The sequence below is a fragment of the Streptomyces sp. NPDC033270 genome (genome assembly GCF_055576575.1).
In genome coordinates this window covers 148,160-194,431 of record NZ_JBVIRA010000015.1, presented here as the reverse complement: position 1 = coordinate 194,431, position 46,272 = coordinate 148,160, and the positions used below count along the sequence as shown (strand labels likewise).

The window sequence follows — 46,272 nt, the reverse complement described above, 5'->3', positions numbered from 1 at the left end:
GTGGGGGGGGTCTGAGGGCTGGTGTTCCGCCTCCTCTTGATTTCTGTCGCCATGCCGCGGAAAGCGGAAAGGGGGCGGGGGCGGTGTCGGCCAATCCGGGCCGACACCGCCCTCACCCCCGGCGCCGTGTGCGCAGCAGGCTCAGTCGCGGCAGTCGCCGACTTACTTGCCGAGCTCCTGGTCGAGGTTCTCGAAGGAGTCCGCCGCCTTCTCCAGGTACTGGGCCAGGCCGTCGAGACCCTCGTTGGTCTTCGACATGCCCTGCTTGAACTCGTCGAAGTCGTGGCCGAACTTCTTCGAGGCCGACCGGGTGACGAAGCCGCTCTCGAGCAGGCCGTCGATGTAGGACTTCAGGTCGTGAAGCTTCTCCTCGATGCGCTCCTTCTCGCGGTTCATCTTCTTCGCGGCGGCCCGCATGTCCTCATATGTGACATCAAGGTCCTTGGCCATGACGCTCCCCTTCCCTCCGTTTGACGACCGCGAGGTTCCCCCTCCCGGCATATACGCGTGGCGCACACCCGAGTTGGGCGCACGCCGTTGGGCACCTTAGTCGCTAACCCGCACAGGCGCATAAGTGCAGGCGTCGTGTCCCTTTTAACTCTCCTAAATCGGGACGTTGTTGGGACATATCGAGGGTGCGCGGCAGAGTTGGCGGGAGGATATTCTCGATCTCGTAGAGCGGTATTTCGAGGAGGAGTTAAGTGTGCGTTTGAAGCTGACTGTCGTTGACCCCTATACGAACGCCAGCAAAGACCTCGTCCTCGACGTCGACCCCGAGGCCCGAATCGATGCCGTCGCACGGGAGTTGGCGGTCCGGGTGCGGGGCGGGGTCGCGCCCGGGCAGTCCGGGCCTGTGCTCTACGTCGACAACTACCCAGTGGACCCCCAGCACACCGTCACCAGCTCTCCGCTGCGCGACGGCGCGGTGGTGAGCCTGGACGACCCCTCCGGCTCGCTGCCCGGCGAGCAGTCCGGTGTCATCGAGATCCGGGTGGCCGGCGGGCCCGACGCCGGTGCCGTGTACCGGTTCGGCATCGGCCGGTACGACATAGGCTCCGGCCAGGGCTGCCAACTGATCGTCGATGACCCGGAGTTGCCCCAGCGCGCGCTGACGCTCTACGTGGTCGCCCCGGACGACCTCCGCCTGACCGTGCACGCCGGTCTGCAGCCGGCTGGGCAGCAAGGCGGCCCGCCCGGCGCGGCGCCCGAGAGCAAGGGGCCCGAGTTCGAGGTACGGGTCGACGGCGAGCCGCTCGAAGGGCAGCAGCTGCGCGTCGGCGCCCAGCTCACCATCGGCAACACCCTGCTCGACGTGGCCCCTTACACGCCCCCGGACGCGGCCCTGAAGTGGTCCGACGACGGCTCCGGGCTCGACTACAACCGCCCGCCGCGGCTGCGCCCGCCGGAGCGCGTCACCAAGTTCCGTCTGCCGGCGCCCCCGAAGGAGTTCGAGGCCCGCCCGCTGCCCTGGCTGATGGCGCTGTCCCCGCTCGTCATGGCCGTCACCATGGCGTTCGCGATGGGGCGTACGACGTACCTGGCGATCGCGCTCTTCAGCCCGCTGATCATGCTCGGCAACTACTTCTGGGACAAGAAGCACGGCCGCAAGTCCCACGCCAAGCAGGTCCAGGAGTACGAGGAGCACAAGGCCCGGATCGAGCGCGACGCGCAGGAGGCGCTGGTCCTGGAGCGCGGCGACCGCAACCTCGACCACCCGGACCCCGGCACCATCTGGGCCAACGCCACCGGCCCCCGTACCCGTCTGTGGGAACGCCGCCGCAGCGACGCCGACCATCTGCTGCTGCGGGTGGGCACCGGCCGGCTGCCCTCCGCCGTCGTCCTCGACGACCCCGAGCAGGACGACCACCGCCGCCAGGTCACCTGGGACATCGCCGACACCCCCGTCGCCCTGCACCTGGGCCGGCTCGGAGTGATCGGATTCGCGGGTCCCGACGACACCGCGCGCAGCCTGGCGCGATGGACGGTGACGCAGGCGGCCGCCCTGCACAGCCCGCTGGACGTGCAGTTCTACGTGCTCACCGAGGCGCACGCGCAAGGCAGTTGGGACTGGGTCCGCTGGCTGCCGCATGCCCGTCCCAGGGCGCAGGACGCCAACGTCCTCATCGGGAACGACGCCGAGACCGTCGGCGCCCGTATCGGTGAACTCACCCAGATCCTCGAGGCCCGGCAGAAGGCGGCCCAGGAGAACCGCGGTCAGGCGGGCTTCGCCGACCCCGACATCGTCGTCGTCTGGGACGGCACCCGCCGACTGCGCTCGATGCCCGGCGTCGTACGGCTGCTCCAGGAAGGCCCGGCCGTATCGATGTACGCGATCTGCCTGGACGGGGAGGAGCGCTTCCTGCCGGGCGAGTGCAAGGGCATCGTGATCGCGGAGCCGCGCAATTCCCGGCACGCCGCGCACGAGAAGCAGGCCGGTGGCGGCGCGACCGACGCCATGGAGGTGCTGCGGCGGGCCGCCGAGGAGGAGCGGCGCATGAAGGCGGCCGAGGCCGGCACGTCGCGCCGCAAGAAGAAGCGGAACAAGTCGTCCGCGGCCGCCTCGCCGGAGATGACCAACACCGCCGCGGTGATGCTCGCCTTCAACAACCAGGGCGGCGCCCCCGGGCCCGCGACGCCGACCGCCGGGGAGCAGTTCGACCCCTCCGTGCTGCGGCTGCGCGTGCAGCAGGAGGGCAGCGCCAAGGTCCTGGGCGTACGGCCGGACTTCGTCTCGCCGGACTGGTGCGCCCGGGTGGCCCGGTCCCTCGCCCCGCTGCGCGACATCAGCGGCGAGGCGACGGACAGCGCGCTGCCGGACGCCAGCCGGCTCCTCGACGTCATCGGGATGGAGCCGCCGACGGCCGGCGCGGTGGTCGGCCGCTGGCAGACCGGCGGGCAGTCCACGCTGGCGATGGTCGGCGAGTCGTACGACGGTCCCTTCGGCATCGACATCCGCAAGGACGGGCCGCACGGCCTCATCGCGGGTACGACGGGTTCCGGCAAGTCGGAGCTGCTGCAGACGATCGTCGCCGCGCTCGCGGTGGCGAACACGCCGGAGAACATGACCTTCGTGCTCGTCGACTACAAGGGCGGCAGCGCGTTCAAGGACTGCGTCCACCTGCCGCACACCGTCGGCATGGTCACCGACCTCGACGCCCACCTCGTCGAGCGCGCCCTTGAGTCGCTCGGCGCCGAGCTGCACCGCCGTGAGCACATCCTGGCCCAGGTCGGCGCGAAGGACATCGAGGACTACCAGGACCTGGTGCGTCGTCATCCGGGTATGGCGCCGCTGCCCCGACTGCTCCTCGTCATCGACGAGTTCGCGTCCATGGTCCGCGACATGCCGGACTTCGTCACCGGCCTGGTCAACATCGCCCAGCGAGGCCGCTCCCTCGGCATCCACCTGATGCTGGCCACCCAGCGGCCGTCCGGCGTGGTCTCGCCGGAGATCCGGGCCAACACCAACCTCCGGATCGCCCTGCGGGTCACCGACGGCGGCGAGTCGACGGACGTCATCGACTCGCCCGAGGCCGGCAACATCTCCAAGAACAACCCGGGCCGCGCCTACGTGCGCACCGGCGCGGCCTCCCTCATCCCCTTCCAGTCCGGCCGCGTCGGCGGCCGCCGCCCCGGCACCGTGGACCCGATGGCCCTCGCCCCGTGGTCCGGGGAGCTGGACTGGGCCGGCCTGGGCCGCCAGGCGCTGGCGAAGCCCGCGGCCGCCAAGAGCGAGGAAGAGGAGATCACGGACCTGAAGGTCCTGGTCGACGCCATCCGGGAGGCCAACGCCCATCTGCGGATCCCGCAGCAGCACAGCCCGTGGCTGCCGGCCCTCGCGGAGACCGTGCTGCCGGAGGACCTGCCGTCCGTGCAGGGCCAGGGCGCGCTGCCCCCGGCGCCGTACGGCATCGAGGACCTGCCGGCGAGCCAGTCCCGCCGCGCGGCCGCGATCGACCTCGCCACCTTCGGCCACCTGCTCATCGCGGGTGCGCCGCGCAGCGGCCGCTCCCAGGTGCTGCGGACGATCGCGGGCTCCCTGGCCCGCACCCTCTCCTGCGCCGACGTCCACCTGTACGGCATCGACTGCGGCAACGGCGCACTGAACGCGCTGACCAAGCTGCCGCACTGCGGCGCGGTGGTGGGCCGCAACCAGAGCGAGCGGGCCACCCGCCTGGTCCGCCGCCTTTCGGCGGAGGCGAGCAGGCGGCAGGAGCTGCTGGCGCAGTACGGCTTCGCGGACATCGGCGAGCAGCGCGCCGGGGCGCCGCAGGGCCAGCAGCTGCCGCACATCGTGCTGCTGCTCGACCGCTGGGAGGGCTGGGTCTCGTCCCTGGGCGAGCTGGAACACGGCGAGCTGACCGACGAGTTGCTCACCCTGATGCGCGAGGGCGCGAGCGTCGGCATCCACCTGGTGATCACGGGCGACCGGCAGCTCCTCACCGGCCGGATCTCCTCGTTGACGGAGGACAAGCTCGCCCTGCGCCTTTCGGACCGTACCGACTTCTCGATGCTCGGCCTCAACAGCCGCAAGGTGCCCGAGGAGATCGCGCCCGGCCGCGCGTTCCGTAACGAGACGGGTACGGAGATCCAGTTCGCGCTGCTGAGCGAGGACGCCACCGGGCAGGGCCAGAACGCGGCGATCGTGGCCATCGGAGAGGGGGCGGCCCACCGGGACGCGGCAGTGCCGCGGGCACTGCGGCCGTTCCGGGTGGACTCGCTGCCCAGCCGCATCACCTTCAACCAGGCCTGGCAGTACGCCGACCCGGCGGCGTCCGCCTCGCGACTGTGGGGCCTGGTGGGCGTCGGCGGTGACGACCTGACGGCCTTCGGCCCCGACCTGGCACAGGGCCTGCCGGGCTTCGTGATCGCGGGCCCGGCGAAGTCGGGTCGCTCGACCGTGCTGATGAACCTGGCGGCCACATATGTGGGCCGCCGCGGCGCCCGCCTGGTCGTCGCGGCCCCGCGGACCTCTCCGTTGCGCCAACTCAAGGGCCAGAAGGACGTGTTGGCGGTCTTCACGGGCAGCGACATCGAGGAGGACGAGCTGAAGGAGGCCGTGGCCACGGCGTCCTTGGAGCGTCCGATCGTGGTCCTGATCGACGACGGCGAGCTCCTTGAGGACTGCGATGCGGAGGACGAGTTCAAGAGGCTGATCGCGACCGGCGCCGACCGCGGCATCGGCATCGTCATCGCCGGCGACGAGGACGACGTCTGCTCGGGCTTCAGCGGCTGGCAGGTCGACCTGAAGAAGTCCAAGCGGGGCCTGTTGCTGTCCCCGCAGGACTCGTCGAGCGGCGAACTGATCGGCGTACGCCTGAGCCGGAGCGCGGTGGGCGGCCCGGTGACCCCGGGCAAGGGCCTGCTGCACCTGGGGAACGGGGAGGCGTTCACGGTGGCCGTGCCGGCGGGCTGAGGACGCTCGATCGAGTTTTACGCCTGTCGGCCCGCAGGTGCACGGGCCGACAGGCGGTCTCATACAGGATCAACCAAGGGGGAGGTCGGGCGCATTGAGCGACCTGCGAGTTTCTTACGACGAGCTGTTGGAGATCAAGAAGAACTTCGCCAGGCTCAACCGCGAGTTCAATTCGTGCGGGGCCAACCAGGACGCCATGGCGGACGCCTACGGAAATGGCAACATCATCGGGGCCATGCAGGAGTTCGTCGACAACTGGGATGACCACCGGAAAGAACTTGTGCAGCAGATGGAGGACGCCGAAAAGCGGGTCAAGGAAGTCATCAAGAAGTTCAAAGAAGCCGACAGCGAGAAGGGGGAGTAAGGAATCGTGGGTAAGCGTCCGGCCGATTGGTCCCCTATCGCCGAGAGTGACCCGACTCCCGGTGACCCCTACGAGATTCGGGAAGAAGCCCGGCGGTTCGACAACATCGCAGAGACCATCAGGGAACAGTCACGGGCCCTTCGTGCGGTCGGTAAGTCCGAGAACCTCAAGGGCAAGTACAAGGAGAAGCTCACCGAGGGCTCGGAGGATCTCGCGGGAAAGCTCAGCAAGGTCGAGGGCCGGTACGAGAAGGTCGCCGGCCTGCTCCGGGAATGGGCGAAGGAGCTGGAATACGCCCAGGGGGAGACCCTGAAGGCTCGCAGTCAGGCGCAGCAGGACGAGAAGGACGAGGACGCGGTGGAGGCGGCCAAGTCCCGTATGGACAAGGCCATCGATCACTATCTGACGTTCGGCGCGAAAATCGGCGGCCAGATCGAGGACGCGCTCGATGACGATATCGAGGACGACCTCTGGGATGACACGGTCGGTTGGGTGAAGGAGCATTCCGAGGGATTCAAGCTGTTCCTCGACATCCTCGGCTGGATCGGGACGGCACTCGCCATCGTGTCGATGTTCATCCCCGGACTGAACATCCTGGTCGGGATCGGCCTCGCGATCGGCCTCGCGGTGGTCGCCGGTCGAATGACGCTGGTGGCCGCTGGAAAGGCAAGCTGGATGGACGTGGCGTTCGACTGCATCGGTCTGGTCACGTTCGCCGGCGGGGCGCTCGCGGCGAAGGGGCTGAAGGCAGCGGGTTCGACCGCGCGTACCGCGGCCACCGCGAGCCGCACCACGCGTCTCAAGGATGGACTTTCCGCCACCAAGGGCATGCGCAACCAACTCCAGAACGCACTCGCCAACGCCGGGGACGACGCCTCGAGGACGGCCATCAGGTCGGAGATGAACACTCTGCGGAAGCTGCTGTCCCGCGACGCCGGAAAGGTCGCGGACGACACTGCCCATATCGGGAAGTGGGGCAAGTTCATCAACCAGGGCGACGACAGCGGCATCGGAATTCTCCAGGGAATCCGAGCGAATGCTGCCGCGCACGGGGATGCCGTGTCATCAGCGGCCGTCCACGGTGGGCATGCGGCATACGGCACCGCGCTCGGCATGCAGTGGACCGGTTTGGCCGCGGACGTCGGCGACAAGGCTCTTGGCGACAATGACACGTTGAATGCCGTGGGCGAGCAGACCGGCGGCTGGCAGAAGCCCAGTTGGGACGCCTACAACGATTTCAAGGGCGACACCTGGAAGGTGCCTGCCACGTCGGCCTGGTAATCGGCTCCCTTTGAGATGCGAGGAATGAACACCTTGGAAATCCCTAAGATGGCGGTCGACGGCTATACACTCCTGATGCCGCCGGGATGGGACCGCATCCCACTGAGATCGAAGTCCGAGACGCAGGACGCGATCAAGGGGATAGTGGATCACGCTGTCAAATACCTGGACCCGGCGACCCCCAAGGACAAGGTGACGCAAGCCCGGCTTGAGTTGCACAACCGGCTCAACCGGGCCGTCGCCGACGCCAGGCGCCGGAACGGTGTCGACGTCTACCTCCCCGTGCAGCCGATCCACGGATTTGTCGCGCCCGCGTCGTTCCTGGTCTCCAAGGTCTTCCCGGGTTTCGCCGCGCAGACATCGCCGAGCGAGATCATGAGCCATCTGACCAAGGACTTCGGGCCGTCGGAGGACATTGAGCTGGACGACGTGCCCGGCGTTCGTTGTCAGCGTTCCGTCCCCGCCGACCCGAAGGAGGAAGACTCGGTACCCAGCCGGCAGGTCAACTACGTGGTACCGGTGCCGGATTCCGAGGAGGTGAGCGAATGGCTCATCGTTTCGTTCACCACACTCACGCCTGAGGGGACCCCGCAGGACTTTCTAGAAATCCTCACCGAACTGTTCGACGCCGTCATGACCACCTTCCGCTGGAGCACAGCATGAGCATTCCGTACGCACTCGACTTCACCGAGGAACCGGCCCCGGAAGCATGGCTGGCCGTCCCCATCCTTGAGGGGAGGGGCGCTGACCGGCAGCGGCGGAAGTGGGCGAAGAAGTGCGCCGAGCTGCGATGGGAGCTTGAGCCCGAGGGGCCTCGTGACAAGTCCCAGGTGAAGGATCTGGCGCGCATGCTTGAGGGCTTCTCCGAGCAGTTTCCGCAGAAGATCCCTATGCACTACATGTTCGCGTACGCTCCGGATCTGCGCAGGCACCTCGTGCCGTTCTTCTTCTACGCGGCCAGTTCGGAGGGGCCGGTGGAGGAGCTTCTGGACGGGCTGGTGCAGCGCAACGAGCCCGGTGCCGCGCAGGATCCCCAGATCGTCGATTTCACCACCGACAACCTCGGCAAGGGGCGGCGCTCCGTTCGCCACTTCGTGCCGAAGGGCGGCGAAGCTCTCTGCATGTCGGTCAACTACGGATGGCGCGTCGACTCTTACGGCATCGACCTGTCCATGCGCACCGTCAGTGACGACCTCGGCTGGGTGTCCGCGAATGTCGACGCGTTCGACGCATTCGCTCGCAGCCTGAAGGTGGTGCACCCGAACGACATCACAGTCGATTGATGACGAGAGGGTGAGACCCAAGGCGTGGGACGATCGCGGCGTTTCGGCTCGCGTGTTGACAGCTTCGGAGTGTCGAAGATTGTCCACGCAGCTTGTATCTGAACGATAGGCGACGCACAGGAAGTAAGGGTAATAAATGACGCGCGACGAAGGCGGGTTCGCCGTCGGCGAGGGGCTTGCTTCCGAGAAGCAAGCCCGGGCAGGCCGATCAGTATTTCTGCGATGGCTGTTGTTCTACCTCGTGTGCTTGGCCGGAATCATCGGGCTCACGTGGTTGGCACCTGCGGTCCCGCTGGATCCGTGGATCAGGGGTGCGGTTCCCGTGGTGGGATGGTTCCTCTTGCCGATGGCATCGTTCATGGTGCCGATATTCGGGATTCGGCGTGTTCCGCACATGCAGCGGAAGTTGGCGTGGCAGCTTGTGCTGCCACTTGTCACCGGCTCCGTGCTGGCATTTGTGGCACAAGCGTCGGGTGAGGATGCGGCGTTGAAGGATCGCGGCCGTTGGGCCAACGCCAAGGTCGTGGCGGTAGAGAATGACAATTCCAACAAGACCCGTCAGTGTACGTTGCAGAAGCTGAATGGGCAGGAGATAAAGCCGGATCTCAAGGAGAGCCATGGCTGCGAGGACGGCGTTGAGAGGGGTGAGGTGTTGCGGGTTCGGTACGACCCCGTGGGGGTGGCCGGCCCGGAAGACGAGTCCTGGGAGCCGGGGGCCAATGTAGGCGTGATCGCCGGTCTGGCGACGCTCTTTGTGGCGTTCGGTATGTGGGGCTGTATGCGGATGTCCCGGGGCGAGCGCGAGTAGCCGCCGCACCGTGGCAGGTCTATGGGGGTCAGGCCTTGCGGGCGACGCCGGCGTAGAGCGGGGGGCCGGTGTAGCCCCAGGCGGCCGTTGCGGGGCCGGTGTGGTCCGGTCGCCATCGCTGGGCCACCTCGACGCCCGGCTCGACCAGCTCCAGGCCGTCGAAGAACCGCAGGACCTCGTTCCTGCTGCGGGCATGGGGGTGGGGCACCGTGGTCCGGAGGGTTCCCGGGACCCTCTCCAGGGCGGCGGGCGCGAAGCCGTCCGTGACGTAGGTCAGGGCCAGGAAACTGCCGGAGGGGAGCGCACGCAGCAGCCGGCGGACGATGGCGTACGGATCGCGCCGGGCCGGCAGCCAGTGCAGTACGGCGATGAGGGTCAGTGCGACGGGCCGCCCCAGATCGAGGGTCTCCCGTAACCGCCGGTTCTGGAGGAGCTCGTCCGGATAGCACAGGTCCGCCTGGATGTAGGCGGTCCGGCCGTCGGGGTGGCTGGTGTGCAGGGCGCGCGAGTGCGCCAGCACGATGGGGTCGTTGTCGGCGTAGACGATCCGTGACCGTGGGGCGATGGCCTGGACGACCTCATGGAGGGTGGGGGAGGTCGGGATGCCCGTTCCCAGGTCGAGGAACTGCCGGACTCCGGCCTCGGCGGTCAGATACCGGGCCGCCCGCCGCATGAAGGCCCGGTTCTGCCGGGCGATCACGGAGGCGTTCGGCAGGGCGGCGAGCGTCTGCTCGGCCGCGGCGCGGTCGGCGGGGTAGTTGGTGGTGCCGCCGAGGAGCACGTCGTACACGCGGGCCGCGTGCGGCCTGTCCGGATGGAGTTCGACCGGCGGCTCGGGGCGGGCCGTCATCCAGTCCTCCGGCTTCGGCATGCCCGGCACTCCCTCCCCGCCCGATGTGCGGCGGTTCCCGACGTGGCTGTCACCGTAGCGCGTTGACCGGCGGCTGCACGTGGACCGTGTGAGGGGTGTGGTGCGTGTCTGGTGGCGGGGTGCGTCGTTCTTTTCATAAAAGCCCATCTCCCCACCTCCCTAAGGAGTTTTGATGCGACGAGTCCTCACCGCAGCCGCTACCGCCGCAGCCGCCCTGACGCTGGGGTCGGCCGGTGCCGCCCAGGCCGTCGAGGTGCCGAAGGCTCCCGACCTGGGCGGCGCGAGCGCCGTCGACCCCGGTGAGCTCGGTGGTTCGGCGAGCGGGGCCGCGCAGACGGTCGCGCCGCTGGCCGGCGATGTCGCCGGATCGGCCGGTGACGTCCTGGGGGAGACGACGAAGACTGCCACGGCGGGCGGGGCGCTGATGGGTGGGCTGCCGACCAAGGCGCTGCCGACCAAGGGTCTGCCGGCCAAGGGTCTGCCGCTGTCGACCGCCGGGCTGTCCACCGACCAGCTGCCCACCGGTGGACTGCCGACGGACCAGCTGCCCACCGGGGGAGCGTCCACGGACCAGCTGCCGACCAGTGGTCTGTCGACGGACCAGCTGCCCACTGGCGGACTCTCCACGGACAAGCTCCCGACCAAGGGACTGCCGCTGTCGACGGACAAGCTCCCCACCAAGGACCTGCCGCTGTCCACGGACAAGCTTCCGACCAAGGACCTTCCGGTGTCCACGGACCAGGTTCAGGCTCCGGCCAAGGCTCTGCCCCTGGCGTGACGCGTCCTGCCGGGTGCTCTCCGGGCCCGCAGGCCGTCGGCCCCGCCCCGCCCCTCTTCGAGGGGGTGGGGCGGGGCCGTTTTGTCGCCGCTTCCGAGAAGAGGTATCAGTCGCCCCAATGCCACCCCCGCCTGAAATACGGCTCAAAACCCCTCAGTGGTGTGGGTGTGATGCATCCTCCACATGGGTAACACGCCTTCTTCGTAAGGGTGATGGGGGTGGTGTGCTGCACCCCTGGTGCGCCCCTGATGTCCATCCGTGGGGGAGAGCTGGATGTCCGACCTGGCGACCGTGTCCACCGAAATCGCTCCCTATCTCACCCTGGCCGCGAACAGCCTGGGCACCTCGGTGATCACCGCCGCCCAGCAGCGGATCGCCGAACGCACCGTGACGGCCGGCGAGGGCTTCTTCCGCCGGCTGCTGCGCCGTGGCGACGGCACCGACGGCGACCTCGGCGGTGACGCCGACGGCGGCACGACCCCTCAGCTGGACGCCGACCGTGCGGACACCCTCGACGAACTGCTCGCGACGCTCACCGACCAGGAGCGCCGACTGCTGTCCGCCGCGATGACCGCCTGGCTGCGCGCCCCGGCCGCCCGGCGCGACGCCGCCCACCTCCTGGACCACGTCGACCGGCTCGCCCGGTCCACCGGCGGATACACCGTGCACAACACCCCGACCGCGACCGGCCAGGGCTCCATCGCGGCTGTCGAGATCCACGGCGACATCCACATGGGAGGCGGCGAGCGCAGTCGGGACGGCTCATGACCGGCCGCCTCGGCGACAACGGGGACGTCTACAACAATCCGACGGCGCACGGCGATCACTCCATCGCGGCAAATGACATCAGGAACGTGATCATCAAGTGGGTGGTGCACCCCAGCGCCCGCTGGCTGCCCCTGCTGCTGGCCTGCGCCGCCCTGGTGATCGCCGGAACCAACTGGCCGGACGGACCGGCCCGGCAGTACACCCTGTGGGGCACGCTCGCCGCGCTGTCGCTCGGCACGGCCGCCGCCCGCGTGCTCGGCCGAAGGCCCCGCGACGCCCGCGTGGTCGCAGTCCTCTCGCTGGTCTCCGTCCTGGCCACCGTCGGTGGCTGGCTGGCGTTCCGACATGTCCTGACGCACGGTGAGATCGACGTGACCGGGCAGGTGCGTACGGAGGGCGGGCAGCCGCTGGACGGCGCCGGGCATCGCGCCCTGGCCCTTCGGCTCGACGCGTCCGCGCTGGCACAGCCCCGCAACGCCCTGCGGTTGACGCTGGCCATCGCCGACCACGAACCGGCCGGCCCCACCTGCCTTCCGGACACCAGCGCCACGCTTTCGCTGCTCACTTCGGGCGCCGCGGCTCAGTCGAAGGAGATCCGCCCCGGCGGCACGGCCGAATTCTCGCTGGGCGCGGGGGTCCGCAGCGTACGCATCGAGGTCCGGCTGCACACGGCGCGCGGCTGCCGCATGGACGTCCATGCGACGGGCGCGGTGCTGTACGACGCATAGACGGGGCGAAGGGGGAGGACGGGGAGATGATGCGAGCAGGAGCAGGAGCAGGAGCAGGAGTAGCGGCGAGGGGCAGGGCGAGGACCAGGGCCGGCGTGTGGTGGCGGGGGCGCGTGCGGCGTGGGCGGCGGACGCTGCCGGGGGCGCTGCTGCTCGCCGGTGCCGCGCTGACCGCGACCGCCTGCGGTGCCTCCGCCCCGCCCTCGCTCTTCGAGTCCGGCAAGGTCTCGGTCGGTGCGAAGAACGATCAGCCGGGCACCGGCGTGGTCCACACCTACAAGTTCTCCGGCTTCGACATCACCGTCGCCCAGGAGATCCTCAAGGCCGTGGGCGCCGAACCGGACTTCGGGATCGTGCCGTCCGAGGACCGCAGCGCGGTGCTGACGGAGAAGAAGAAGGACCTGGTCGTCGCGACGTTCTCGATCACCGTCGAGCGGATGAAGAAGCTGGACTTCGCGGGCCCGTACGCCTCCACCTACCAGGGCATCATGGTCCGCAAGGACGACCACCGCATCCGCAAGCCCGACGACCTCTTCGGCAAGCGGGTCTGCACCTGGGCCGGGACCACCTCGGTGACCACGCTGGAGGGCCCCCAGTACAGCCGGATCGCGGTCTACGAGCGTCCGGACGCCTCCAGTTGCATCGAGGACCTCAAGGTCAAGAAGGTGGCCGACGCGGTCTCCACCGACCAGATGATCCTCTACGGCTTCACGCAGGAGAACCCGGATCTCAGGGTCGTCCCCGACCTCACCTACGGGTCGGCCAACCACTACGGCATCGCCATGAACAAGGGGCACCGCAAGGACTGCCTGCGGTTGCGCGACGCGCTGCGGGACTACGTCGGCAGCAACAGCTGGAGCCATGACTTCTCGACCTCGCTGTGGTCGATACCGAAGGCCGACGCCACCTGGGAGACCGACTACAAGCCACGCGTCGAGACCATCGACGCCCTCTCCTGTCGGGATCGGCCCCGGACCTGACGCCCGTGGGAGACACCCGGGAGGCCGTACGGCGTCCGGACGGGGTCCGGACGGGGTCCGGACGGCCCCGGGGCACGGGCCGGGGCCGTACGGCTCAGGAGGTCCGGCTCAGCTCGTCTGGGCCTTTTCGTAGAGGTTCTTGGCGTCGTCGCCGAAGTACGGGCCGAACATCGTGTCGGGCAGGAACTGGTAGCCGAAGCTGTTCACCGAGGCCTGCAGGCCGGTGCCGGTCTTCTCGTCGAACGAGGTGAACCAGGGGCCGCCGCTGGAGCCGCCGGTCATGTTGCAGGACAGCCCGTGGTCTTTGGAGAACAGCGGGTCCTTGATGGTGTTGCCGCTGCAGTAGATCAGCTTGCTGCCGTCGTACGGGGCGGCCGCCGGGTAGCCGAAGGCGTACATCGCCTTGTTGTAGCCGGAGTTGAAGGACAGGCCCTGGCCGCCGACGACGTCGGTGAGCTTCTTGCCGTCGAGCGGGGCGACGACCGCCGCGCCGACGTCGTAGTTGATGTCCTCGCTGGCCGTCCACTGCGGGGTGGAGAGGGTCTTGGCGGCCGGCCACTTGCCGTACGGGGCCTGGCCGTCGTGGTAGCCAGGGACGAAGACCCAGTTGGTGTGCCAGTTGCCCTGCAGCTTCACGCAGTGTCCGGCGGTGAGCACCGTGCTCTTGTTGCCGCTGGTCACCGCGTCGCCGGAGCAGGAGGCGTTGCGGCCCTGGTAGGTGAAGAACACCCGGCCCGCCGTCTTGGTGACCGCGCCGCCGCCGGTCCAGGGCCCGCCGGCCTGGGGGAGCACCCCGGGCAGCAGCGAGGGGAGCGAGGGCACCTTCGGGAGCTGAGGGAGCGTGGGGAGGGTGGGCGGCACCTTGAAGGGGGCGCTGCGCGGAACCGCGGTGGTCAGGGCGCCCTTCGCCGGTGCGGCCAGGTCCAGGGGAGCGGCCGAGCGCATCCGGCTCGCGGTCCAGAAGGCGTCGGCGGCGGTCTGCGGGGCGGGGGAGCGGTGGGAGCCGGGCGGGGTGGCGGCGCCGGCCGAGCCGGTGGGGAGCAGCAGGGCGAGCAGCGTACCGGCGGCCGTCAGGGCGCCGAGGGCGGCCCGGGACCTGCGCGCGGGGTGCGCCGCGGGTATGCCGTGAACTGCCGGTATGCCGCGAACGGTTCGTCTCACGCGTAACTCCTTCTGCGGGGCCGCGCGAGGCGGGGCGCGCGCGGCCGCGGGGGATGGGGCCGCGCGGGGGCGGCCCGGCAGACGAGTGGTGCGGATCCGAGGTAAGCGTGCCACCGGAAGCGGCGGGAGGGCAGGGGTCGTACGGGGATCGATGCCGGCGGGCGGGCACCGGAGGGCGGCCGAGCGGGGCCGGTCACGGCAGCGGCGGCCCCGTCCGGCACCTGCGAGAGACCCGTGGGGCGGGCACCTCAACCCCGCCCGATGTACGGCATGTTCGTCGCCAGAACCGTCGCGAACTGCACATTGGCCTCCAACGGCAGCGCCGCCATGTGGACGACCGTACGGGCGACGTCCGCCGCGTCCATCACCGGCTCGACGGCCGTCTGGCCGTTCGCCTGCAGGATGCCGGTCTGCATCCGGCCGGTCATCTCGGTCGCCGCGTTGCCGATGTCGATCTGTCCGCAGGCGATCCGGTACGGACGCCCGTCCAGGGACAGCGACTTGGTCAGGCCGGTCATCGCATGCTTGGTGGCGGTGTAGGCGATGGAGTTCGGCCGGGGCGCATGGGCGGAGATCGAGCCGTTGTTGATGATCCGTCCGCCCTGCGGGTCCTGGGCCTTCATGGCGCGGAACGCGGCCTGGGCGCAGAGGAAGGAGCCGGTGAGGTTCACCTCGACCACCGTGCGCCAGTCGTCGTAGGACAGCTCCTCCAGCGGTACCGCTCGGCCGAAGGTGCCGGCGTTGTTGAAGAGCAGGTCGAGGTGGTTGAAGCGGTCCTGTACGGCCGCGAAGAGCGCGTCGACCTGGTCGGGGCGGGTGACGTCGGTCGGCACCGTCATGACCGTGGGGCTGTTGATATCGGTGAGTCCCACCAGGCGGGCGGTCTCCGCCAGCGCCTCGGCGCGCCGCCCGGCCAGTACCACCGACCAGTCCTCGGCGATCAGCGCATGGGCGACCGCCCGGCCGATGCCGGAACCGGCGCCGGTCACCACCGCCACCTTCCGGGGCGCCGCCCCGCCCCGCCGTGCCTCCTGCGGCACCGCTGCCGTCTGCGGGCTCTGCCCGGCCGGTGAGGAGGGCGCCGGCAGTGTGGGCCGGGGCGCGGTGGCCGTCCCACCCACCTGCCCGGCCCGTGCCGTCGGCGTTGCCTGTGCTGCCCGTGCCCGCTCTGTGTTCTGTGCCATGGCGGCAGCGTAAACGCCGTACGGGGAGCGGACCGGGCGACTCAGCCGCCGGTGTGGAAGCGCTGAAGGACGGCCGCCTTCGCGGCGGTGAACTCCGCCTCGGTCAGGATGCCGTCGCGGTGCAGCTCGCCCAGTTCCCGCAGCCGGCGCAGCAGCGCGTCATGGTCCTCGGCGGGGGCGGCGCCGGCCGTCTCCTGGGCGGGCGGGGCGAGTGCCGGGGCCGCCGCGGCCGGCTTCGGCGCGCCGTCGCCCGACGGGTGCGGCAGCCGTGCCGCCACCGCCGCCGCCAGCAGTGCCGTCGTGCCGCTCTCCTTCTTGAAGCCCCACAGCTCGATCGAGTTGGGGTCGTGCTCCGGCTTGAGGTGCTCGGTCCCCCCGTGCGTACGGAAGCGGAGGTAGCCGGACTCCAGGCCCGCGGCGGCCCGCCACTCCACCGCCGCCAGGTCGGCCAGCGCGAAGTCCCGGGGGCCCCAATGCCGCTTGGTCTCGCTGGTGTTCCAGCGCCATTCGATCTGCACCCGTTCGCCGTCGAAGGTGGCGAGGCCGTCCACCCCGGCGGCCGACAGGGGTACCGAGGGGCCGGGCAGCAGATAGCGGTCGCAGGGCCCGTCCGGTATCTGCTCCAACATCAGGGCCTGGCGCACCGCGTCCACGAAGTACTCGGCGACCTCGACCCGCCCGGGGTCCACGGCGATCTGGTACGGGTTCGCGTCGTCCGGCAGACCGCCGCCGGTGACCTGCAGCAGCGGGTCGGCGCCGGCCCGCAGCCGCAGTCGCAGCCGGCCGCCCTTGCGGGCCGGCTCGTAGGCGAGGCCGGCCAGCGCGGCCAGCGGCACCGTGAACTCGCCGAGGTCCTGACGCAGTTTGTGCACCCCGCGCTCGCGGCCCGGCACGATGCGCACGCGCTCGCTGTCGAAGCTCCAGGTGCCGTCCCGCACCATCAGTTCAGCCATGCAGCGCATCCTACGGAGGCCCGGTCGCGGAGGGCGGATGCCGTGATTGTCCAGCGGCGTCCGGTCCGGGCCCAACCATCATCCAGCTGTCATGCATGCGTCGTACACGGGACAGCGCGGCGCCGTCCCGGGGCACTCCAATCGTGGGCGACAACCGCCATCAGGGGAGGGTCAGATGACGCACCCAGCAGCGTACGAGCAGCAGATCCGGGCCGCCGCGGCGCACGTCGGCCGGCGCCGCTTCCTCACCGCCACCGGGGCCGCCGCCGCCCTCGCCTTCGCGACCAACCTCCCGGGCGCCGGCGCGGCGTACGCCGCCGAGGCCGACACCCGCCAGATCACCGAGAACCCCTTCACCCTCGGCGTCGCCTCCGGCGACCCGCAGCCCGGCTCCGTCGTGCTGTGGACCCGCCTCGCACCGCGCCCGTACGAGCCGAACAACGGCATGCCGAACGCCAGAGTCACCGTCCGCTGGGAAGTCGCCTACGACGAGCGCTTCACCCGGCTGGCCGGCCGCGGCCGGGCCGACGCGCACCCGGAGTTCAACCACTCCGTGCACATCGAGCCCACCGGCCTCGCGCCCGACCGCGTCTACTACTACCGCTTCCGCGTCGGCAGCTGGATCAGCCCCGTCGGCCGCACCCGCACCGCGCCCGCCCGCGGCGCCCGGATCTCCGAGCTGAAGCTCGCCGCGGTCTCCTGCCAGGCCTACCACGACGGCTACTTCACGGCCTACCGGCACCTGGCGCAGGAGGACCTCGACGTGGTCTTCCACCTCGGCGACTACCTCTACGAGTACCCGGTCGGCGCGACCGGCGGGGCCCGCAACTACACCGACCGCAAGCTGCCCGCGCTCTTCAACCGCGAGACGGTCACGCTGGAGGACTACCGGCTGCGCTACGCCCTCTACCGGTCCGACCCGGACCTGCGGGCCGCCCACGCCGCGCACCCCTTCATCGTCACCTGGGACGACCACGAGGTGGAGAACAACTACGCCTCCGACATCAGCGAGGACAACCTCCCGCCCGCCGAGTTCCTCGTCCGCCGGGCCGCCGCCTACCGCGCGTACTGGGAGAACCAGCCGCTGCGCCGCCCGCAGCGGCCCAACGGTCCCGACGCCCGGCTCTACCGGCGCCTGCAGTTCGGTCAGCTCGCCCAGTTCGACATCCTCGACACCCGCCAGTACCGCTCCGACCAGGCCTACGGGGACGGCTGGCACACGCCGGGCTCCGAGTCCGAGGACCCCAGGCGGACCCTCACCGGCGCCGCCCAGGAGCGCTGGCTGATCGACGGCTGGCGGCAGTCCACCGCCCGCTGGAACGTCGTGCCCCAGCAGGTCACCTTCTCCGAGCGGCGCAACGCCACCGGTCCGGGCTACCAGGTCAGCATGGACGCCTGGGATGGCTACGCGGCCTCCCGCGCCCGGGTGCTGGCGGGCGCGGAGTCGGCCGGTGTGGACAACCTCGTCGTGCTCACCGGCGATGTGCACGTCCACTACGCCTTCGACATCAAGAAGGACTTCAAGGACCCCGACTCGCGCACCGCGGGGGTGGAGTTCGTCACCACCTCGATCGCCAGCGGCAAGGACGGCGCCGACAAGCCCGCCAACTGGGCCACCTACATGGCCGCCAACCCGCACCTGAAGTTCTACAACGGCCGGCGCGGCTATGTGACCGTCACCCTGGACCAGGACACCGCGCGCGCCGACTACCGGACGGTGTCCGCCGTCACCACCCCCGGGGCGCCGGTGGCCACCGCCGCGTCCTTCGTCTCCGAGGCGGGCGATCCGGGCCTGAAGACCGCCTGAGCGGGACGTTGGTCCTAGGGCCTGTCCGATGGGTCAGGGCCGAGGCCGCGGCGTCTGGCACGGCACCTCGCGGCGTTGCCGAAACGTCCCGATAGCTCCGCTATCGAGACGCTCCGGCGCCTTGCGATGCACCGCACCAGACGCCGCGGCCTTATCGACCCTGACCCATCGGACAGGCCCTAGGTCGATGGGACCGGCCCGGAACCGGCCGGTATCGGCCGCGTGCATGACACCATGGTTCGGTCAGCAACGACCCATGGAGACGCTCATGACGGAGCCCGGCCCCAGCACGGCCGAGACCCAGGACTCGCCCGCCATAGCCGGGCGGGGCGCGCCGGCAGCATCCGCCGCGTCCCGCCGCACCGGCCTCCTCGTCACCCTCGTCCTCGGTGGCCTCACGGCGCTCGCGCCGCTCTCCATGGACATGTACCTGCCGGCCCTGCCGCAGGTCACCGCGGCCCTGCACAGCCCGGCCGCCACCATCCAGCTCACCCTCACCACCTGCCTGGCGGGCATGGCGCTGGGCCAGATGATCGTCGGCCCGATGAGCGACAAGTGGGGCCGCCGCCGCCCGCTGCTGGCCGGCATGGTGATCTACGTCCTGGCCACCGCCCTGTGCGCGGTGGCCACCGACGTCGCCTTCCTCATCGCCTTCCGCCTGCTGCAGGGCCTGGCCGGCGCCGCCGGCATCGTCATCGCGCGGGCGGTGGTCCGCGACCTCTACGACGGCGACGCGATGGCCCGCTTCTTCTCCACCCTCATGCTGATCTCCGGCGTGGCACCGGTCGTCGCCCCGCTCATCGGCGGCCAGATCCTCCAGATCACCGACTGGCGCGGCGTCTTCGTCGTCCTGACCGGGGTCGGCGCGGCGCTCACCCTCCTGGTCTGGCGCACGCTGCCGGAGACCCTGCCACCCGAACGGCGGCACCCCGGCGGCCTCGGCCAGACCCTGCGCACCATGCGCGATCTGCTCGCCGACCGGGACTTCACCGGCTACCTGCTCGCCGGCGCCTTCGCCTTCGCCGCGCTCTTCGCCTACATCTCGGCCTCGCCGTTCGTCGTCCAGGAGATCTACGGCGCGTCCCCGCAGACCTTCAGCCTGCTCTTCGGCCTGAACTCCGTCGGCCTGGTCCTCGCCGGCCAGATCAACGGAAAGCTGCTGGTCGGCCGGGTCAGCATGCAGAAGGTGCTGGGCTGTGGCCTGGCGCTGATCGCCCTCGCCGCGGGCGGACTGCTGCTGATGTCCGCCGGCGTCCTCGGCACGGTGGGCCTGGCCCCGATGGCCGCCGGTCTCTTCGTCCTGATGGCCGGCATGGGCCTGGTCCTGCCGAACGCCAACACCCTCGCCCTGCTGCGCACCCCGCACGCGGCCGGCTCCGCCTCCGCGCTGCTGGGCACCTCGACCTTCCTGCTGGGCTCGGTGGCCTCCCCGCTGGTGGGCGTCGCGGGCGAGCACACGGCCGTCCCGATGGCCCTCGTGCAGCTGGTATGCGCCGTTTCGGCGCTCGTCAGCTTCCTGGGAATGTGCCGCCCGTGGCAGCGTAGGAAGGAGAGCACCCCGAGCGCGGGCGAGAGGACCTGACCCTGAAGGCACCGAGACTCACCTACGGCACGCCGACCCAGGCGGGGCTGGACCCGGCCTGGGTGGAAAGGCTGGTGCGCGGTGTGCGGGCGCTGCCCGACGGCCGGCCGCCGTGGTGCCCGGGGGCCGTGGTGCTGGCCGGCCGCGGGCCGGTCGTGGTCGCCGAGGCCGCCGCGGGCTGGGCGCACCGCTACCGGGCCTACGACCCCGAGCAGGACCGGGGGCTGGATCTGCCCCGCGAGCAGTGGGAGCCGATGCGGGCCGGCACCGTCTTCGACCTCGCCTCGCTCAGCAAGCTCTTCACCGCCATCGTCGCGATCCAGCAGGTCGAGCGCGGCCGCCTGGTGCTCAACGACCAGGTCAAGGCCCATCTGCCGGCCTTCGCCCCCGGCATCACCGTCCGCCAGCTGCTCACCCACACCTCCGGGCTCGCCCCCGAGCTGCCCTTCTACGAACGCCGCGACCGCGCCGCCCAGCTGGAGCTGCTGTGGCGGGAGGCGGCCGCCCCCACCGGCCGCCCCGACACCAGCTACCTCTACTCCGACGTGAACCTGATCTCCCTCCAGCTGATCCTGGAGCAGCTGACCGGACGGCGCCTGGACGCCCTGGTCCACGAGGGCATCACCGGCCCGCTGGGGATGTCCAGCACCTCCTACGGCCCGCTGGCGCCGCCCGGTGTGGCGGCGACGGAGGACCAGCGGCGCCCCTGGGCCAAGGCGGACCGCGGCATGATCCGCGGCGAGGTGCACGACGAGAACGCCTGGGCGCTGGGCGGTGTAGCCGGTCACGCGGGCCTGTTCTCCACCGCCCAGGACCTCGCCGTGCTGTGCCGCACGCTGCTCAACGGCGGCGCCTACGGCTCCGCCAGGATCCTGGGTGCCGGCGCGGTCGCCGCGCTGCTCGACCCGCCCGGCCTCGGCTTCGGCATCGACCAGCCGTACTTCATGGGCGAGTTGGCGGGCCGCGGCGCGGCCGGGCACACCGGCTTCACCGGCACCAGCCTGGTCGTCGACCGCGCCACCGACACCTTCCTGATCCTGCTGGCGAACACCGTCCACCCCCGCCGCCGGATCAGCGGCAGCGCCCCGCGCGCCGCGGCCGCCACCCGCCTGGCCAGGGCCGTGGTGGGGGCCGTCTGAGGCACGGCGGGCAGGGCGTCCCCGGGGCCGTTCGGGTGCGGGGGAGTGCGCCCGGGCCCCCGTAGAATTCCTTCAATGCACGAGGAACTGCGCGCCGCACTGGCCGGCCTGCTCGACGGCCTGCCGCCCAAGCAGGCCGCGCAGGCGGTGGACCGCCTGATCGCCAACTACCGGGGACGCACCCCCACCGACGCCCCGGTCCTGCGCGACCGCGCGGACGTGGCCGCGTACGCCGCCTACCGCATGCCGGCCACCTTCGAAGCCGTACGGGCCGCGCTGGCCGCCTTCGCAGCCCGGGTCCCCGACTGGTCCCCGGCCACCCACATCGACATCGGCGGCGGCACCGGCGCCGCGACCTGGGCCACCGCCGCCACCTGGGAAGGCCACCACAGCACCGTCTGGGACTGGGCCCAGCCCGCCCTCGACCTGGGTGCCGAACTGGCCGCCGGCGTCCTGCCGGACACCGACTGGCAGCGCCGGACCCTCGGCGAGGGCCTCGCCCTCCCCGCCGGTACGGACCTCGTGACGGTCTCCTACGTCCTCGGCGAACTCCGCCCCGAGGACCGCCGCGCCGTCGTCGCCGCGGCCGCCGCCGCCCAGAGCGTCGTCCTCATCGAGCCCGGCACGCCCGACGGCTACCTGCGCATCCGAGAGGCCCGCACCCAGCTCGTCGAGGCCGGCCTGCGGATCGTCGCCCCCTGCCCGCACAGCGACACCTGCCCCATCGTCCCCGGGGAAGACTGGTGCCACTTCTCCGCCCGGGTCAGCCGCTCCTCCCTGCACCGCCAGGTCAAGGGCGGCTCCCTGCCGTACGAGGACGAGAAGTTCAGCTACGTGGCCGCCACCGCCCTCGACGCCGCCCCGGCCGCCGCCCGCATCGTCCGCAAGCCCCAGCTGCGCAAGGGCCAGGTCCTGCTGGAGCTGTGCACGGTCGACGACGGCCTGGAGCGCGCCACGGTCACCAAGCGGCACGGCGACCGCTACCGCGCGGCCCGCGACGCCTCGTGGGGCGACGACTGGGCCCGCTCGTAGGTCACTCCTTCCGGGACCGCTCCTGGAACCTGCGGAGCAGCTCGCGGCGCCGGTCCTGCGCATCCGGCTGCCCGTGGCCACCACGGGCACCGCCGCCGGCGCCCCGCAGCGCACCGCGCGAGAGCTTGCTCCGAGTGCCTCCGACGCCCAGCATTCCGCCCGCGTTGCCCTTGCTCATGGGGATCCCCTCTCTTCGCCGACCACTTCCTGCGAGACGGTCCGTCTCGCTTGATGTCCACCACTATGAACCGAGACGTAGCGTCTCGTCAAGACGATACGTCTCGCCTCTTTCTCGCTAGACTCCGCGCCATGGCCAACAAAAGCGCACCCGACGCCTCCCGCCGCAGCGAACGCTCCCGCCGCGCGATCTTCGATGCCGCCCTCGCCCTCGTCGGTGAGGTCGGCTACGAGAAACTCACGATCGAGGGCATCGCCTCCCGGGCCGGGGTCGGCAAGCAGACGATCTACCGCTGGTGGCCCTCCAAGGCCGCGGTCCTGCTGGACGCGTTCACCGCCGGCGCCGACGAGGACTACGAAAAGGGCCTCCCGGACACCGGCGACCTGGCCGCCGACCTGAAGTTCGTGCTGCGGGCGACCGCCGACGAGTTCAACGACCCGGCGTTCCAGGCCCCCTACCGCGCCCTCGCGGCGGCCGGCGCCGGCGACGAGGAGCTCTCCCGCACCTTCGTCGGCCGGCTGCTGGAGCCCGGCATCCGGGTCTACGTCGAACGGCTGCGGGCCGCCCAGGAGGCGGGCGAGGTGGCCGCCGACATCGATGTACGGCTGGCCGCCGAGATGGTGTTGAGTCCCTTCTCACAGCGCTGGTTGATGCGCACCGGCGAATTGACCTACGAGTTCGTCGACACCCTTGTCGACCAGGTACTGCGTGGTCTGCGACCCCGCGACTGACCACGCCGGGCGGGCGGCGGGCGAGGCCGGCGACCTGTCGCCGATGGTATGGATTGCCGGTATTCGCCCGTTCTCAGTTCACCCCGGATCCCCACACCGGTCACCCGAAGCGCAGGATGGTGGCAGCATTGATCCCAGACCACCGCTCGAAGTGAGGGGATAGATGGAACGCAAGAGCAGGTTCTCCCAGTGGCTGCGCCGGCCGAAGAGCGGATCGGACGGCGGCGATACGGACACGGGATCGGCGGCCGCGCGCGGCCGCGAGGACCTGCTGCTGGCCGCGGCCGACGCGGGCTTCCCCGTCGCCCCGGCAGCACACCCCTCCGGCTACGGCTGTTCCTGTGAACGCGTCGGCTGTCCCACCCCGGGCCGACATCCCATCTCCTTCGGCTGGCAGACCGTCGCCACCACCGACCGCGACGCGGTCGCCGCCTGGGTCCGCACCCTCCCGCAGGCCAACTTCATCACCGCCACCGGCATCGCCCACGACGTGCTCGACGTCCCCGTCGAGGCGGGCCGCAGCGCCCTGGGGCGACTGGAGGCGGCGGGCATCGAGGTGGGGCCGATCACGCTCAGCGGCGCCGGCTTCGGCGACGGCCGGATGCTGTTCTTCACCGCCACCCGCGGCACCCCGGACGACGAGGACGAGTGGTGGCCCTGCGAGCTGGACTGCCACCCCGAGACCCTGGAGGAGCACCCGGGCCTGCGCTGGCACTGTCGCGGCAGCTACGTACTCCTGCCGCCCTCGGCGCTGCCCGGCGAGCAGCCCGCGGTGACCTGGCTGCGCGGCCCCGAGCTGCCGCTGCCCGACCCGCTGACGCTGCTGGAGTCGCTGACCGACGCCTGCGCCGAGTTCCACGACCGCACCGACCGCGAGCCCTACCACGAGACGGCGGCCTGGCCGATCGGCCGCTGACCCCGCTCCGCACACCGAAGGGGCCGCCGGGATCACCCCGTCGGCCCCTTCGGCGTCGGCCGCCCTACTGAGGCTTGACCGAGGTCTTGCCCTCGCGCCGGTTGAGGAAGACGACCTTCTCGCCGGACCCCTTGGCCGGCACCGTGACCGCCTGGGACGAGACCGTGGTGAAGGCCATCCGGTTGGTCTTCTTCTGCGGGCCCTCGACGAGGCCCTGCAGACCGGCCGGCACCGTGATCACCGACCCCTCGGAGACCGTCTTCTGCTGGTGGTAGAAGGTCGAGAAGAACACCAGCGCACCGCCGTCCGCCGTCCGCAGCGCCACCGGCGGCGCCTCCGAGGCGGTGTCCTCCCACAGGATCCGCGCGCCGAGCTGGTGGGAGTCCTTGGCGCGCTGCTCCCGCCAGCCGTCGGTGTTCGGTCCGGACGCGAAGGTGCTGCCCTTGCCCGTGTTGAGATAGTCCGCGTAGCGGCGGCTCAGCTTGCCCGGGTCCACGGTGAGGCCCGACTTCGCACCGGCGGGCACCGCCTCCGCGTAGCCGTCCTCGTCCGTCTTCAGCTGCGGTGCCTTGTTCCCGGCGAACTGCGCGAAGTACTGCGCGCGCCACTTCTCGTCGAGGTCGTCGCGGCCGAACACCAGGAACCAGCGGGTGTTGTGCCCCCTGGCGTCCTTGCGGTTGCTGAGCGCGTCCGCGAGGAAGTACTTCGGCCAGCCCTTCTGCTTGGGCACGGTGAAGTGCGCGTCCTTGAACGCCAGCGGGGGGAAGCCCGGGTTGCCCTGCGGCCGGAGCGCGTGCGCCGCCTTTATCCCGGCCTGGTCGATGGCGAGCAGCGGGCCCGCCTCGAAGGAGGGGTTCAGCTTCGGATCCAGCAGGCGGTTGGCCTTGTTGAAGCCGGCGGCGAAGCGGTCGAGCGCCTTGGCGCCCTCAGCCTTCGACACCGCCGGCAGCATCTCCCTCTCGCCGTGCACCGTCATGCACCCGCTCAGTATCAGCAGCGCCGTCGCTGCCGACGTCAGAGTTACGGGCACCCGGAACGGCGACCTGCGTGTCATGGGGCTCGGGCTCCTTCGGGGCGACCGGGGCGGACTGGGCGGCCGCCGGGGTGGCACGATTCGGCGACACCCTACCCGGGGCGAGGAAGAACAAAAGCGTGGGGATCAGATACAGAGCCCACACCGTGACCTGGAGGACGGTCGGGTCCGGCTGGAAGTTGAAGACGCCCTTGAGCAGCGTGCCGTACCAGCTGTCGGCCGGGATCTGCTCGCTGACGTCGAACGCCTTGCTGCCAAGCCCCGGCAGGAATTCGGCCTCCTGCAGATCGTGGAAGCCGTACGCCAGCACGCCGGCCGCGACCACCACCAGCATCCCGCCGGTCCAGGTGAAGAACTTCGCGAGGTTGATCCGGACCGCGCCGCGGTAGAACAGCCAGCCCATCAGGACGGCGGTCAGCAGCCCCAGCAGCGCCCCGACCAGCGGCCGTACGCCGTCGTTCGCGGACTGGGCGGCGGTCCAGATGAACAGCGCGGTCTCCAGGCCCTCGCGGCCCACCGACAGGAACGCGGTGACCACCAGCGCCGCGGTGCCCATCTGCAGCGCCGCGTCCAGCTTCCCCTGCAGCTCCTGCTTCAGGTGCCGCGCGGTACGCCGCATCCAGAAGACCATCCACGTCACCAGGCACACCGCGACGACGGACAGCGAGCCGCCGAGCGCCTCCTGCGCCTTGAAGGTCAGGGTCTGCGAGCCGAACTGGAGGGCGGCCCCGAACCCGAACGACAGCACCACGGCGAGCGCGATACCGAGCCAGACCGGGCGCAGCGCCGTCCGCCTCCCGGTCTTGACCAGATAGGCGATCAGGATGCAGACGACGAGGCTGGCTTCCAGGCCCTCGCGCAGACCGATCAGGTAGTTGCCCAACACGTCGGGGCCTTCCCTTCCTTCATACGGCGGCAGTCTTCTTTCCGGCGCGGCTCTTCGGCGCCGGCGGCGTCAGGCGAAGAGCTCCCGGCCCCACCAGTCGTCGGCGTCGCGGACGCCCGGCGGCACCGCGAAGAGCGCGGAACCGACGTGCTGGATGTACTCGTTGAGCGCGTCGTCGGCCGCCAGCCTCCGCTGCAGGGGGACGAAGCCCTCGCGCACGTCCCGCTGGTAGGCGAGGAAGAACAACCCCGCGTCGAGCCGGCCCAGACCGTCCGTGCCGTCGGTGAAGGAGTAGCCGCGGCGCAGGATGCGCACACCGTGGTTGGAGTCCGGGTGTGCCAGGCGCACGTGGGCGGTCGGGAGCATCGACTTCAGATGCGGCTCGTCCCGCTCGTTCTTCTTGCCGACCGCGGCGCCCTCGCCCTTGTTCCGGCCGAAGATGTCCTCCTGCTCCTGGAGCGAGGTGCGGTCCCAGGTCTCGATGTGCATCCGGATCCGGCGCGCGACGAGGTAGGAGCCGCCGGCCATCCAGCCGGCCGCGCCCTTCTCGTCGCCCTCGCCGACCCACACGTGCTTGGCCAGCGCGGCGCTGTCGGTGCCCGCGATGTTCCGGGTGCCGTCCTTGAAGCCCATCATGTTGCGCGGCGTCTGGGCCTCCGGCGTCGTGGAGGAGGTCTTGCCGAAGCCGAGCTGCGACCAGCGGATGGCTATCTTGCCGAAGCCGATCCGGGCCAGGTTGCGGATCGCGTGCACCGCGACCTGCGGGTCGTCCGCGCAGGCCTGGACGCACAGATCGCCGCCGCTGCGCGTCTTGTCGAGGTTGTCGCCGGGGAACTGCGGCAGCTCGGTCAGCGCCGCGGGCCGGCGGGCCTTGAGGCCGAAGCGGTCCTTGCCGTCCTTCTCGAACAGCGTCGGGCCGATGCCGAAGGTCAGGGTGAGCCGGGACGGCGGCAGGCCGAGCGCCTCGCCGGTGTCGTCCGGCGGCGCCTCCGCAAGCCCGCCGACCGCGCCGTCGCCGACCGCGTCCCCGGCCGTCATCCGCGCCGCGGCCTTCGTCCAGTCCTTGAGCAGCGCGATCAGCTCGTCGCGGTCGTCGGTGGTGACATCGAACGCGGCGAAGTGCAGCCGGTCCTGGACGGCGGTGGCGATACCGGCCTGGTGCTTGCCGTGGAAGGGGACCGCGGCACCCGCGGTCGCGTCCGCGGCGGCCGGCTGGACGTCCCCGCCGGCGCGCAGCGCCGCCGCCGTACCACCGGCCGCGACCGCGCCGAGCGCCAGTCCCGCGCCGCCCCAGCCCAGCAGCGAACGCCGGGAGGGCGCCCGCCCGTTGGTGGCCTGCGCGGCCGCGGCGTCGGCGGCCGCGGTGTCCTCGGCGGCCCGCTCGTCCTGGGCGCCGGTGGTGTTGTTGTCGTGCGTCATCGTGACCCCCTGTGGCCTGGCGGCGGACTACTTGGCGACGGCCACGGCGGCGGCCAGCTTCGACAGCGGCTCGGCCAGCGCGTTGACGCCGTCGGAGAGTTCCTTGCGCTCGCTCTTGCCGACCGTGTTGTAGGAGACGAAGCCGTCGGCGGACTTGTCGTCGCGGTGCGCCTCGAGCCGTGCGTGGATCGCCTTGAACTGCTTGTCCAGCTCCTTGGCCAGCGCCGGCTCGTTCTTGGCGGCGACCGGCTTCAGCAGCTGGTAGGCCTTCTCGGCGCCCTCGACGTTGCCCTGGAAGTCGACCAGGTCGGTGTGGCTGTAGCGCTCTTCCTCACCGGTGACCTTGCCGGTGGCCACCTCGTCGAGCAGTTCCTTGGCGCCGTTGGCCATGCTGGTCGGGGTGATCTCGGCCTTGCCGACCCGCTTCTGCCAGTCCTTCAGGTCCTTCATCAGCTGGTCGGCGAGCTTCTTGTCGTCCCCGGAGATCTTCTTCTCCTCCCACAGGGACTTCTCCAGCTTGTGCCAGCCGGTCCACTTCTGGCCCTTCTTCAGGCCGTCCTCGCGCAGATCGACCTTGGGGTCGATGTCACCGAACGACTCGGCGACCGGCTCGGTGCGCTCCCAGCCGACCCGCGAGACGGCGTAGGTCTTCTTCGCCTCCTCCAAGTCGCCGGCCTTGACCGCGTCGGCGAACTTCTGCGCCTTCGGGAGGGTCTGGTCGGCCTGCTCCTGGGCGTACTTGCGGTACGCGGCGACCGCGGCGTCCAGCTTGGGGTCGCGCTTGACGGTGGTGGCCTTGCCGCTGGCGGTCACCTTCTGCCGGATCCCGTCGCCCTTCATGCCCGGCTTGCAGGCGATTTCGTACGAACCGGCCTTGACCTCGGCGGTGATCTCCGTGCGGGTGCCGGGCCCGATGTTCTCCCGCTCCGTCACGATGCGGTCGCCGGGCGCGTAGACGTACACCTCGGTGACCTTGGAGCCCTTGTTCTGCACCGCGAAGCGGACGTGTCCGGCGGGGAACTCCTTGGTGGAGAGCTCACAGCTGGAGTCGGTCGCGGTCACCTCGATCGTGCCCTTGCCACCGCCTGCCTTGCCGTCGCTCTTCGCGGCGCAGCCGGCGACGGCGGTGACTGCCGCGACCGCGGCGATGGCGGCGACGGCGGAGGGGCGAAGGGCTCGCATACGGGGCTCCCAGCGGGCTCGGATGTACGAAAAACGACGTACGGGAAGGGTAGACAGACGTTAGGGTCGCCACTAAGGCGGCCCTAACTTATCTGAGGCTTACCTTCTCCTGCCCACCCTGTCCAGTGATCCCGCTCTCATGAACAACGGCCCGATTACGGATTGACACATGCCCGGTCACGGAACCGTCAAGGCACGGTCAAGGTAAGGGTCACGTCTCGCGACGGGGCATGACCGGCGGTATTCCGGTCCGTGGCCGCGCCGCGGGCTGGTCCGGATGCTCGCCGTCGCACTCGGCGCGGCACTGCCGGCCGGCGCCATGGGGGCACTGCTGCCGACCGCCGGGGCGCGGGCCGCGGGCCGTACGGCGGCGGTCCGTACGCTCTCCGGCGGGCAGCTGGACCGGGCGGCGAACTCGGAGGCCCCGGGCTCGCCCGCGCTACGCGCTCAGCGGGAACTGCTCGCCCAACTCCCTGAAGACCGCGCTGTTCAGGCGGAACGCGCGCTTGCACTCGTCGACCACCCGCTGCTTCTCCAGGTCGTCCACCGGCAGCGCGTCCAGCAGCATGCGGTACTCGCGCTTGAAGGCGGCGGGGTTGGCTATGTCCGCGAAGACGTAGAACCGCACCCCGTCGCCCTTGCGGGCGAAGCCCCAGGTCTTCTCGGCGGTGCCGCGGATGATCTGGCCGCCGGAGAGATCGCCGAGGTAGCGCGTGTAGTGGTGGGCCACGTAGCCGGCCGGCCAGTCGCGGGCGCAGACCGCCACGCGGTCGGCGTAGGCGGCGGTGGCCGGCAGCGGCTCCAGGCCGTCGCGCCAGGCCGCCCCGCCGAGGTGGGCGAGGTCGCGCTCCAGCTCGGCGGTGCGGGCCAGCTCCGGGCGGATGAAGGGGCCCGCGACCGGATCGTCGGCGAGCGCCTCGGAGGCGCCCTCCAGCGCGCGGTAGACGAACCACAGCTGCTCGGTGTAGCGCCGGTAGGCCGTGACGCCCAGCCTGCCGCCGAGGAGGTCGCTCATGAACGAGGAGTTCTCGGCCTCCGTGTGCTGCTCGTGGGACGCCGTGCGGATGACCGTCGAGAACGGCGTGGCGGGAGCGGACGGAGTGGGCGGGGTCGGGTTGGTCGGGCTGGACGCTGCCAAGGCGGACCTCCGGGGACCGAGGATGGGGGTCCCCCCTGCTCGAACGTAAGTTGAGAGCTTGGGGGAAGACGGGAGCAGGGACTCCGCTGAGCCGCTGACGCTTGGGGTCACCTAACTACTTAGGCTTGCCTAAGTCAACCCGTTCCCGACGTCCTGTCGGTAACCAGGCTACCCCTGTTCCCGACGCGCTGTCGGTAAAATGTGCCCCACGGCCGGAACGGGCCCCGCGAGGCCGCGCCCCGTCGCCCTTCACTCACCCGGGCCCGCCTCCGCTCAGGGAAGCGTGAGGATCTCCGTCCCGGTCTCCGTCACGACCAGCGTGTGCTCGAACTGCGCGGTCCGCTTGCGGTCCTTGGTCACCACGGTCCAGCCGTCGTCCCACATGTCGTACTCGTGCGTGCCCAGCGTCAGCATCGGCTCGATGGTGAAGGTCATGCCGGGCTTGATGTCGGTGGTGTGGTGCGGGCTGTCGTAGTGCGGAACGATCAGGCCGGAGTGGAAGGAGGAGTTGATGCCGTGACCGGTGAAGTCACGGACCACCCCGTAGCCGAAGCGCTTGGCGTACGACTCGATGACCCGGCCGATGATGTTGATCTGACGGCCCGGCTTGACCGCCTTGATCGCGCGCTGGAGCGCCTCGCGGGTCCGCTCCACCAGCAGCTTGGACTCCTCGTCCACGTCGCCGCACAGGTAGGTGGCGTTGTTGTCGCCGTGCACGCCGTTGATGTACGCGGTGACGTCCAGGTTCACGATGTCGCCGTCCTTGAGGACGGTGGAGTCCGGGATGCCGTGGCAGATGACCTCGTTGAGCGAGGAGCACAGGGACTTGGGGAACCCGCGGTAGCCGAGGGTGGACGGGTAGGCGCCGTGGTCGCACATGAACTCGTGGGCGACCCGGTCGAGTTCGTCGGTCGTCACACCGGGCTCGATCAGCTTGGCGGCCTCCGCCATCGCCTGTGCGGCGATCCGGCCGGCGATCCGCATCCGCTCGATCGTTTCGGCGTCCTGCACCTCGGGGCCCGTATAGGGCGTGGGCGCGTCCTTCCCGACGTACTCGGGGCGCGGGATCGAGGCGGGGACGGGGCGGGTGGGGGAGATCTTCCCCGGGACAAGAAGCGACTGGCCAGACATGCCAGCGAGTGTATCCGCGGGCCGTCGGGCAGGATGGTGACACGGAACACCCACAGGAGGCGGCAATGGCGCTGTTCAAGAGGCGGACGGTCGGTAAGCCGGGTGAGTGGTACTACTGCCTCCGGCACCACAGGGTCGAGGAGGGTCCCGAGTGCCGCGCCGCCGACCGCTTCGGCCCGTACGCCACCCGCGAGGAGGCCGCGCACGCCATGGAGACCGCCAAGGAGCGGAACCTGGAGTGGGAGACCGACCCGAAGTGGCACGACATGGACCCCGGGCGGTCGAAGGGCAAGGGCGGCGCGGGCGAGGACGCGTAGCGCGACGCCCGGACCGGGGCCCGCGCCACCCCCGCGGTGTCCTACCACCGCGGGGGTGGCGGCTCCGTCAGCGCGTCGGCGAGCCGGGCCAGCCGGTCGCGGAAGCGGCGGTGCCGGCGGGGGGCGGGCAGGCTGTTCTCGCCGGCGGCCGCGCTCACCAGATGCTGGACGGTGTCGAGGTCGAGGTCCGCGGGGGTGCCGGTACCGCCCTCGGGCGGGGCCGCCGCCGGCGCGGCGAGCGCGTCATGGGCCAGGGCGTGCAGATCGCGGTCGCCGCCGTCCAGCGCGAGCACCGTCGCGCCGTTGCGACGGGCGTCGTGCACCCGCTCCAGCAGCCCGGCGCCCGGCTGCCCCGGTGTGACGATCAGCAGCGTCTCGCCCCGCCCGGCCGCCGCCAGCCGTCCGAGCCCCACCGCCAGGTGGGTCGGCGCACCGCCGGGGACGCGGTGGCGCACCAGCGTCGGCGACAGCTCCGGCAGGCCCGACCAGGCGGCCTCGTCGTCCAGATGGGCGGCCAGATGCCAGGGCTCGTAGCCGGCGCTGCCGACCAGCAGCAGCCCGCCGCCGTGCGGTGCGACCGCGGCCCGCAGCGACCCGGCGAACCTGCGGGTGGCCTGGACCCACTCCGTCCCGGCGAGCACCTCACGCAACAGCGCGACCCTTACGGCATCCATGGCACGGCATCCTGCCGCAGGGCGGCGCTTCCTGGTTTCGGTTTCAACGGCTGTCACCCGTACGGGACTTGAGGCGCCCTTCCGCGGGGCCCTCAACCGGGCCGCTGGTCGTCCTGGGACAGTGGCAGACCGGCCTCGGTGAGCAGCCGCCCGACCTCCCGCACCGACCCCTCGTTCAGCGGCAGTTGCGGGAGTGCGGTGGCGCCCCGCTCGATCACGCCGAGGAGGTGGAGGGCCGCCTTGAAGGCGCCCAGTGCGGAGGAGCTGCGGCCCATCTCGCTCTCCGGGCCGGCGTCGATCATCGAGAACAGGGCGGCCAGGCGCTCCTGTTCGGCGGCGGCCCGCTCCCAGTCGCCGGACCGGGCCGCGTCGTAGAGGCGTACGTAGCCCGCCGGGTCGACGTTGCCGAGGCCGGGGACGACGCCGTCGGCGCCCGCCAACAAAGCGGCGTCCGCGGTCAGTTCGGAGCCGGTGAGGATCGAGAAGCCGGGGGCGGGGCCGGTGCGGCGGGCGGTGCGGCCGCCGAGCGCCACGATCAGCCGGCGCAACGAGCCCTCGTCGCCGCTGCTGTCCTTGAGCCCGGCAAGGGTGCCGTCCACGGCCAGCTCGAAGACCAGCGCGGGCGTCAGCTTGCTGTGGACGGCCGTCGGGATGTCGTACGCGAGCAGGGGGAGGTCCACGGCCGTGCGCAGGTGCCGGAAGTGGGCGGCGATCTCCCGGGGGTGGGTGCGGGTGTAGAAGGGAGCGGTGGCGACCAGGGCGTCGGCGCCCAGGCCGGCGGCGGTGCGGGCGTGGTCGAGGACCCGCGGGGTGGTGGTGTCGATGGTGCCGGCGAGCACCGGCACCCGGCCGTCCGCGGCCTTGAGCACCGCTTCCAGGGCCGTGGCGCGCTGGGCGTCGGTCAGGTAGGCGACCTCGCTGGTGGAGCCGAGGGCGAACAGCCCGTGCACACCGCCGTCGACGAGGTGGTCGACCAGGCGGGTCAGGGAGGCGGTGTCGACCTCGCCGCGCGGGTCGAGCGGGGTGCAGACCGGGGGGATGACGCCGTGGAGGGGGGTGGGCAGTGCCATGGGGGCTCCGGGTCTCCGATGTCGGACGGGTGGTGACCGATGTCGCCGGACATGGGACATGGGATGTCCTATGTCGGAGCACAATAGACCTGTTCACAGGCGGTCGGTCAAGGATGTGCGGTCCCGGGTGGGGCGGGTCGGACAGGGGTGCCCCCTGCTCCTCAGGAGCGTGGGGGAGGGTCGGCGGCACGGCAGACGCGGTTGCGGGAGAGGAAGAGTCCATGGCGCGAGGGACGATGTCCGAGGATGTGCAGGCGCAGATCAAGCAGTTGATCCTGCAGGGCGGGCTGGTGCCGGGCGACCCGCTGCCCACCGAGGCCGAACTCGTCGGCCTGCTCGACGTCAGCCGCAACTCGGTGCGCGAGGCGCTGAAGGCGCTGCAGGCCATGCGCATCGTGGAGATCCGGCACGGCTTCGGCACCTATGTCGGCCCGCTCACCCTGGAGCCGTTCGTCGAGGGCGTCGCCTTCCGTGCGGCGGTCCGCCACCACCAGGGCGAGTCGAGCCTGTACGAGCTGATGGAGGTCCGCGAGGCCCTGGAGGCGGGCCTGATCGGCACCGTCGCGCGCACCCTGCCCGCCGAGGACCTCACGGTCCTCAAGGGGCTGGTGCAGCGGATGGCGGAGGAGGCGCGCGGCGGCATGGTGCACAGCGCCACCGACCGGGCGTTCCATCTCGCCCTCTACCGCTCCCTGGGCAACCACCTGCTGAGCGAGGTGCTGGACGCCTTCTGGGCGGCCCTGCGCCGGGTGCGCGAGGACCTGTCCGACGCCCTTCCGGACCCGGAGGTGACCTACCGTCAGCACCGGGAGATCGTGGCAGCGCTGGAGGCCCGCGACGCGGACCGCGCGGTGGAGGCGATACACCGGCACTTCGACGGGATCCGGCACCGGCTCGCAGACTAGGGTCTGTCCGAGGCCCTGTCCCATTCGCCCCGTTCACCGGGATTTCATGCTGCGTCGGGAGTGTCTTTGCCGACACGGAAAGGCGCCATGTGCGGTGCCTTGACGGCCAGTTGGGCACTCCCTATGGTCACCGCAGGACAAGGGACATCCTACGTCCTTGCCCGTTGGGGGTGACCCATGGCGTACGAGAGCTCAGTGCCGTACCGGGCCGGGACCGAGGGGTACACGAGCTTCCGGATCCCCGCCGTGGTCCGGGCGCGCTCCGGGACCCTCCTCGCCTTCGCCGAGGGCCGGGTCTCGGCGGCCGCCGACTGGGGCGACATCGACATCGTGCTCAAACGGTCCCTGGACGGCGGCCGCACCTGGGGCCCGCTCCAGGTCGTCGGCCGCAACGGCACCGGCACCGCCGGCAACCCCGCACCGGTCGTGCTCGCCGACGGCCGGGTGCTGCTCCTCCAGGTCCACAGCGCCGCCGACGCCACCGAGGCCCGCATCCGCCGCGGCCAGGTCCCGCCCGCCGACGGCCGGCGGGTCTGGCTCCAGCACAGCGACGACGACGGCGTGAGCTGGAGCGCGCCCCGCGAGCTCACCGACCAGGCCAAGCTGCCGCAGTGGCGCTGGTACGCGACCGGGCCCGGCCATGCGTTACGCCTGCGCCGGGGCCCTTGCGCCGGCCGGCTGCTGGTCCCCGCCAACCACTCCACCCCGCCCACGCGGCCGGGCGACGACGGCACCGAGGCCCGCTACAACGGCGGTCACGCCCTGCTCAGCGACGACGACGGTGCCACCTGGCGGATCGGCTACACCGACGGTGACACCGACCTCAGCGTGGCTCCCAACGAGACCAGCGCCGCCGAACTCCCCGACGGCAGCGTCTATCTCAACACCCGTACGGAAGCCGCCGCGGCGTGGCGCCGCGCCGATGCCGTCTCGACGGACGGCGGCGAACACCTCCTGGCGCCCTTCCGCCCGCAGGCCGGCCTCGCCGGGCCGGTCTGCCAGGGCAGCACCCTGCACCTGGACGGCTCCGGCACCCTGCTCTTCTCCGGCCCCGCCCACCCGGCCGCCCGCGCCCTGATGGCCGTACGCGCCAGCCACGACGGCGGGCGGACCTGGCACACCGCGCACACGGTCAGCGGGCTCCCGGCCGCCTACTCCGACCTCGTACGCCTCGACCGCGACAGCGTCGGACTGCTCTACGAGACCGGCGACTTCAGCGCGTACTCGACGATCACCTTCCGCCGCATCCCCGTGGAGGAGCCGACATGACCAGCAACCCCGTGCACCGCAGAACGGTCCTGGGCGGGGCGGCCGCCCTCGCAGCCGGTTTCGCGCTCGCCGGCTGCGGCGACGGCGACGACGGCCCGGAACCCGAGGAACGCAAGAAGGGGCAGAAGATCGAGCTGACCTTCTGGTCCTGGGTGCCGGGCATCGACAAGCCCGTCGACCGGTGGAACCGCGAGAACCCCGAGGTCCAGGTCAAGCTCGAGAAGGTGTCGGCCGTCAACGGCGAGCAGTACGCGAAGATGCACGCCGCCATCAAGGCCGGCAACCCGCCCGACCTGGGACAGATCGAGTTCCCGGTCGTCCCCAGCTTCCTGCTCGACAACGGGCTGCTGGACCTCGCCCCGCTCGGCGCCGCCCGCCACAAGGGCAGGTTCTTCGGCTGGCAGTGGCAGCAGTCCGTCTTCGGCAAGGGGATCTACGCCATCCCGCAGGCGTCCGGGCCGATGGGCCTGTTCGTACGCCAGGACCTGTTCGACAAGTGGGGCGTACGGGCCCCCGGGACATGGGACGAGTACGAGAGCGCCGCCAAGACCATCCGCAAGAAGGGCGCCTGGATCGAGACCTTCGCCCCCACCAACGGCAACCGCTTCGCCGGCCTCGCCTGGCAGGCCGGCGCCAAGTGGTACGCGGCCGACGGGGACACCTGGATCGTCGGCATCGACGACGAACCCACCCGCAGGGTCGCCGACTACTGGGAGTCGCTGGTCAGGCAGAAGCTCGTCAAGACCATCCCGGACCGGCAGAACGCCTGGTACAAGGACCTCCAGACAGGGGCCATCGCGGCCTGGCTGGGCGCCAGTTGGGGCGATGCGCTGCTGTCCGGCAACGCGCCGGGCACCAAGGGGAAGTGGCGGGCCGCGCCGATGCCCCAGTGGAAGGCCGGCGAGAAGGTCTTCGCCAACTGGGGCGGCTCGACCACCGCGGTCTTCGCCAAGGCGCGCTACCCCAAGGACGCCCTGCACTTCGCGGTCTGGCTCAACACCGACCCCGAGTCGATCGCGCTGCTGATCGACGGCGGCTACGGCTTCCCCAGCGCCAAGAAGGGCTACGCCACCGCCGACCTCGACGTCGACAAGCCCTTCTTCGGCGGTCAGGCGTACAGCAGGATCTTCGCGGACGCCGGTGCGCACGTCGACACCAGCTGGCGCTGGGGACCCGGCGTGGACACCCTCTACCAGCGGCTCGGCGACGCCTTCACCGATGCGCTCGCCGACGGCGGCTCCTTCCGCTCCGTGCTGAAGAAGGTGCAGGGCCAGACCCTCGCCGACCTCAAGGGCAAGGGCCTGAAGGTGGAGAGCGGCGGGTGAGTCGGGACACGCTCGGCAGGGCGGAGCCGGTCGCCGCCCCGCGGCGGGCCCCACAGCGGCGCCCGCGCCGGGCCGCGCGGACCGAGGCCCGCAACGCTCGGGCCGCGGCCGGCTTCGTCCTGCCCTTCCTCGCCGTCTTCGCCCTCTGCTTCCTCGCCCCGATCGGTTACGCCCTCTACCAGAGCCTGCACCGGACCGAACGCACCGGCCCGCTCGGCCTCGGCGGCCGGGAGCACGAGGCGTTCGCCGGTCTCGACAACTACGCCCACGCGCTCAGTGACGACCGGTTCCTGACCGGCTTCGGCCGGGTGCTGCTCTTCGGCGCCGTGCAGATCCCGCTGATGATCGTGCTCGCCACCGCCCTCGCGCTGCTCCTGGAGAGCGCCGCCGCGCGCTGGGTGCCGTTCTTCCGCAGCGCTTTCTTCCTGCCGTACGGCGTGCCCGGCGTCATCGCCTCGATCCTGTGGGGGTTCCTCTACGTCCCCGGCATCAGCCCGCTGGTGAAGATCGCCGACTCCCTCGGCTGGCAGGTGGACTTCCTCTCCCGCGGCACCGTGCTTTGGGCCATCGCCAACATCGTCACCTGGCAGTTCACCGGCTACAACATGCTGGTACTGATCGCCCAGCTCAAGGCCGTACCGGGCGAGCTGTACGAGGCGGCGCGGATCGACGGCGCGAACGCCTGGCAGGTCGCCCGGCACATCAAGATCCCGCTGATCCGGCCGGCGCTCGTGCTCACCACCGTCTTCAGCATCATCGGCACCCTCCAGCTGTTCGCCGAGCCGATGGTGCTGCGCCCGCTGGCCTCCTCCATCGACTCGGGTTTCACCCCCAACCTGCACGCCTACAGCGAGGCGTTCGTCGGCAACAACCAGCATGTGGCGGCGGCGGAGGCGGTGCTGCTCGCACTGGTGGCGTGTGTGCTGTCCTTCGGCTTCCTGCGGCTGGTCGGCGGGCGCGCGAAGGAGCGCGGATGACCCGGCCCCCGGTCCGCTACCGGATCATCACCGCCTCGCTGCTGACCCTCGCCGCGATCTACTTCCTGGTGCCCGTCTACTGGCTGACCGTCTCCACCACCAAGAACAGCGCCGACCTCTTCGGCACCTTCGGCTTCTGGTTCTCCGACCATCCGCGGCCCCTGGGCCACCTCGTCGACGTCCTCACCTACGACCACGGGATCTACGCCCGCTGGTTCGCCAACTCCCTGCTCTACGCCGGGATCGGCGCGGTCTGCGCCACCCTGCTGTCCGCCGCGGCCGGCTACGCGCTGGCCAAGTTCCCCTTCCGCGGCCGGGAAGCGGTCTTCAACGTCGTCCTCGCCGGGGTGCTGATCCCCGGCACCGCGCTCGCCCTCCCGCTCTACTTCCTCTTCAGCGCGATGGGCCTGGCCAACACCTTCTGGGCGGTGCTGATCCCCAGCGCGGTCAGCCCCTTCGGCGTCTACCTCTGCCGGATCTACGCCGCCGCCGCCGTCCCCGACTCGCTCCTGGAGGCGGCGCGGATCGACGGCGCGGGCGAGGCGAGGATCTTCGGCGGGCTCGGGCTGCGGCTGATGACCCCCGCCCTGGTCACCGTCTTCCTCTTCCAGTTCGTGCACATCTGGAACAACTACTTCCTGCCGCTGGTGATGCTCTCCGACTCCGACCTCTATCCGATCCAGCTGGGCCTGACCTCCTGGACCGGTTACGCCGACCGCCAACCGGTGCTCTACCAGTACACGGTCGGCGGCGCGTTCTTGTCCGTGGTGCCGCTGATGGTGCTGATGACGGTGCTCCAGCGCTACTGGCGCACGGGGCTGACCGAGGGCAGCGTGAAGTCATGACCACCGAGCGGGCGACGCAGCACCGGCGGCCGTCACACCGCACGACGTAACGGCGTGACAGGATCGCTGTCATGACTACTTCCGACGCTGCGCAGTCCCCGAATGCCGCGACCCGCGCCAAGGCCGCCCTCCAGCGCGACCCCTGGGACCTCCCGGACGTCTCCGGCCTCGTGGTCGGAGTCCTCGGCGGCACCGGCGACCAGGGCCGCGGCCTGGCCTACCGGCTCGCCGTGGCCGGCCAGAAGGTGATCATCGGCTCCCGGGCCGCCGAGCGCGCCCAGACCGCCGCCGACGAGCTCGGCCTGGGCATCGAGGGCGCCGAGAACGCCGAGTGCGCCCGCCGCAGCGACGTGGTGATCGTGGCCGTCCCCTGGGAGGGCCACGCCAAGACGCTCACGGCCCTGCGCGAGCCGCTGGCCGGCAAGCTCGTCGTCGACTGCGTCAACCCGCTGGGCTTCGACAAGAAGGGCGCCTACGCGCTGAAGCCGGAGGAGGGCAGCGCCGCCGAGCAGGCCGCCGCCCTGCTGCCCGAGTCCCGGGTCACCGCGGCCTTCCACCACCTGTCCGCGGTGCTGCTGCAGGACCCCGCGACCGAGCGGATCGACACCGATGTGATGGTGCTCGGCGAGTCCCGCGCCGACACCGACCTGGTGCAGGCGCTGGCCGCCCGTATCCCCGGGATGCGCGGGGTCTTCGCCGGCCGACTGCGCAATGCCCACCAGGTCGAGTCGCTGGTCGCCAACCTGATCTCGGTCAACCGCCGCTACAAGGCGCACGCGGGACTGCGGGTCACCGACGTGTGACCCCTTGCCGCGCGGGGGCGGGTGGGGCGGGCTTCGGCGGCCCGGGGCATGGGGGACACTGGGAGGGATCGTGTGACCCCTCACCCAGGAGCCGACCCATGGCCCTCTTGCCCCCGCCCAGCCCGGCCCGGCGACTCGCCCTCATGGCCCTCGCCGTGTGCGTCCTCGCCGTCGCCGCGGCCGTCGTCTCCTTCGTGCAGGGCAGCTTCATCGGCATCGTCTGGGTCCTGCTGGCCGGTATCTCCAGCAACATGGCGTGGTTCTACGTGCGCAAGACGAAGCTGGAGCAGGCGCAGCGGGCCCAGGCCGCCGGCTGAGGGACCCCGGTCAGGACCCCGACGGCAGCAGCTGCGGCTCGCCCTGCCAGAAGCGGAAGAACTCCTGGCCCAGGTAGGTGTCGAGCTGCGAGACGCCGAGGCCGCGCAGGATCGCGTCGACCAGGTCGAAGAACACGTGGTTGACCTCCGGGACCCACAGCAGCCCGAAGACCGCCAGCAGCCCGAACGGCGCGAACGGCTCCACCTGCCGCCGCAGCTTCAGCGGCAGCCACGGTTCGAGCACGCCGTAGCCGTCGAGGCCGGGCACCGGCACGAAGTTCAAGATCGCGGCCGTCACCTGGAGCAGCGCGAGGAACGCCAGCGCGAAGCGGAAGGTGGCGGGCACGCCCGCCAGTCCGCCCAGCCAGAACGGCGCCGTGCACACCGCCGCGAACACCACGTTCGTCAGCGGTCCGGCCGCCGAGATCAGGCTGTGCCGCCAGCGGCCCCGGATCCGGCCGCGCTCGATGAACACCGCGCCGCCCGGCAGCCCGATCCCGCCCATGATCACGAAGATCACCGGCAGCACGATGCTCAGCAGCGCATGGGTGTACTTCAGCGGGTTCAGCGTCAGATAGCCCTTGGCCTCGACCGAGATGTCGCCGCTGTGCAGGGCGGTGCGGGCGTGTGCGTACTCGTGCAGGCACAGCGAGACCACCCAGCCGGACACCACGAACAAGAAGACCGCGAAGCCGGTGTTCGCGGCGAGGGTGCCGCTCCACACGGCCCACCCCGACACCGCCAGGACGGCGGCGAGCGCCAGGAAGACCGGGCTGACGCGGCGGTCGGCGGGCCGGATTGCTGTGGTCATGGTGCGGGCTCCCGAGAGTCTGGTGAGGGGCGGCCACGACCGTAGCCGGACCACGGCGGCCGGCGCACGGGTCCCCCCCCCCGAGCGGCATCGATACCCCGGCCCCTCCCCGGGGCGCTGCCGGGGAAACGAAAACCGGTGGCGGAGGAGTTCCGTCCTTGGACGACAATGGCGTGGTGCGCTACGGAATTCTCGGCACCACCCAGGCCGACCGGGCCGACGGTACCCCCGTCCCCCTCGGCGGCGCACGCCTGCGCGCGCTGCTCGCCGCCCTCGCGCTGCGCCCCGGCCGCGCGCTCTCCGCGGACGTGCTGATCGCCGACGTCTGGGGCGCCGACCCGCCCGCCGACACGGCCGGCGCGCTGCAGGCGCTGATCGGACGGTTGCGCCGGGCCCTGGGGCGCGCCGCCATCGCCTCGGTCGACGGCGGCTACCGGCTGTGCGCCGAGCCCGACGCCGTCGACCTGCACCGCTTCGAGCGGCTCACGGCCGACGGGGGCCGGGCGCTCGCCGACGCGGACCCGTCCCGGGCCGCCGCCCTGCTCGACGAGGCGCTGGCGCTCTGGCGCGGCCCGGCCCTCGCCGACCTCCCGGACGCGCGGGTGGAGGCGGCCCGCGCCGAGAGCCGCCGCCTGGACGCCCAGCGCACCCGCCTCGCCGCGGACCTCGCCCTCGGCCGCGCCGAGCGGGCCCTGCCCGCCCTCGTCGCGCTGTGCCAGGACCACCCCCTCGACGAGCCCCTTCAGGCCCTGCGGCTGCGTGCGCTGCGCGCCGCCGGCCGCACCGCACAGGCCCTGGCCGCCTACGAGGAGATACGCACCGGCCTCGCCGACCGCCTCGGCGCCGACCCGGGTCCGGAACTGCGCGCCCTGCACGCGGAGTTGCTGACCCCGGGCCCGGAGCCGGCCGTGGCCCCCGCCACGCCCCCCGCCGCCCCCGCCACACCCCCCGCCGCCCGGCTCGACGCCGCACCCGCCCGCCCCGGCAACCTCCGGGCCCGGCTCACCTCCTTCGTCGGCCGGGACGCCGATCTGGCGGCGATCCGGTCCGATCTGGCCGAGCACCGGCTGGTGACGCTGCTCGGCCCCGGTGGCGCCGGCAAGACCCGGCTGTCGCAGGAGGCCGCCGAGGCCGCCGCGGCGGCGCTGCCGGAGGCCTGGCCGCACGGCGTGTGGCTGGCGGAGCTGGCTCCGGTGGACGATCCGCAGACCGTGCCCGAGGCGGTGCTGACCGCGCTCGGCGCCCGCGAGACCGTCGTCCGCGGCACCACCGCCGAAGGACTGCGCGCCGCCACCGACCCGACCGCCCTGGACCCGCTCGCCCGGCTCGCCGAGCACTGCGCCGGCCGCCGGATGCTGCTCCTGCTCGACAACTGCGAGCATGTGATCGGCGCCGCCGCCGAGCTCGCCGAGCGGCTGCTGGCCCACTGCCCCGGTGTGACGGTGCTGGCCACCAGCCGCGAGCCGCTGGCCGTACCGGGCGAGGTGCTGCGGCCGGTCGAGCCGCTGCCCGACCCGGTCGCGCTGCGGCTGCTCGCCGACCGCGGGGCCGCCGCCCGCCCCGGTTTCCGGGTTGGGGTCGACGAGGAGACCGCGGCGGCCTGCGCCGAGATATGCCGTCGCCTCGACGGGCTGCCGCTGGCCATCGAACTGGCCGCCGCCCGGCTGCGGCTGCTCTCCCCACGGCAGCTGGCCGACCGGCTCGACGACCGCTTCCGCCTGCTGACCAGCGGCAGCCGTACCCTGCTGCCCCGGCAGCAGACGCTGCGCGCGGTGGTGGACTGGTCCTGGGACCTGACTGACGAGCCCGAGCGGGCGGTACTGCGCCGGCTGTCCGTCTTCGCCGGCGGCTGTGACCTCGCCGCGGCCGAGGAGGTCTGCGCGGGCGACGGCGTCGAGGGCTACGAGGTGGCCGGGCTGCTCGGCTCGCTGATCGACAAGTCGCTGGTGGTGGCGGCGCCGGCCGGCCGGGGCAGCGAGGAGCAGATGCGCTACCGGCTGCTGGAGACGGTGGGGGAGTACGCCGGTGAGCGGCTGGACGAGGCGGGGGAGCGGGCCGGGGCGGAGCGCCGGCACCTCGTCGCCTACCGCGAACTGGCCCGTACCAGCGACCCGTTGCTGCGCGGGCCCCGCCAGCGTCCCTGCATGGAGCGGCTGGAGCTGGAGCACGACAATCTGCGCACCGCGCTGCGCCGCGCCGTCGCGGCCGGTGACGAGCACGAGGCGCTGTGTCTGGTGCTGTCCCTGTTCTGGTTCTGGTCGCTGCGCGATCACCGCAGCGACGCCCGCCACTGGGCCACCGTGACCGCCGCACTCGGCCCCAACCCCTTTCTCCACCCCGTCGAACCGGCGCCCGAGCTGCACGAGACGCCCATCGACAAGCCGCCGCCGATGGACCCCGAGCAGCTGACGGAGGCCCGCCGCGAGGTCCGTCTGGTCGCACTGTCCAGCCTGGACAGCGACATCCAGGCCCTGCGCGACCCGGCGATGCAGGAGGAGCTGGCCGGCGTCCTCACCGCCTACCGCGCCGGCCTGCCGCAGACCTGCCGGGTGCCCGGTGTGATGTGGCACTACGCGGTGCTGCTGACCGGGCAGCTCGACCAGCTGGCGGAGCTGGTCGACAGCGGGGTGCGGGCCTGCCGCGACCGGGGCTACGCATGGGAGCTGGCCTACGTCCTGCAGCTGCGCGCCAAGATATTCAACGACCATGCGGGCGGGCTGCCCCAGGCGGCCCGGGACGCCGACGAGGCGCTGCGGATCTTCCTCCGGGTCGGCGACGCCTGGGGTGCGGCCGAGGCGCTGTCGGGGCGCGCCGAGACCCATGAGAAGCGCGGCGCCTATGACCTCGCGGCGAGCGACTACCGGGCGGCGATGGTGCACGCCGAGGACGTGGGCGCCCACGGCCAGACCCTGCTGCTGCGCGGCCGGCTGGGCGCCGTACTGATCGAGGACGGCCAGGGCGAGACCGGCGAGCGGATGCTGCGCGAGGTGCTGGCCGAGACCGCGAAGGGCAACAGCGGCCGGGACACCGAGCCGTTCGCGCGACTGACGCTGGCCATGCGGCTGACCATGACGGGCCGGCTGCAGGAGGCGCGCGAGGAACTGCTCACGGTGCGGGAGCTGTTCACCGCCCGCGCCCCGGACATGTTCGTCGGGCTCCTGGAAGCGTCGCTGATCTCGGTGGATCTGGACGAGGGCCTGACCGAGGGCCTGCTGCCGAGGTTCCGCAAGGCCTTGGAGATGATGCAGGAGCCCCTGGCGCGGATGGTCGCCCCGGATCTGCCCGTACTCCAACTCCTCGGCGGTGCACGGGTGTTGATGGCTGTGCACGGCGAACGGGCGGGTCGGGACGCGGCGCGCCTGGTGGGCGCGTACGACGCGCTGCGGGTCGCCGAGCATGTCCCGGCGCTGATCATCCGCGACGACCGGGCCCGTACCGAGGCGGCGGCCCGGGCACTGCTGGGCGACGGCGCCTATGACGCCGCGTACGCCGAAGGCGGTGGCCTCTCCCTCGAAGAGGCCACCGCTCTCATCTGACGCGAGCCGGGCGAATGGCCGTCCTACGGGGAAGCCCCCCGTAGGACGCGCGTCAGGTCTTCTTGCGGAACTTCGCCACCGCGAGCGGCATCGTGATCGCCGTGATGGCGACCGCCCAGGCCAGGGTGACCACGGTCGGGTGCGCCACCGCGCCCTTGCCGTCGATCAGCGCGCGGGCCGCGTCCGCCAGGTTGGACAGCGGGTTGATGTCGGTGAACCCCTTCAGCCAGCCGGGCATGTCCTTGGTCGGCGCGAAGATCGACGAGCCGAACTGGAGCGGCATCAGCACCATCATCGCCACGCCCTGCACCGCCTGCGGGGTCTTCATGGCGAGACCGAGCAGGATGAAGATCCACATCAGGGCGGCGCCGAAGACCGTGGACAGCGCGATCGCGCCGACGAACTCCAGCATGCTGCCGTGGACTTCGAGGCCGATCAGGAAGCCCATGCCCAGCAGGATCGCGGTGGCGATCAGCATCCGGCCGATCTCGACCACGATCTTGGCTATCAGGACCGAGGACCGGGCTATCGGCATGGTCCGGAAGCGGTCCATCACGCCCTTGCGGAAGTCCTCGTTGACGCCGGTGCCCACCGCCATGGCGATGTTCATGCCCATCATCGCCATCATGCCGGGCACCAGATACTGGACGTACTGCTGTTGGTTGCCCCTGCCGAACATCGCGCCGCCGAAGACGTACACGAACAGCAGGATGAAGATGACCGGCATCAGCAGGACGTCGAACATCGATTCCGGATCCTGCTTGATCTGCAGGACGTTGCGCCGCACCAGCGCGCCGATGTGCCGGGCATTGGCCCGCAGGCCGATCCGGCCCTCGTCGGCGCCGGGCTTGGCGAGCGGCGCCGTGATCGTCGCGGCACTCATGCCGACACCTCCGCGTAACTCCGGTCCTTGACGTCTTCGGCGGCCTCCGAGGTCTTCTGGCCCGTGATGGCCAGGAACACCTCGTCCAGGCTGGGCAGATGGGTGGAGATCCCGGCGAGCGCGAAGCCGCGCCGGCCGAGCACGTTGACCACCGCGGTCAGCTGTTCGTCGCTGATGATCGGGACGTTGACCACACCCTCGTCGAGGTCGGCGGTCGCGCCCCCGATGCCGTCCAGCCCGGCCTGGGCGATGGCGCCGACCATGCGGTCCAGCTCGCCGGGGTCCGACGGCCGGATCTGCAGGGTCCGGCCGCCGACCTTCGCCTTCAGCTCGTCGACCCGGCCCTCGGCGATCACCCGGCCGCGGTCGATGACCGTCAGCTCGTCGGCCAACTGCTCGGCCTCTTCCATGTACTGGGTCGTCAGCAGCACCGTCGCGCCCTCGCGGACCATGCGCTGGACCTCCTCCCACACCTCGTTGCGGGTGCGGGGGTCCAGGCCGGTGGTCGGCTCGTCCAGATACAGCACGGCCGGGCGGCCGATCATCGAGGCCGCGAGGTCCAGCCGGCGGCGCATACCGCCGGAGTACTTGGCCGCGGGCCGCTTGGCGGCCTCGGTCAGCGAGAACCGCTCCAGCATCTCGTCCGCGCGGCCGCGGGCGTCCTTGCGGGACAGATCGAGCAGCCGCCCGATCATGTAGAGGTTCTCCCAGCCGGAGAGCTTCTCGTCGACCGAGGCGTACTGCCCGGTCAGGCCGATCGTGCGGCGCAGCGCGCGGGGCTGGCGCACCACGTCGAAGCCGGCCACGACGGCGCTGCCGGCGTCCGGCACCAGGAGGGTGGACAGGCAGCGCACGAGCGTCGTCTTGCCGGCGCCGTTGGGGCCGAGCACGCCGAGCACGGTGCCTTCCTTCACGTCCAGGTCCACCCCGTCGACGGCCTTGACGTCGCCGAAGTGCTTGACCAGACCGCGCACCTCCACGGCGTTGCCGCCCCTGGTGGTTATCGTCTGTCGCGTCATGCCCTCAAAGATGCCAGCGGCCACTGACAACCCGCCGACAGACCGCCGACACCGCGGACGGGCCGCCGACAGCGGCACCGGCGGACCCGGCGGGGCACTACGGCGACGGCGGCCGGAACGCGAGGTTCCGGCCGCCGGGCCGATCGTTGCAAGGGAAGGCGTGCCTAGTGGAAGGTGTGCTCCTCGGCGGGGAACGCACCGCCGACGACCTCCTGCGCGAACTCCTTCGCCGCACCGCCGAGCAGCTCCCGCATGTTCAGGTACTGCTTGACGAACTTCGGCACCCGGCCCGCGGTCATGCCGGCCATGTCGGTCCACACCAGCACCTGCGCGTCGCAGTCCAGGCCCGCGCCGATGCCGACGGTCGGAATGTGCAGGGAACGGGTGACCTCGGCGGCCAGCTCGGCCGGGACGGCCTCCAGGACGACCGCGAACGCCCCCGCGTCCTGCACCGCCTTGGCATCGCGCAGCAGCTGCTGCGCCGCCTCCTCGCCGCGGCCCTGTACGGGGTAGCCGCCGTAGGCGTTGACCGACTGCGGGGTCAGCCCGACGTGCGCCATCACCGGGATGCCCGACGAGACCAGCAGCTCCACCTGGTCCGCGGAGCGCTCACCGCCCTCCAGCTTGACGGCGCCGACGCCCGCCTCCTTCACCAGCCGGGTGGGGGGGGGGGGGGGGGGGGGGGGGGCCTCCCCCCCCCCCCCGAACAGCAAAGCGCCCCCAAACAGGACGTACTTGGTGCGCCGGACAACCACGGAGGGAAGCGGGGTGGGTT

At 71.4% G+C, this 46,272-nt stretch carries 42 protein-coding genes and 1 pseudogene; 25 read left to right on the top strand and 18 right to left on the bottom strand.

The annotated features are described in order from the left end of the window. Positions 1-162 precede the first annotated feature (162 nt). Positions 163-450, bottom strand: coding sequence for a WXG100 family type VII secretion target (locus ACZ5XZ_RS22005; protein ID WP_399149869.1), 288 nt, complete (start codon positions 448-450; stop codon positions 163-165). A gap of 253 nt (positions 451-703) precedes the next feature. Between ACZ5XZ_RS22005 and ACZ5XZ_RS22000 the strand changes: the two genes are divergently transcribed. From ACZ5XZ_RS22000 to ACZ5XZ_RS21975, 6 genes are all read left to right on the top strand, one after another. Beyond that, positions 704-5,413, top strand: coding sequence for an FtsK/SpoIIIE domain-containing protein (locus tag ACZ5XZ_RS22000; RefSeq protein ID WP_468980525.1), 4,710 nt, complete (start codon positions 704-706; stop codon positions 5,411-5,413). 94 nt (positions 5,414-5,507) lie between these two features. Continuing rightward, complete coding sequence (locus tag ACZ5XZ_RS21995) at positions 5,508-5,777, top strand: hypothetical protein (protein ID WP_468980523.1); 270 nt, start codon at positions 5,508-5,510, stop codon at positions 5,775-5,777. A 6-nt stretch (positions 5,778-5,783) separates the two neighbouring features. Next, positions 5,784-7,058, top strand: a complete 1,275-nt coding sequence (locus ACZ5XZ_RS21990) for a hypothetical protein (RefSeq protein WP_468980521.1) — start codon at positions 5,784-5,786, stop codon at positions 7,056-7,058. A gap of 24 nt (positions 7,059-7,082) precedes the next feature. After that, positions 7,083-7,721 (top strand): hypothetical protein, encoded by a 639-nt coding sequence (locus tag ACZ5XZ_RS21985; protein ID WP_468980520.1) that lies wholly within the window; start codon positions 7,083-7,085, stop codon positions 7,719-7,721. After that, positions 7,718-8,341 (top strand): hypothetical protein, encoded by a 624-nt coding sequence (locus ACZ5XZ_RS21980; RefSeq protein ID WP_468980517.1) that lies wholly within the window; start codon positions 7,718-7,720, stop codon positions 8,339-8,341. Before ACZ5XZ_RS21985 ends, ACZ5XZ_RS21980 begins: the two co-directional genes overlap by 4 nt. Before the next feature lie 136 nt (positions 8,342-8,477). Further along, positions 8,478-9,149: a hypothetical protein gene (locus ACZ5XZ_RS21975; RefSeq protein WP_468980516.1), complete on the top strand. Its 672-nt coding sequence runs from the start codon at positions 8,478-8,480 to the stop codon at positions 9,147-9,149. Between the two features lie 28 nt (positions 9,150-9,177). Here ACZ5XZ_RS21975 and ACZ5XZ_RS21970 read toward each other — a convergent pair whose 3' ends face one another. Further along, on the bottom strand, positions 9,178-10,020 hold the full coding sequence (locus ACZ5XZ_RS21970; RefSeq protein WP_468980515.1) for an SAM-dependent methyltransferase: 843 nt from the start codon (positions 10,018-10,020) through the stop codon (positions 9,178-9,180). 172 nt (positions 10,021-10,192) lie between these two features. Between ACZ5XZ_RS21970 and ACZ5XZ_RS21965 the strand changes: the two genes are divergently transcribed. From ACZ5XZ_RS21965 to ACZ5XZ_RS21950, 4 genes are all read left to right on the top strand, one after another. Then, positions 10,193-10,798, top strand: coding sequence for an ATP-binding protein (locus ACZ5XZ_RS21965; RefSeq protein WP_468980513.1), 606 nt, complete (start codon positions 10,193-10,195; stop codon positions 10,796-10,798). A gap of 273 nt (positions 10,799-11,071) precedes the next feature. Next, positions 11,072-11,566, top strand: a complete 495-nt coding sequence (locus tag ACZ5XZ_RS21960) for a hypothetical protein (RefSeq protein WP_468980511.1) — start codon at positions 11,072-11,074, stop codon at positions 11,564-11,566. Further along, the gene (locus tag ACZ5XZ_RS21955) at positions 11,563-12,294 is read left to right on the top strand and encodes a hypothetical protein (protein ID WP_468980509.1); all 732 of its coding nucleotides are present in this window, start codon (positions 11,563-11,565) and stop codon (positions 12,292-12,294) included. Before ACZ5XZ_RS21960 ends, ACZ5XZ_RS21955 begins: the two co-directional genes overlap by 4 nt. 113 nt (positions 12,295-12,407) lie before the next feature. Further along, positions 12,408-13,274, top strand: a complete 867-nt coding sequence (locus ACZ5XZ_RS21950; RefSeq protein ID WP_468980507.1) for a transporter substrate-binding domain-containing protein — start codon at positions 12,408-12,410, stop codon at positions 13,272-13,274. Positions 13,275-13,382: 108 nt separating this feature from the next. Here the strand turns inward: ACZ5XZ_RS21950 and ACZ5XZ_RS21945 are convergent, their stop codons facing one another. The 3 genes from ACZ5XZ_RS21945 to ACZ5XZ_RS21935 all read right to left on the bottom strand — a co-directional run bounded on the left by ACZ5XZ_RS21945 (position 13,383) and on the right by ACZ5XZ_RS21935 (position 16,572). Continuing rightward, positions 13,383-14,435, bottom strand: coding sequence for a trypsin-like serine peptidase (locus tag ACZ5XZ_RS21945; protein ID WP_468980505.1), 1,053 nt, complete (start codon positions 14,433-14,435; stop codon positions 13,383-13,385). 248 nt (positions 14,436-14,683) lie between these two features. Further along, positions 14,684-15,619 (bottom strand): SDR family oxidoreductase, encoded by a 936-nt coding sequence (locus ACZ5XZ_RS21940; protein ID WP_468980503.1) that lies wholly within the window; start codon positions 15,617-15,619, stop codon positions 14,684-14,686. A 41-nt stretch (positions 15,620-15,660) separates the two neighbouring features. Then, positions 15,661-16,572 carry a DUF4429 domain-containing protein gene (locus ACZ5XZ_RS21935; protein ID WP_468980501.1) on the bottom strand — a complete coding sequence of 304 codons (912 nt, stop codon included), beginning with the start codon at positions 16,570-16,572 and terminating at the stop codon, positions 15,661-15,663. A 175-nt stretch (positions 16,573-16,747) separates the two neighbouring features. Between ACZ5XZ_RS21935 and ACZ5XZ_RS21930 the strand changes: the two genes are divergently transcribed. The 4 genes from ACZ5XZ_RS21930 (at position 16,748) to ACZ5XZ_RS21915 (ending at position 22,132) form a co-directional block, all read left to right on the top strand. Beyond that, entirely contained in the window at positions 16,748-18,379 is a 1,632-nt protein-coding gene (locus ACZ5XZ_RS21930; protein WP_468980498.1) for an alkaline phosphatase D family protein, read from the top strand. Positions 18,380-18,647: 268 nt separating this feature from the next. Continuing rightward, positions 18,648-19,961 (top strand): Bcr/CflA family multidrug efflux MFS transporter, encoded by a 1,314-nt coding sequence (locus ACZ5XZ_RS21925; RefSeq protein WP_468980496.1) that lies wholly within the window; start codon positions 18,648-18,650, stop codon positions 19,959-19,961. 83 nt (positions 19,962-20,044) lie between these two features. Then, positions 20,045-21,100, top strand: a complete 1,056-nt coding sequence (locus tag ACZ5XZ_RS21920; RefSeq protein WP_468980550.1) for a serine hydrolase domain-containing protein — start codon at positions 20,045-20,047, stop codon at positions 21,098-21,100. A gap of 75 nt (positions 21,101-21,175) precedes the next feature. Next, positions 21,176-22,132 (top strand): small ribosomal subunit Rsm22 family protein, encoded by a 957-nt coding sequence (locus ACZ5XZ_RS21915; protein ID WP_468980493.1) that lies wholly within the window; start codon positions 21,176-21,178, stop codon positions 22,130-22,132. 1 nt (position 22,133) lies between these two features. Here the strand turns inward: ACZ5XZ_RS21915 and ACZ5XZ_RS21910 are convergent, their stop codons facing one another. Further along, complete coding sequence (locus ACZ5XZ_RS21910; RefSeq protein WP_468980490.1) at positions 22,134-22,310, bottom strand: DUF6243 family protein; 177 nt, start codon at positions 22,308-22,310, stop codon at positions 22,134-22,136. A 131-nt stretch (positions 22,311-22,441) separates the two neighbouring features. Between ACZ5XZ_RS21910 and ACZ5XZ_RS21905 the strand changes: the two genes are divergently transcribed. Both ACZ5XZ_RS21905 and ACZ5XZ_RS21900 read left to right on the top strand, forming a co-directional pair. Further along, positions 22,442-23,041 (top strand): TetR/AcrR family transcriptional regulator, encoded by a 600-nt coding sequence (locus tag ACZ5XZ_RS21905; RefSeq protein ID WP_468980487.1) that lies wholly within the window; start codon positions 22,442-22,444, stop codon positions 23,039-23,041. 163 nt (positions 23,042-23,204) lie between these two features. Then, complete coding sequence (locus tag ACZ5XZ_RS21900; protein WP_468980486.1) at positions 23,205-23,957, top strand: bifunctional DNA primase/polymerase; 753 nt, start codon at positions 23,205-23,207, stop codon at positions 23,955-23,957. 64 nt (positions 23,958-24,021) lie between these two features. Here the strand turns inward: ACZ5XZ_RS21900 and ACZ5XZ_RS21895 are convergent, their stop codons facing one another. The 6 genes from ACZ5XZ_RS21895 to map all read right to left on the bottom strand — a co-directional run bounded on the left by ACZ5XZ_RS21895 (position 24,022) and on the right by map (position 30,746). Further along, on the bottom strand, positions 24,022-24,987 hold the full coding sequence (locus ACZ5XZ_RS21895) for an SCO2278 family lipoprotein (RefSeq protein ID WP_468980548.1): 966 nt from the start codon (positions 24,985-24,987) through the stop codon (positions 24,022-24,024). After that, positions 24,884-25,876 carry an iron uptake transporter permease EfeU gene (efeU, locus tag ACZ5XZ_RS21890; protein ID WP_468980483.1) on the bottom strand — a complete coding sequence of 331 codons (993 nt, stop codon included), beginning with the start codon at positions 25,874-25,876 and terminating at the stop codon, positions 24,884-24,886. Before efeU ends, ACZ5XZ_RS21895 begins: the two co-directional genes overlap by 104 nt. Before the next feature lie 69 nt (positions 25,877-25,945). Beyond that, the gene (efeB, locus tag ACZ5XZ_RS21885) at positions 25,946-27,295 is read right to left on the bottom strand and encodes an iron uptake transporter deferrochelatase/peroxidase subunit (protein ID WP_468980481.1); all 1,350 of its coding nucleotides are present in this window, start codon (positions 27,293-27,295) and stop codon (positions 25,946-25,948) included. Between the two features lie 27 nt (positions 27,296-27,322). Continuing rightward, entirely contained in the window at positions 27,323-28,477 is a 1,155-nt protein-coding gene (efeO, locus tag ACZ5XZ_RS21880) for an iron uptake system protein EfeO (protein WP_468980478.1), read from the bottom strand. 439 nt (positions 28,478-28,916) lie between these two features. Next, entirely contained in the window at positions 28,917-29,615 is a 699-nt protein-coding gene (locus ACZ5XZ_RS21875; protein ID WP_468980476.1) for a biliverdin-producing heme oxygenase, read from the bottom strand. Positions 29,616-29,888: 273 nt separating this feature from the next. Continuing rightward, positions 29,889-30,746 (bottom strand): type I methionyl aminopeptidase, encoded by an 858-nt coding sequence (gene map, locus ACZ5XZ_RS21870; RefSeq protein ID WP_468980473.1) that lies wholly within the window; start codon positions 30,744-30,746, stop codon positions 29,889-29,891. A 65-nt stretch (positions 30,747-30,811) separates the two neighbouring features. On the opposite strand from map, the gene ACZ5XZ_RS21865 reads away from it, so the two are divergent. After that, positions 30,812-31,063, top strand: a complete 252-nt coding sequence (locus tag ACZ5XZ_RS21865) for a hypothetical protein (RefSeq protein WP_468980471.1) — start codon at positions 30,812-30,814, stop codon at positions 31,061-31,063. Positions 31,064-31,104: 41 nt separating this feature from the next. Here the strand turns inward: ACZ5XZ_RS21865 and ACZ5XZ_RS21860 are convergent, their stop codons facing one another. Continuing rightward, positions 31,105-31,737 (bottom strand): hypothetical protein, encoded by a 633-nt coding sequence (locus tag ACZ5XZ_RS21860; RefSeq protein ID WP_468980468.1) that lies wholly within the window; start codon positions 31,735-31,737, stop codon positions 31,105-31,107. Between the two features lie 92 nt (positions 31,738-31,829). Further along, positions 31,830-32,807 (bottom strand): dihydrodipicolinate synthase family protein, encoded by a 978-nt coding sequence (locus ACZ5XZ_RS21855; protein ID WP_468980466.1) that lies wholly within the window; start codon positions 32,805-32,807, stop codon positions 31,830-31,832. 221 nt (positions 32,808-33,028) lie between these two features. Here ACZ5XZ_RS21855 and ACZ5XZ_RS21850 point away from each other — a divergent pair, with 221 nt between their 5' ends. From ACZ5XZ_RS21850 to ACZ5XZ_RS21820, 7 genes are all read left to right on the top strand, one after another. Then, complete coding sequence (locus tag ACZ5XZ_RS21850) at positions 33,029-33,712, top strand: FadR/GntR family transcriptional regulator (RefSeq protein ID WP_468980463.1); 684 nt, start codon at positions 33,029-33,031, stop codon at positions 33,710-33,712. Positions 33,713-33,889: 177 nt separating this feature from the next. Then, positions 33,890-34,981, top strand: coding sequence for a sialidase family protein (locus tag ACZ5XZ_RS21845; RefSeq protein WP_468980460.1), 1,092 nt, complete (start codon positions 33,890-33,892; stop codon positions 34,979-34,981). Further along, positions 34,978-36,306, top strand: a complete 1,329-nt coding sequence (locus ACZ5XZ_RS21840; RefSeq protein WP_468980458.1) for an ABC transporter substrate-binding protein — start codon at positions 34,978-34,980, stop codon at positions 36,304-36,306. The genes ACZ5XZ_RS21845 and ACZ5XZ_RS21840 overlap by 4 nt, the downstream gene beginning before the upstream one ends. After that, a complete protein-coding gene (locus ACZ5XZ_RS21835; RefSeq protein ID WP_468980457.1) occupies positions 36,303-37,283 on the top strand; it encodes a carbohydrate ABC transporter permease in 981 nt (326 codons plus the stop codon). Before ACZ5XZ_RS21840 ends, ACZ5XZ_RS21835 begins: the two co-directional genes overlap by 4 nt. Continuing rightward, entirely contained in the window at positions 37,280-38,128 is an 849-nt protein-coding gene (locus ACZ5XZ_RS21830) for a carbohydrate ABC transporter permease (RefSeq protein WP_468980454.1), read from the top strand. Before ACZ5XZ_RS21835 ends, ACZ5XZ_RS21830 begins: the two co-directional genes overlap by 4 nt. 71 nt (positions 38,129-38,199) lie before the next feature. Further along, entirely contained in the window at positions 38,200-38,931 is a 732-nt protein-coding gene (gene npdG / locus ACZ5XZ_RS21825) for an NADPH-dependent F420 reductase (RefSeq protein ID WP_468980452.1), read from the top strand. Between the two features lie 98 nt (positions 38,932-39,029). Beyond that, positions 39,030-39,248, top strand: coding sequence for a hypothetical protein (locus ACZ5XZ_RS21820; protein ID WP_468980449.1), 219 nt, complete (start codon positions 39,030-39,032; stop codon positions 39,246-39,248). A 10-nt stretch (positions 39,249-39,258) separates the two neighbouring features. Here the strand turns inward: ACZ5XZ_RS21820 and ACZ5XZ_RS21815 are convergent, their stop codons facing one another. Then, the gene (locus ACZ5XZ_RS21815) at positions 39,259-40,059 is read right to left on the bottom strand and encodes a site-2 protease family protein (RefSeq protein ID WP_468980447.1); all 801 of its coding nucleotides are present in this window, start codon (positions 40,057-40,059) and stop codon (positions 39,259-39,261) included. Between the two features lie 158 nt (positions 40,060-40,217). On the opposite strand from ACZ5XZ_RS21815, the gene ACZ5XZ_RS21810 reads away from it, so the two are divergent. After that, positions 40,218-43,595: an AfsR/SARP family transcriptional regulator gene (locus ACZ5XZ_RS21810; protein ID WP_468980445.1), complete on the top strand. Its 3,378-nt coding sequence runs from the start codon at positions 40,218-40,220 to the stop codon at positions 43,593-43,595. Positions 43,596-43,647: 52 nt separating this feature from the next. Here ACZ5XZ_RS21810 and ACZ5XZ_RS21805 read toward each other — a convergent pair whose 3' ends face one another. The 3 genes and pseudogenes from ACZ5XZ_RS21805 to panB form a co-directional block, all read right to left on the bottom strand. Then, entirely contained in the window at positions 43,648-44,478 is an 831-nt protein-coding gene (locus tag ACZ5XZ_RS21805) for an ABC transporter permease (protein WP_468980442.1), read from the bottom strand. Further along, entirely contained in the window at positions 44,475-45,497 is a 1,023-nt protein-coding gene (locus tag ACZ5XZ_RS21800) for an ATP-binding cassette domain-containing protein (RefSeq protein ID WP_468980440.1), read from the bottom strand. Before ACZ5XZ_RS21800 ends, ACZ5XZ_RS21805 begins: the two co-directional genes overlap by 4 nt. Positions 45,498-45,661: 164 nt before the next feature. Next, a pseudogene (gene panB / locus ACZ5XZ_RS21795) lies at positions 45,662-46,159 on the bottom strand (3-methyl-2-oxobutanoate hydroxymethyltransferase); the annotation flags it as partial. Positions 46,160-46,272 lie beyond the last annotated feature (113 nt).

Bases quoted from the DNA above. Each gene is read 5' to 3' on its own strand.
- ACZ5XZ_RS22005 (WP_399149869.1), bottom strand. From the start codon at position 450: ATGGCCAAGGACCTTGATGTCACATATGAGGACATGCGGGCCGCCGCG.
- ACZ5XZ_RS21985 (WP_468980520.1), top strand. From the start codon at position 7,083: ATGAACACCTTGGAAATCCCTAAGATGGCGGTCGACGGCTATACACTC.
- ACZ5XZ_RS21980 (WP_468980517.1), top strand. From the start codon at position 7,718: ATGAGCATTCCGTACGCACTCGACTTCACCGAGGAACCGGCCCCGGAA.
- ACZ5XZ_RS21975 (WP_468980516.1), top strand. From the start codon at position 8,478: ATGACGCGCGACGAAGGCGGGTTCGCCGTCGGCGAGGGGCTTGCTTCC.
- ACZ5XZ_RS21970 (WP_468980515.1), bottom strand. From the start codon at position 10,020: ATGCCGAAGCCGGAGGACTGGATGACGGCCCGCCCCGAGCCGCCGGTC.
- ACZ5XZ_RS21965 (WP_468980513.1), top strand. From the start codon at position 10,193: ATGCGACGAGTCCTCACCGCAGCCGCTACCGCCGCAGCCGCCCTGACG.
- ACZ5XZ_RS21960 (WP_468980511.1), top strand. From the start codon at position 11,072: ATGTCCGACCTGGCGACCGTGTCCACCGAAATCGCTCCCTATCTCACC.
- ACZ5XZ_RS21955 (WP_468980509.1), top strand. From the start codon at position 11,563: ATGACCGGCCGCCTCGGCGACAACGGGGACGTCTACAACAATCCGACG.
- ACZ5XZ_RS21940 (WP_468980503.1), bottom strand. From the start codon at position 15,619: ATGGCACAGAACACAGAGCGGGCACGGGCAGCACAGGCAACGCCGACG.
- ACZ5XZ_RS21935 (WP_468980501.1), bottom strand. From the start codon at position 16,572: ATGGCTGAACTGATGGTGCGGGACGGCACCTGGAGCTTCGACAGCGAG.
- ACZ5XZ_RS21930 (WP_468980498.1), top strand. From the start codon at position 16,748: ATGACGCACCCAGCAGCGTACGAGCAGCAGATCCGGGCCGCCGCGGCG.
- ACZ5XZ_RS21925 (WP_468980496.1), top strand. From the start codon at position 18,648: ATGACGGAGCCCGGCCCCAGCACGGCCGAGACCCAGGACTCGCCCGCC.
- ACZ5XZ_RS21915 (WP_468980493.1), top strand. From the start codon at position 21,176: ATGCACGAGGAACTGCGCGCCGCACTGGCCGGCCTGCTCGACGGCCTG.
- ACZ5XZ_RS21910 (WP_468980490.1), bottom strand. From the start codon at position 22,310: ATGAGCAAGGGCAACGCGGGCGGAATGCTGGGCGTCGGAGGCACTCGG.
- ACZ5XZ_RS21905 (WP_468980487.1), top strand. From the start codon at position 22,442: ATGGCCAACAAAAGCGCACCCGACGCCTCCCGCCGCAGCGAACGCTCC.
- ACZ5XZ_RS21900 (WP_468980486.1), top strand. From the start codon at position 23,205: ATGGAACGCAAGAGCAGGTTCTCCCAGTGGCTGCGCCGGCCGAAGAGC.
- efeB (WP_468980481.1), bottom strand. From the start codon at position 27,295: ATGACGCACGACAACAACACCACCGGCGCCCAGGACGAGCGGGCCGCC.
- efeO (WP_468980478.1), bottom strand. From the start codon at position 28,477: ATGCGAGCCCTTCGCCCCTCCGCCGTCGCCGCCATCGCCGCGGTCGCG.
- map (WP_468980473.1), bottom strand. From the start codon at position 30,746: ATGTCTGGCCAGTCGCTTCTTGTCCCGGGGAAGATCTCCCCCACCCGC.
- ACZ5XZ_RS21865 (WP_468980471.1), top strand. From the start codon at position 30,812: ATGGCGCTGTTCAAGAGGCGGACGGTCGGTAAGCCGGGTGAGTGGTAC.
- ACZ5XZ_RS21860 (WP_468980468.1), bottom strand. From the start codon at position 31,737: ATGGATGCCGTAAGGGTCGCGCTGTTGCGTGAGGTGCTCGCCGGGACG.
- ACZ5XZ_RS21855 (WP_468980466.1), bottom strand. From the start codon at position 32,807: ATGGCACTGCCCACCCCCCTCCACGGCGTCATCCCCCCGGTCTGCACC.
- ACZ5XZ_RS21850 (WP_468980463.1), top strand. From the start codon at position 33,029: ATGGCGCGAGGGACGATGTCCGAGGATGTGCAGGCGCAGATCAAGCAG.
- ACZ5XZ_RS21845 (WP_468980460.1), top strand. From the start codon at position 33,890: ATGGCGTACGAGAGCTCAGTGCCGTACCGGGCCGGGACCGAGGGGTAC.
- ACZ5XZ_RS21840 (WP_468980458.1), top strand. From the start codon at position 34,978: ATGACCAGCAACCCCGTGCACCGCAGAACGGTCCTGGGCGGGGCGGCC.
- ACZ5XZ_RS21830 (WP_468980454.1), top strand. From the start codon at position 37,280: ATGACCCGGCCCCCGGTCCGCTACCGGATCATCACCGCCTCGCTGCTG.
- npdG (WP_468980452.1), top strand. From the start codon at position 38,200: ATGACTACTTCCGACGCTGCGCAGTCCCCGAATGCCGCGACCCGCGCC.
- ACZ5XZ_RS21820 (WP_468980449.1), top strand. From the start codon at position 39,030: ATGGCCCTCTTGCCCCCGCCCAGCCCGGCCCGGCGACTCGCCCTCATG.
- ACZ5XZ_RS21815 (WP_468980447.1), bottom strand. From the start codon at position 40,059: ATGACCACAGCAATCCGGCCCGCCGACCGCCGCGTCAGCCCGGTCTTC.
- ACZ5XZ_RS21805 (WP_468980442.1), bottom strand. From the start codon at position 44,478: ATGAGTGCCGCGACGATCACGGCGCCGCTCGCCAAGCCCGGCGCCGAC.
- ACZ5XZ_RS21800 (WP_468980440.1), bottom strand. From the start codon at position 45,497: ATGACGCGACAGACGATAACCACCAGGGGCGGCAACGCCGTGGAGGTG.